The organism is Frateuria defendens (assembly GCF_001182895.1).
GTDB lineage: Bacteria > Pseudomonadota > Gammaproteobacteria > Xanthomonadales > Rhodanobacteraceae > Frateuria_B > Frateuria_B defendens.
The window spans coordinates 1-56,544 of sequence record NZ_LFQR01000051.1 but is presented as its reverse complement, the minus strand read 5'-3'; the positions used below and the strand labels follow the sequence as shown (position 1 = coordinate 56,544).

The 56,544-nt window shown below is 70.7% G+C and carries 49 protein-coding genes and 1 pseudogene (1 of these 50 only partly in view); 18 read left to right on the top strand and 32 right to left on the bottom strand.

All coding sequences use genetic code 11. The annotated features are described in order from the left end of the window. The 9 genes from ACH65_RS08865 to ACH65_RS08825 all read right to left on the bottom strand — a co-directional run. Positions 1 to 36: the start of a DUF2845 domain-containing protein gene (locus ACH65_RS08865; protein ID WP_049622228.1), read on the bottom strand. It extends 255 nt beyond the left edge of the window; the window shows 36 of its 291 coding nt (coding positions 1–36); it begins with the start codon at positions 34 to 36; its stop codon lies off the left edge, out of view. A 30-nt stretch (positions 37 to 66) separates the two neighbouring features. Beyond that, positions 67 to 651 carry a DUF924 family protein gene (locus ACH65_RS08860; protein ID WP_202594172.1) on the bottom strand — a complete coding sequence of 195 codons (585 nt, stop codon included), beginning with the start codon at positions 649 to 651 and terminating at the stop codon, positions 67 to 69. 1 nt (position 652) lies between these two features. Next, complete coding sequence (locus tag ACH65_RS08855) at positions 653 to 1,093, bottom strand: DUF2383 domain-containing protein (RefSeq protein ID WP_237561479.1); 441 nt, start codon at positions 1,091 to 1,093, stop codon at positions 653 to 655. Between the two features lie 109 nt (positions 1,094 to 1,202). Further along, a complete protein-coding gene (locus ACH65_RS08850; protein WP_049622226.1) occupies positions 1,203 to 1,949 on the bottom strand; it encodes a DUF2884 family protein in 747 nt (248 codons plus the stop codon). 157 nt (positions 1,950 to 2,106) lie between these two features. Then, positions 2,107 to 2,961 carry an energy transducer TonB gene (locus tag ACH65_RS08845; protein ID WP_049622225.1) on the bottom strand — a complete coding sequence of 285 codons (855 nt, stop codon included), beginning with the start codon at positions 2,959 to 2,961 and terminating at the stop codon, positions 2,107 to 2,109. 73 nt (positions 2,962 to 3,034) lie between these two features. Then, a complete protein-coding gene (locus tag ACH65_RS08840) occupies positions 3,035 to 3,505 on the bottom strand; it encodes a hypothetical protein (RefSeq protein WP_049622224.1) in 471 nt (156 codons plus the stop codon). Further along, positions 3,505 to 4,032, bottom strand: a complete 528-nt coding sequence (locus tag ACH65_RS08835) for a peroxiredoxin (RefSeq protein ID WP_049622223.1) — start codon at positions 4,030 to 4,032, stop codon at positions 3,505 to 3,507. Before ACH65_RS08835 ends, ACH65_RS08840 begins: the two co-directional genes overlap by 1 nt. Before the next feature lie 156 nt (positions 4,033 to 4,188). Beyond that, positions 4,189 to 5,052 (bottom strand): aldo/keto reductase, encoded by an 864-nt coding sequence (locus ACH65_RS08830; protein WP_049622222.1) that lies wholly within the window; start codon positions 5,050 to 5,052, stop codon positions 4,189 to 4,191. 224 nt (positions 5,053 to 5,276) lie between these two features. After that, positions 5,277 to 5,735, bottom strand: a complete 459-nt coding sequence (locus tag ACH65_RS08825; RefSeq protein ID WP_049622221.1) for a hypothetical protein — start codon at positions 5,733 to 5,735, stop codon at positions 5,277 to 5,279. A 197-nt stretch (positions 5,736 to 5,932) separates the two neighbouring features. Between ACH65_RS08825 and ACH65_RS21005 the strand changes: the two genes are divergently transcribed. The 3 genes from ACH65_RS21005 (at position 5,933) to ACH65_RS08810 (ending at position 7,876) form a co-directional block, all read left to right on the top strand. After that, positions 5,933 to 6,277, top strand: coding sequence for a glycine zipper 2TM domain-containing protein (locus ACH65_RS21005; protein ID WP_336884804.1), 345 nt, complete (start codon positions 5,933 to 5,935; stop codon positions 6,275 to 6,277). A 112-nt stretch (positions 6,278 to 6,389) separates the two neighbouring features. Continuing rightward, positions 6,390 to 6,806 (top strand): universal stress protein, encoded by a 417-nt coding sequence (locus ACH65_RS08815; RefSeq protein WP_049622220.1) that lies wholly within the window; start codon positions 6,390 to 6,392, stop codon positions 6,804 to 6,806. A 248-nt stretch (positions 6,807 to 7,054) separates the two neighbouring features. After that, a complete protein-coding gene (locus ACH65_RS08810; protein WP_049622219.1) occupies positions 7,055 to 7,876 on the top strand; it encodes a ferritin-like domain-containing protein in 822 nt (273 codons plus the stop codon). Positions 7,877 to 8,040: 164 nt separating this feature from the next. On the opposite strand, the gene ACH65_RS08805 is transcribed toward ACH65_RS08810, so the two are convergent. From ACH65_RS08805 to ACH65_RS08790, 4 genes are all read right to left on the bottom strand, one after another. After that, positions 8,041 to 8,301 (bottom strand): hypothetical protein, encoded by a 261-nt coding sequence (locus ACH65_RS08805; RefSeq protein ID WP_049622218.1) that lies wholly within the window; start codon positions 8,299 to 8,301, stop codon positions 8,041 to 8,043. A 28-nt stretch (positions 8,302 to 8,329) separates the two neighbouring features. Next, positions 8,330 to 8,794: a DUF6491 family protein gene (locus tag ACH65_RS08800; protein WP_049622217.1), complete on the bottom strand. Its 465-nt coding sequence runs from the start codon at positions 8,792 to 8,794 to the stop codon at positions 8,330 to 8,332. A gap of 51 nt (positions 8,795 to 8,845) precedes the next feature. Next, entirely contained in the window at positions 8,846 to 9,574 is a 729-nt protein-coding gene (locus ACH65_RS08795) for a hypothetical protein (RefSeq protein ID WP_425478277.1), read from the bottom strand. Between the two features lie 163 nt (positions 9,575 to 9,737). Then, positions 9,738 to 10,613 (bottom strand): LytTR family DNA-binding domain-containing protein, encoded by an 876-nt coding sequence (locus ACH65_RS08790; protein ID WP_049622216.1) that lies wholly within the window; start codon positions 10,611 to 10,613, stop codon positions 9,738 to 9,740. A 163-nt stretch (positions 10,614 to 10,776) separates the two neighbouring features. On the opposite strand from ACH65_RS08790, the gene ACH65_RS08785 reads away from it, so the two are divergent. Next, a complete protein-coding gene (locus ACH65_RS08785; RefSeq protein WP_049622215.1) occupies positions 10,777 to 11,970 on the top strand; it encodes an acyltransferase family protein in 1,194 nt (397 codons plus the stop codon). Positions 11,971 to 12,027: 57 nt separating this feature from the next. Here the strand turns inward: ACH65_RS08785 and ACH65_RS08780 are convergent, their stop codons facing one another. After that, a complete protein-coding gene (locus ACH65_RS08780; protein ID WP_049622214.1) occupies positions 12,028 to 12,330 on the bottom strand; it encodes a DUF3247 family protein in 303 nt (100 codons plus the stop codon). Positions 12,331 to 12,477: 147 nt separating this feature from the next. Here ACH65_RS08780 and ACH65_RS08775 point away from each other — a divergent pair, with 147 nt between their 5' ends. Next, the gene (locus tag ACH65_RS08775) at positions 12,478 to 13,746 is read left to right on the top strand and encodes an MFS transporter (protein WP_049622213.1); all 1,269 of its coding nucleotides are present in this window, start codon (positions 12,478 to 12,480) and stop codon (positions 13,744 to 13,746) included. Between the two features lie 65 nt (positions 13,747 to 13,811). Beyond that, complete coding sequence (locus tag ACH65_RS08770; RefSeq protein ID WP_049622212.1) at positions 13,812 to 14,129, top strand: hypothetical protein; 318 nt, start codon at positions 13,812 to 13,814, stop codon at positions 14,127 to 14,129. A gap of 82 nt (positions 14,130 to 14,211) precedes the next feature. Here ACH65_RS08770 and aceE read toward each other — a convergent pair whose 3' ends face one another. The 4 genes from aceE to rsgA all read right to left on the bottom strand — a co-directional run bounded on the left by aceE (position 14,212) and on the right by rsgA (position 22,095). Further along, positions 14,212 to 16,905: a pyruvate dehydrogenase (acetyl-transferring), homodimeric type gene (aceE, locus tag ACH65_RS08765; protein ID WP_049622211.1), complete on the bottom strand. Its 2,694-nt coding sequence runs from the start codon at positions 16,903 to 16,905 to the stop codon at positions 14,212 to 14,214. Between the two features lie 221 nt (positions 16,906 to 17,126). After that, positions 17,127 to 19,418 carry an NADP-dependent malic enzyme gene (locus ACH65_RS08760; RefSeq protein ID WP_049622234.1) on the bottom strand — a complete coding sequence of 764 codons (2,292 nt, stop codon included), beginning with the start codon at positions 19,416 to 19,418 and terminating at the stop codon, positions 17,127 to 17,129. Between the two features lie 214 nt (positions 19,419 to 19,632). Continuing rightward, on the bottom strand, positions 19,633 to 20,907 hold the full coding sequence (locus ACH65_RS08755) for a peptidase MATCAP family protein (RefSeq protein WP_049622210.1): 1,275 nt from the start codon (positions 20,905 to 20,907) through the stop codon (positions 19,633 to 19,635). A gap of 132 nt (positions 20,908 to 21,039) precedes the next feature. After that, complete coding sequence (gene rsgA / locus ACH65_RS08750) at positions 21,040 to 22,095, bottom strand: ribosome small subunit-dependent GTPase A (protein ID WP_049622209.1); 1,056 nt, start codon at positions 22,093 to 22,095, stop codon at positions 21,040 to 21,042. Positions 22,096 to 22,221: 126 nt separating this feature from the next. Here rsgA and ACH65_RS08745 point away from each other — a divergent pair, with 126 nt between their 5' ends. From ACH65_RS08745 to grxD, 4 genes are all read left to right on the top strand, one after another. Beyond that, a complete protein-coding gene (locus ACH65_RS08745; protein ID WP_049622233.1) occupies positions 22,222 to 23,469 on the top strand; it encodes an aminotransferase class I/II-fold pyridoxal phosphate-dependent enzyme in 1,248 nt (415 codons plus the stop codon). Positions 23,470 to 23,481: 12 nt separating this feature from the next. Continuing rightward, positions 23,482 to 24,078 carry an SGNH/GDSL hydrolase family protein gene (locus ACH65_RS08740; protein WP_049622208.1) on the top strand — a complete coding sequence of 199 codons (597 nt, stop codon included), beginning with the start codon at positions 23,482 to 23,484 and terminating at the stop codon, positions 24,076 to 24,078. A gap of 122 nt (positions 24,079 to 24,200) precedes the next feature. Beyond that, on the top strand, positions 24,201 to 25,058 hold the full coding sequence (locus tag ACH65_RS08735; protein ID WP_049622207.1) for a UDP-2,3-diacylglucosamine diphosphatase: 858 nt from the start codon (positions 24,201 to 24,203) through the stop codon (positions 25,056 to 25,058). A gap of 136 nt (positions 25,059 to 25,194) precedes the next feature. Continuing rightward, the gene (gene grxD / locus ACH65_RS08730) at positions 25,195 to 26,118 is read left to right on the top strand and encodes a Grx4 family monothiol glutaredoxin (protein WP_049622206.1); all 924 of its coding nucleotides are present in this window, start codon (positions 25,195 to 25,197) and stop codon (positions 26,116 to 26,118) included. Positions 26,119 to 26,241: 123 nt separating this feature from the next. Here the strand turns inward: grxD and ACH65_RS08725 are convergent, their stop codons facing one another. Next, positions 26,242 to 29,367 (bottom strand): TonB-dependent receptor, encoded by a 3,126-nt coding sequence (locus tag ACH65_RS08725; protein ID WP_082190219.1) that lies wholly within the window; start codon positions 29,365 to 29,367, stop codon positions 26,242 to 26,244. 488 nt (positions 29,368 to 29,855) lie between these two features. Between ACH65_RS08725 and ACH65_RS08720 the strand changes: the two genes are divergently transcribed. Further along, positions 29,856 to 30,800, top strand: a complete 945-nt coding sequence (locus ACH65_RS08720) for a DegV family protein (protein WP_202594171.1) — start codon at positions 29,856 to 29,858, stop codon at positions 30,798 to 30,800. A gap of 38 nt (positions 30,801 to 30,838) precedes the next feature. Continuing rightward, positions 30,839 to 31,483: a DUF4124 domain-containing protein gene (locus ACH65_RS08715; RefSeq protein WP_049622203.1), complete on the top strand. Its 645-nt coding sequence runs from the start codon at positions 30,839 to 30,841 to the stop codon at positions 31,481 to 31,483. 427 nt (positions 31,484 to 31,910) lie between these two features. Here ACH65_RS08715 and ACH65_RS08710 read toward each other — a convergent pair whose 3' ends face one another. Further along, on the bottom strand, positions 31,911 to 32,693 hold the full coding sequence (locus ACH65_RS08710) for an SDR family oxidoreductase (protein ID WP_049622202.1): 783 nt from the start codon (positions 32,691 to 32,693) through the stop codon (positions 31,911 to 31,913). A gap of 100 nt (positions 32,694 to 32,793) precedes the next feature. On the opposite strand from ACH65_RS08710, the gene ACH65_RS08705 reads away from it, so the two are divergent. Both ACH65_RS08705 and ACH65_RS08700 read left to right on the top strand, forming a co-directional pair. Then, positions 32,794 to 33,009 (top strand): hypothetical protein, encoded by a 216-nt coding sequence (locus ACH65_RS08705; RefSeq protein WP_049622201.1) that lies wholly within the window; start codon positions 32,794 to 32,796, stop codon positions 33,007 to 33,009. 245 nt (positions 33,010 to 33,254) lie between these two features. Then, positions 33,255 to 34,085, top strand: a complete 831-nt coding sequence (locus ACH65_RS08700) for an ABC transporter ATP-binding protein (protein ID WP_049622200.1) — start codon at positions 33,255 to 33,257, stop codon at positions 34,083 to 34,085. Positions 34,086 to 34,176: 91 nt separating this feature from the next. Here ACH65_RS08700 and sppA read toward each other — a convergent pair whose 3' ends face one another. Together sppA and ACH65_RS08690 are read right to left on the bottom strand one after the other, a co-directional pair. Next, positions 34,177 to 36,051: a signal peptide peptidase SppA gene (gene sppA, locus ACH65_RS08695; protein ID WP_049622199.1), complete on the bottom strand. Its 1,875-nt coding sequence runs from the start codon at positions 36,049 to 36,051 to the stop codon at positions 34,177 to 34,179. Between the two features lie 22 nt (positions 36,052 to 36,073). After that, positions 36,074 to 37,489 (bottom strand): MATE family efflux transporter, encoded by a 1,416-nt coding sequence (locus ACH65_RS08690; RefSeq protein ID WP_049622198.1) that lies wholly within the window; start codon positions 37,487 to 37,489, stop codon positions 36,074 to 36,076. 102 nt (positions 37,490 to 37,591) lie between these two features. Between ACH65_RS08690 and ACH65_RS08685 the strand changes: the two genes are divergently transcribed. The 4 genes from ACH65_RS08685 to tal all read left to right on the top strand — a co-directional run bounded on the left by ACH65_RS08685 (position 37,592) and on the right by tal (position 43,920). After that, positions 37,592 to 38,824, top strand: coding sequence for a DUF3667 domain-containing protein (locus ACH65_RS08685; protein ID WP_049622197.1), 1,233 nt, complete (start codon positions 37,592 to 37,594; stop codon positions 38,822 to 38,824). Between the two features lie 372 nt (positions 38,825 to 39,196). Then, on the top strand, positions 39,197 to 41,368 hold the full coding sequence (locus ACH65_RS08680) for a primosomal protein N' (protein ID WP_049622196.1): 2,172 nt from the start codon (positions 39,197 to 39,199) through the stop codon (positions 41,366 to 41,368). 261 nt (positions 41,369 to 41,629) lie between these two features. Continuing rightward, positions 41,630 to 42,934, top strand: coding sequence for an NAD(P)/FAD-dependent oxidoreductase (locus ACH65_RS08675; RefSeq protein ID WP_049622195.1), 1,305 nt, complete (start codon positions 41,630 to 41,632; stop codon positions 42,932 to 42,934). Positions 42,935 to 42,969: 35 nt separating this feature from the next. After that, complete coding sequence (tal, locus tag ACH65_RS08670; protein WP_049622194.1) at positions 42,970 to 43,920, top strand: transaldolase; 951 nt, start codon at positions 42,970 to 42,972, stop codon at positions 43,918 to 43,920. 435 nt (positions 43,921 to 44,355) lie between these two features. Here the strand turns inward: tal and ACH65_RS08665 are convergent, their stop codons facing one another. The 10 genes and pseudogenes from ACH65_RS08665 to ACH65_RS08620 form a co-directional block, all read right to left on the bottom strand. Further along, positions 44,356 to 45,801, bottom strand: a complete 1,446-nt coding sequence (locus ACH65_RS08665; RefSeq protein WP_049622193.1) for an efflux transporter outer membrane subunit — start codon at positions 45,799 to 45,801, stop codon at positions 44,356 to 44,358. Further along, entirely contained in the window at positions 45,788 to 46,975 is a 1,188-nt protein-coding gene (locus ACH65_RS08660) for an efflux RND transporter periplasmic adaptor subunit (protein WP_049622192.1), read from the bottom strand. Before ACH65_RS08660 ends, ACH65_RS08665 begins: the two co-directional genes overlap by 14 nt. After that, the gene (locus tag ACH65_RS08655; RefSeq protein WP_049622191.1) at positions 46,965 to 50,174 is read right to left on the bottom strand and encodes an efflux RND transporter permease subunit; all 3,210 of its coding nucleotides are present in this window, start codon (positions 50,172 to 50,174) and stop codon (positions 46,965 to 46,967) included. The genes ACH65_RS08660 and ACH65_RS08655 overlap by 11 nt, the downstream gene beginning before the upstream one ends. An 88-nt stretch (positions 50,175 to 50,262) precedes the next feature. Further along, positions 50,263 to 51,708 (bottom strand): sensor histidine kinase, encoded by a 1,446-nt coding sequence (locus tag ACH65_RS08650; RefSeq protein WP_064504839.1) that lies wholly within the window; start codon positions 51,706 to 51,708, stop codon positions 50,263 to 50,265. A 57-nt stretch (positions 51,709 to 51,765) separates the two neighbouring features. After that, on the bottom strand, positions 51,766 to 52,443 hold the full coding sequence (locus ACH65_RS08645; RefSeq protein ID WP_049622190.1) for a response regulator transcription factor: 678 nt from the start codon (positions 52,441 to 52,443) through the stop codon (positions 51,766 to 51,768). Positions 52,444 to 52,546: 103 nt separating this feature from the next. After that, positions 52,547 to 53,404, bottom strand: a complete 858-nt coding sequence (gene rpoH, locus ACH65_RS08640) for an RNA polymerase sigma factor RpoH (RefSeq protein WP_049622189.1) — start codon at positions 53,402 to 53,404, stop codon at positions 52,547 to 52,549. A 174-nt stretch (positions 53,405 to 53,578) separates the two neighbouring features. Beyond that, positions 53,579 to 54,289, bottom strand: coding sequence for a uracil-DNA glycosylase (ung, locus tag ACH65_RS08635; protein ID WP_049622188.1), 711 nt, complete (start codon positions 54,287 to 54,289; stop codon positions 53,579 to 53,581). A 70-nt stretch (positions 54,290 to 54,359) separates the two neighbouring features. Further along, positions 54,360 to 55,202 (bottom strand): response regulator, encoded by an 843-nt coding sequence (locus ACH65_RS08630; RefSeq protein ID WP_049622187.1) that lies wholly within the window; start codon positions 55,200 to 55,202, stop codon positions 54,360 to 54,362. A 123-nt stretch (positions 55,203 to 55,325) separates the two neighbouring features. Beyond that, positions 55,326 to 56,297, bottom strand: a complete 972-nt coding sequence (gene ftsX / locus ACH65_RS08625; RefSeq protein WP_049622186.1) for a permease-like cell division protein FtsX — start codon at positions 56,295 to 56,297, stop codon at positions 55,326 to 55,328. Beyond that, a pseudogene (locus ACH65_RS08620) lies at positions 56,294 to 56,544 on the bottom strand (cell division ATP-binding protein FtsE); the annotation flags it as partial. The gene ftsX and the pseudogene ACH65_RS08620, both read right to left, overlap by 4 nt.

Sequence of the window (56,544 nt, the reverse complement as noted above, 5' to 3'; positions counted from 1 at the left end):
CGCAACGACTCCGAGACGACGACGGAAAGCTCGCATGGCAGACCTCCTCCGTGACGGCAATGCTGTCTAGAAACCCGTATCCGGCTGCGCCAGGTAGGCGCGTTCCTCGTCCGTATCGATCCGGCCGAGCGCGGCGTTGCGGTGCGGGAAGCGGCCGTAGCGCGTCACCACTTCGCAATGGCGCAGAGCATAGTCCAGGAAGCGGCGGTAGAGCGCGGCCTCGTTCGCCGGCGCCTGTACGGCAAGGGCGCGGAAGCGCGTCACCGAATGCTGCTGCAGGCGCAGGTCCTCGGCGTGCTCGAGCGGCAGGTAGGCGAACATGCGCCACAGGCGCGGCAGGCGCAGGTCGTCGCCGCGGGCAAGGCCGGCCATCGCCAGCGCCTGTGCCCGCACGTCGCCGGCGAAGGCGCGCGCCGTGCCGCGATGGATGTTGCGGCCGAACTGGTCGAGCACCAGCAGCAGCGCCAGCCAGCCTTCGGGCGTCCCGGCCCAGCCGTCCAGCTCGCCGCGCAGGGCGGCTTCGAACGTGTCGGCGAAGCGCTCGCGCACCGTGTCGTCGAAGCCGGCCTCGGCGGCGAACCAGTGCGCCGAGGTGTCGTCGGCGTACCAGAAATCCAGAACCTCCCGCGGGCCGGCGAACACGGTTGCCATCTCAACAGCGGCCGTCGTGGACCAGGCTGTCCATGTCGAGGTGGATGCCCTGCAGGCGCGGCAGCAGGCGGCGCAGGTCCACCGCCGGTTCCGGCGACGCGCGGTCGATGGCGTGCTCGAAGGCGTGCAGCAGCGCCGCCTCGTTGCGCGCCAGGCGCAGGATCAGCACGTGGTCGTGATGCGCGCCGGGCGGCAGCAGCCAGCTGCCCAGCCGGCGGCGCAGCTCGGTGCCGAACGGGCCGCGCTGCACCGGCTGCCCGCCGAGGCGGCGCACCTGCCCCTGCAGGTCGATCACCAGTTGCTCCAGCGTCTGCGCGTTCTCGTCCAGCACCGCGCGCAGGCCGGGCTCGTGTGCGTGGGCCGCGGCATCGCGGTAGAGCGCGCGCAGCTCGATGCTGCGGCGGGTGAGGCTGTTGTAGACCGCGTACGGAAGGCGCGCCACGGCGAATTCCTGCATGGGCATGGGGAACACGCCACCATGCTCGGTCCATGGCACTTAGCCGGGGATTAACCCGCCTGGCCGCCGTGTCCGGCCGCTCAGCGGGCGTTGCTCAACGGCCGAGTTCGACCAGGTCCAGCGGCCGGCCGCTGCCGTCGCGCACGCCCTCCTGCAACTCGGCCAGGCGGCGGATCGACGGGCACAGCGCCTGGATCTGCGGCCGCAGGGCCTGCATGCGCTGCTCCAGGCGCGGCCGCAGCCGGGTGGCGAGGTCGGCCGCGCGGTCGCGCAGGCCGGCGGCCCCTTCCAGGTCGCCGCCGACGGCGGCCTGCAGCGCCTGCTGGCCGAGCGCGCCAGCAATCAGCGGCACCACGTCGCCGGCGATCTGGTTGGCGTAGGCGTCGGCATCCTGCCAGTCGTGCGTGCTCTGGCTGGCGGCGATACGCGCTTTCAGCTCCTGTGCGCGCTGGGCAAGCCGGTGGTCCAGTTCGGCCAGGGTGGCGGCGTCGAGGCGCAGCCCCGCCGCTTCCTCGTGCATGGCGCGCGCGGCGAGGTCGACGCCGTTCTGCCCCACCGTGCGCACACGCGGCGCCAGCGCGCGCAGTTCGCGCTCGAACACGGCCAGCCGGTCCTGGTCCTCCGCATGGAGGCGCACCGGCGTGCCGTCCGTGCGCAGCGCGCCGTCGTGCAGCAGCACCTGCCGCGGCGCGGGCTGGGCGCGGTCGAACAGCAGGCCGTCGGGCCGCAGGGTGAGGTCGTAGCTGCTGCTGGCGTGGCAGACCTCGGCCAGGTCTTCGGCGTGCAGGCCGAGGGCGGGCAGTACGCCCAACAGGGCGGCAAGCAGGTGGCGCGGGCGCATCGACGGGCGTTTCCGGATGGAAGGAGGCGCACAGCGATAGCCACTCGCGCAGCAACCCTCGCTGAACCCGGCGCGTCGCGGCGTTGCGGTGCCGACGCCGGCGCGAAAACGCCCCGCGGCCGGGCCGTTTCGTGCCATCACCGGGGAAACGCCGGGCTCAGCCTGGGTGGGGCGGCGCAGCCAGCTGCAGGTCGCCGCCGACCAGGTAGACGCCCCCGTCCGGCAGCGCGTCGCCGCCGGCCACCGGCTTCTGGTGCAGCCACGGCACCGGCTCGCGCGGGCCCGGCACGTAGGCCTCCCACTGGCCGTAGCCGGGCAGGCCGGCGCCGCGCTCGCGCAGGCGGAACGCCACCGGCACCCGCACCACCCACTCCTTCGCGCCGGCCCGGGGGCCGGCGGTCGGCGGCTCGAAGTGCCAACCCCTGGCCGCACCGAGCGCCGCCTGGGCGAGCACCTGCCGCCAATGCGCCAGCTCGTTGTCGCTGGCGACGGCGCCGAGGTTGACCTGTTCGGCGGCCTCATCCTCCACCCGGCCGTCCCGGCCCACGCGCAGCAGCAGGTAGACCGTGCCGGATACGCGCGCCATCACGGCCTCGCGCGGATAGGCCGGGGCCCTGCGGTCCTGCAAGGCGGGGCGCTCGCCCGGCGCATCCTGGCCGAAGCGGGTGTCGCGGATGCTCACGGTATAGCGGTCGCCGCCGAGCTGGTCGGCGACGACGCGCAGGCTCATCGCGGCCTTCGCCGTCGCCGGCCTGCCGTCCACCTGCACCGGCCGGAAGCGCCACTGCGGCGCGCTCTTGCCGACCAGCTCGACCACCGCCGGCGGCAGCTTCTCCGGCTGGTCGAGCGCATAGCTCTGCACGCTGCCGTCGGGCGCCACCACGATCGAGCCGGTCACCAGCATGCTCGCCTCCACCCGCTTGCGCACCGCGCCAGGGCCGGCGGCCTGGACCGCGGAAGAGAGCACCGACGCTGCGAGCAGCGCACCCAACCCTCCAAGCAAGCGCTTCATCCCTGATCACCCCGCGAGCATGTGGAACCCGAATCTAGCCGGGCCGCGGCGGCACGTGCAACACGCGATGCACTCAGCGCCGGCGGCGGAACTGCGCCGCCACCGCGGGCCGGCCCAGCCACCACGCCAGCCACAGCAGCAACGGCAGCAGCAGCGCCTTGAACACCAGCGAGAGCAGGTAGGCGCGCTTGGCCTGCTCGATCATCGCCAGCAGCACGCCACTCAACTCGGGCTGCGCCAGCGCATGCTGGCGGGCCTGCTCGAACTGGCCCCAGCTGGCGAGCACCAGGGCGGCGCTCACCATCACCCACACGGCCAGCGCCAAGGCGACCAGGCGCATCGGCTGGCGCGCCCAGGCCTGGCGCAGCACGCAGCCGGCGCTGACCACGATCACCGCGAAGCTCGCCCCGAGGTAGGGGTAATCGCCATGGCGCAGGTACTGCACGCCGCCGAACGCGGCCAGCAGCAGCACGATCCAGCAGCCGATGCGCCAGGCCACGAAACGGGGCACCGCGATGGTGCCCGCAGGTGTCGCGGACGCCATCAGCCCGCCGAAGCCTTGAGGCCCTTGAGGTCGGTCAGCACCTGGGCGGAATTCATCTCCGGGTCGACGTCCTCGTACACCTTGGCCACCTTGCCCTGCGGATCGATCAGGAAGGTGGTGCGCTTGGCGTAGTGGAAGCCCACCTTGGAGGTGAGCACGCCGTAGGCCTCGGACACCTTGTGGTCGGTGTCGGCCAGCAGCGGAAACGGCACGTGGTACTTGGCGGCGAACTCGGCGTGCGACTTCACGTCGTCCAGGCTCACGCCCACCACGTCGGCGCCGGCCTGGCGCAGCTTGGCCACGTCGTCGCGGAAGGTGCACACCTCGGTGGTGCAGCCGGGAGTGAAGTCCTTGGGATAGAAGTACAGCACCAGCCAGCGGCCGTGGTGATCGGCCGGCGTCTGCCAGTGGCCGTGCTGGTCCTGCAGGCGGAAGTCGGGTGCGGGCTGGCCCGCCTGCGGCACGGCGGCGAAGGCCGGGCCGAGCAGGCCGAGCGAGAGGACGAACAGCAGCGTTAGGCGGCGCATGGCACGACTCCGACAATGGACAAGACCCGAAGTGTACGCCGCCTGCCACGCCCCGGCCTGCTGGGCGCCGCGCCGCCTCGACGCGGCGCCCCTCGGCCTCGATCATCGGCCCGCGCAGGGGCCGATGAAGCCAGCCCGACAAGGCCCGCCAGCGGCTCAGCGGGCCAGGCCGTCCAGCACGGCGAAATCCTCGTCCGACAGGTCGATGCCCGCCGCCGCCACGTTCTGCACCAGATGCTCCGGGTTGCCGGTGCCGGGGATCGGCAGCATCACCGGCGAGCGCTTGAGCAGCCAGGCCAGCGCCAGCTGGCCGTTGCTCACGCCCAGGCGCCGGGCGATCTGGGCGAAGGCCGAGCCCGGCCCGGTCAGTTCGCCCGCCGCCAGCGGATACCAGGGAATGAAGCCGATGCCGTGCGCCTCGCTGTAGTCGAGCACGGCCTCGCTCTGGCGGTCGGTGAGGTTGTAGCGGTTCTGCACGGTGGCGACCGGAAAATACTTCTGCGCCGCCCCGATGTCCGCGACGCCGACCTCGGAGAGGCCCACGTGGCGGATCAGCCCTTCCTTGCGCATCCGCGCGATGGCGTCGAACTGCTCGTCGCGCGGCACCTTGGGGTCGATGCGGTGCAGCTGCCACAGGTCGATGCGCTCCACGCCCAGCCGGCGCAGGCTCATCAGCACGCACTGGCGCAGGTATTCGGGCCGGCCCACCGGCGCCCAGATGTCCGGCCCGTGGCGGGTCAGCCCGCCCTTGGTGGCGATCAGCAGGCCCTTGTAGGGGTGCAGCACGTCGCGGATCAGGTCCTCGCTGACGAACGGGCCGTAGCTGTCGGCGGTGTCGATCAGGTCGACGCCCAGTTCCGGCAGGCGGCGCAGCGTCTCGCGCGCGGCGGCGCCGTCGGCCGGCTCGCCCCAGATGCCCCTGCCGGTGACGCGCATGGCGCCGAAGCCGAGGCGGTTGACGGTGATGTCGCCGCCGACCTTGAACTGGCCGGAAGCGGCGGCGTTGATCGCATGACTCATGGGAAATCCTCGATGCCGTGGGGGGAAGACCGCAGCGGCGAACCGCATGCACCCTGCTGAAGTGCGGCATCCGGCGCACAGTTCAACCGCGGCGCCGCAAACGGTGCGGTCGATGGTGCCGGGAGGGCGGCCTCCACGCCGCGCGCCGCCCATAAAAATGCCCGCAGCGGGCTGCGGGCATCGGGTCGCGCGGGCACCGGAAGCGGCGTCCGCGGCAAGCGTTCTCAACGGCGGCTGATGGTGAACTTGCCCGCCGAGACGCCGAGGTTGATGCCTTCGCCGGTGCCGGTGAGCGCCAGCGAGGTGGTGCCCTTGGTCAGCACCTGGGCCTGCGAGCTCTTGACCACGCCGGCTTCCGCGCCGGCCTGCGCATAGTCGCCGAACACGTCGGCGATGCTGTGCACGTGGGTGATCTCGCCCTTGCCGTTGTCGATGTGGTACTTGCCGGCGGTGAGGCCGCCGCCGACCACGCGGATCTTCACCCGCGCCGACTGGCCGTTGTCGCAGCTCACCGTGCCGCTGCCTTCGGCGTGCTTGTAGATCACCGACCAACCCGACAGGTTGAAGCGGAGGTGGCACTTCACCTCGGCGTCGGCAGCGCGGGCCGGGCTGGACGGCACGGCCGTCAGGGCGCCTGCGCAGGCCAGCAGCAGGCCAGCCAAAGCGAAACTGCGCTTGCTCATCGTCAATCTCCTCTATCAACGGTACGGATATGGTGCGGCCGCAGTCTGCGAGAGCCAGACTGAACGCATGGACGCATGACCGGCGCGCCGTTCAGCATGGGCAGCGGCGCGTGAGAAATCCGTGAGCCGGGTTTGACGGATGGCTTACGCCGCGCGGCGTAGCGTGAAACTGTCACCGCTGCCAAAGGACGGATGCCATGAACCCGCCGATGATCCGCAACACCGCATTCGCCGCCGCGCTGCTGGCCGGCCTCTTCACCGGCCCCGCCCTGGCCCAGAGCACCCGCCACACGCGCACCGTCTGCGAGGACGTGGTGGTGCGCGACCAGCCCAAGGACAAGCACCAGATCGCCGGCACCGCGATCGGCGCGGTGGCCGGCGGCCTGCTGGGGCACCAGGTGGGCGGCGGCAAGGGCAAGACGCTGGCCACGGTCGGCGGCGCGGTGGCCGGCGGCTACGCCGGCAAGAAGGTGCAGGAGCACCAGCAGGACAAGCGCGCCAACACCCACGTCGAGCGGCGCTGCCGCGAAGTGCGCGATTGACGCGGCGCGCCGGCGGCGCATCATCGGACCCGACGGAGCACGGGTCCTGCGCGCAAACAGCTTCCGGCGCGGGCCATGCTGAGAGTTGGAACAGATTCCAAGGGGCATCGCCATGGTCAAGTACGCGCTGGTCGGCTACGACGGCTCGGATTCCTCGCGCCGCGCCTTCCGCTTCGCCGTCGAACAGGCGCGCGCCGGCCACGGCCGGCTCCGCGTGGTGATGGTGCTGAAGATCGCCGAAGGCATGGCCGACGGCTGCGCGCTGCTGATGGCCGACAACGGCGAGCAGCGCGCGCGCGACCTCGAGGAAGAACTGAAGGCGCTGGCGCCCGAAGCCGGGCCGCTGATGGACGTGGAGCTGGTGCTCGGCAACCCCGGCGATGCGCTGCTGGAGCAGGTGCGCCGGCACGGCATCGACCACATCGTGATCGGCCATACGGCGCACGGCGCGCTCGCGCGCTGGTTGCTGGGCTCGGTCTCCGGCGACGTGCTGGCGCGGGCGCGGGTGCCGGTCACGGTGGTGCCGTAGCGCCGCCTTGCCGCCTGCCGGCACGCGCCGCGCCCCCGCAAGATTTCCCGAACGCATCCCGAACATGCCGGGGCGCCCGGCGCTCACGGAACGCCATCTGGCGAGGCCGCCGCGCGGCGTCTCCGCCGATGGCTGAACGGTCACGGCAACGCGGGCCAGCCACGGCGCCGCGCCTGACCCGTCGCCCCGGACGCTGATGTCATAATCCGGTCACACTGCCCACCGCCCCACGCCGACAGGAGTCGAGAGTGAGTTACGCCGCATCGCTGCCCTGGACCCTCGAGAGCTTCGATTTCGACCGCATCGAGATCCAACGCATCCGGCACAACGAGGACCTTTTCTTCCTGCTTTGCAGCGCCTCCTTCGTGGAGAGCGGCTCGGACCTGTACACGCACAACCTGGTCGACCACTTCGCCGGCGACGAGGCCTTGCAGGGCTGGCTCAGCCAGCACTGGGAGCACGAGGAACTGCAGCACGGCCGCGCGCTGGCCACCTACGTCAAGCATGTGTGGCCGGAGTTCGACTGGGAGGCGGCGTTCAAGTCGTTCTGGGACGAGTACGGCGCGGTGTGCACCAGCGAGCAGCTCGAACCCAGCCGCGGGCTGGAGCTGGCCGCGCGCTGCGTGGTGGAGACCGGCACCGCCAGCCTCTACCGCGCGCTCAACGACATCACCGACGAGCCGGTACTCAAGCAGCTCACCAACCACATCAAGAGCGACGAGGTGCGCCACTACAAGCACTTCTACCAGTTCTTCCGCCAATACCGGGAGAAGGAAGGCTTCGGGCGCTACAAGGTGTTCCGCGCGCTGCTGCGGCGGGTCAACGAGATCAAGAGCGAGGACGGCGACATCGCCCTGCGCCACGTGTTCGACCGCTGCTACCCGCACCTCAAGGGCAACCGCGCCGAGTTCAAGCGCATCACCGGCAAGGCCGAGGGCCTGCTGCGCCGGCACATCCCCGCCGAGATGACGGTGAAGATGCTGCTCAAACCGCTGGACCTGCCGGCCCGGCTGCAGAACGCGCTGGAGAAGCCGCTGGCCAAGCTGGCCGAGAAGCTGTTCCTGCACTGAGAGCCCGCTCACGATCCTGTCGACGCAACCCGTCGGCGACGCGCCTCGCGCGACCTCGTTGCCACAGTGTTTGCCGCGCGCAAGCGCGCTCCCGCACCTCGGCGGCGGCGGCGCGCGGCGAGGCGCGCGCAGCGGCCAAGGCTGCGTGAAGGCGCAGGTGCGCCCTAGGCCGTGCCTTCCCGTTCCGCCTCGCGCGCCTCCGACGCCGGCTCCGGCCAGTGGTACCAGTCGCGGTGCGGCGCGAAGCGCTTGCAGGCGAGGCAGGCGGTGATCTCCCAGCGGTAGGCGCAGCCCGGACAGACGCCGCCGGTCCAGAAGGTGTTCCACAGGGTGCTGCAGCCGCCCGTACGCGGCGCGCACCACCAGCGACTTCTGCCCGGCGGGCGCCAGGCGCAGTGCGGGCAGTGGATGTCCGGTTCCTGCATGCGCGGGTCCCTCCGCCGATGGGGTCCGTCAGTAGCCGTTCGATGCGGCCGGGGCCGGCGCCTCGCCGCGCTCGCGCGCCTCGACCGGGCGCTTTTCGGCCTGGGCGGCCTTGAAGCGGGCCAGGTCCACCGGGCGGATCTGCATGATGGTGCAGGGGAAGTTGCGCCGGCCGGTGAGCACCTTGTCGAAGCGCACCATCACCTGGTGCAGGTTGGAGGTGAGGCCGATGGTGTTGGCGAACACCAGGTCGCGGCAGCCGCCGTCCACGTCGAGCAGCCACGCCTCGCTCGCCCGCGGGTAGACCACCAGCTGGGTGTCGTTGAGCGGCTCCCAGGTGTACAGGTCGAAGAAGCGGAAGCTCTTCACCGGCTCGCCGGCCGCGGCCCGGTAGGCCGCCTCGCGCTGGGCGATGCGCGCATCGCGGGCGGGGTTGGCGCAGGCGGCGAGCAGGGCCGCGAGGCCGCATCCGAGAACGACTCGCAGGACAGTCATGGCATCGATCCTCCTACGCAAGTTGCCGCCCGGGTCGCCGCCCGGCGCGCGCTACTTCTTGCCCTTGGGCAGCGGCTTCCACTTTTCGGGGTCGAAGCCGCCCACCTCGTACACCAGCGTCTCCTTCTTCTCGCCGTCGACCCGGGTCACGTCCAGGCTGATCTTCTTCGCCTTGGCGAGCAGGGCGACGAAGGCCTTGTCGTCGCGGATCATCAGCGCCGGCTCGCCGCTGGGCGGCGCGAACACCTTGATGCCGGTCTTCCTGCCGTCGACGACGGCCGGCAGGGTGCAGTTGCCGCGGCAGACGAAGCCGTGCCCGCTGCCGTAGAGGAAGGCGTTCTGCCCCCAGGCCGTGTGCCGGCGCAGCACCAGCTGCACGCGATTCTCGCCGGAGGGCGGGTTGGAGTAGATGGTGGCGGTGGACTGGGTGCCGCCGGCCATCGGCGTCACCTGGTAATACCACAGCGCGGCGAGGCGGTTCTTCTCGCGCTCGCTCTTCCAGCGCTGCTCGATCGCCGGCAGGGTCTGCTGCACTTCCTTCGCGGCATCGGTATTCGGGAAGTGATCGAGGATGTCGTGCCCCTGCTGCACCGCCAGCTCGTCGTTGTGGATGCGCAGCAGCTGGCGGTAGGTGTCGAGCTTGCGCGAGACGTCCGCCGCCGAAGGCTGGGCCGGCGCCGGCGCGGCGGCCTGATCGCCCTGCTGCGAGCACCCGGCCAGCGCCAGCACGGCGGCCAGCGGCACGGCGACGGAATGGCGAAGCGGACGGAACATCTTCATCGGCGGCTACCGTGGCAGGGACAGGCCGTTAGAGTGGAGCGGGCCGCACGACCGCGCAACCGCCGCCGCCTTCGGCAACCGCTGCGCCGGCACGGGGCCGGAGGCGCCTCGCGCGCCGGCGTCCTCCCGCGCGGCCGGGCAGCCCGTCCTCCGATGTACCCGCTCAGGCCGCCGGCGCGCCGGCCTCGCCGAAGCGCTCGCGCAGCGGCGTGCGATAGCGCCGGCTGCACGGCACCTGGGCGCCGTCGCGCAGGGTGAGGCGGGCATCGCCGGTGTCCAGCGGCTCGATCTCGGCCAGGTAGTCGAGGTTGACCAGGTAGCTGCGGTGCACGCGCACGAAGCGCGCCGGGTCCAGCCGCTGCTCGATGCCGGCCATGGTGGCGCGCAGCGGGTAGTCGCGGCCGCGCACGTGCAGGTTCACGTAGTTGCCCGCCGCCTGCACCCATTCCACCTCGCGCGCGTTGACCAGGAACTCCTTGCCCAGCTTGCGCACCAGGAAGCGTTCGGGCCGGTCGATGGGCTCCACCGGCGGGCCTTCGTCGGGCTCGGCGAGCAGCCGGGCCTCGCCTTGCAGGCGCAGCAGCCAGAACCGGTAGAGGTCGATCACGCCAAGGATGAAGAAATAGGTGCGCACGTCCTTGAGGTATTCGTAGCCGAACTGGCGCCACCCGTTGCCGAAGTCGTAATGCCCACCCGCCAGCGCGTAGGCGGCCTTGCGCAGCAGCACCATGCCGGTGACGTGCAGCACGCTGAACACGAGGCTGGCCGCCACGTGCACCGGCAGGTGGCGGCGCCAGCTGTCCCAGCGCAGCGGCCAGAGCTGCTCCGCTTTTTGGATCGCGGGCAGCAGGGCCAGCACCACCGCCGTGCTCGTCCATTCCCAGACCCATGGCTCCCAGGTCTGGGCGCGCGGGTGATCGGCCAGCGAGACGACGATGTTGAAGGTCGTGTTGAGCCCGATCGCGATCAGCCAGAACCCCACCTCGAAGGGTTTCCGCCAGGGCTTGAAGCTTTCGTAGAAGTCGCGGGGCTTGTCCATCGCGGCGATTCTAGCCGCCCTGCCGTCCCCGGCCTCCATGCCGGCCCCACCGTTCGTCCCACCCAGCCGCCGCTTGTCCCAAATCCCCTGCGGACAATCACTTGGCGCGGGACAAACACCGCCCCCGCGCCGAGGCTGGGACCTCCCCGCCAGGAGTTCCGCCATGCCCCGCCGCCACGACATCGACGCCCTGCGCGTCTTCGCCTTCGGCCTGCTGATCCTCTACCACGCCGGCATGCTCTACGTGGCGCCGGTGAGCGACTGGGGCTTCAACCTCAAGAGCGGCCACCTGGCCGAATGGCTGCAGTACCCCATGCTGTTCCTCAACCGCTGGCGGATGGAGCTGCTGTTCGTGATCTCCGGCCTGGCGGTGCATTTCCTCCGCGGCAGGACGAGCCTGCCGGAACTGGCCTGGAAGCGCAGCGTGCGCCTGCAGCTGCCGCTGGCCTTCGGCATGCTGGTGGTGGTGCCCATCCAGCCCTACGTGCAGGGGCTGGCGGAGCGGGCGGTCGCGCCCGGCTTCGGCGCCTTCCTGCTGCACTACTGGACTCACGGCTACCGGGACTACGGGCTGACCTGGAACCACCTGTGGTATCTGTCCTACCTGTGGCTGTACACGATGCTGCTGCTGGCCCTGCTGCCGTTGCTGGCGTCGCCGGCTGGCCGGCGCGCGTGCGCGGGCCTGCGCCGCCTGCGCGGCACCGCGCTGCTGCTGGCGCCGGCGCTGCCGCTGTGCCTGGCGGGCGTGCTCTGGCGCCACCGCTTTCCGGAGACCCACGCCTTGGTCGGCGACTGGTATGCGCATGCCATCTACGCCACCTGCTTCCTCTACGGCTACCTGCTTGGGACCGACGCCGGGCTGTGGGAGGCGCTGTCCGGCCTGCGCCGGCGCGCCCTGGCGCTGGCCCTGGCGAGCTTCGGGCTGTACCTGTTCCTGGACAAGTTCGCCGGCGGCCTCCTGGCCGGGCGGCCGTTGTCGCCCGCCACCCTGGTCACGGCCAGGCTGATGATCGACGCGCTGCGCTACCTGTACTGCTGGACCGCCATCGCCGCCGTGCTCGGCTGGGGCCACGCCTACCTCAACCGCCCGTTCCGCTGGCTGCCCTACGCGCGCGAGGCAGTGTACCCGTGGTACGTGCTGCACCAGAGCGTGCTGCTCTTCGTGGCGTGGCGGCTGTTCCCGCTGCACCTGGGCCCGGTGGCCGAGCCGGTGCTGGTGCTGCTCGGCACGGTGGCCGGCTGCGCGCTGCTGCATGAGTTCGCGATACGCCGCGTGCGCTGGCTGCGGCCGCTGTTCGGCTTGGAGACGGCGCCGCGTCCGACGCCGCCCACGCGCATGGCCGACGAGGCGGCGTGAACGGCGGTGCGCGCGGGCAGCCGCGTCCTCGCGAAGCAGGCGGACACCCGTGCGCGCTCAGCTCTCGCCGCCCAGCGTGGAGTCCAGGTGCTCGACCGCGGCGATCTGATCGAGCCAGACGTAGCGGCTCCAGCCGGGCACCGCCGGCCGTTCCAGGTGCACCACGCCGTTGATGCCCTCGTTCTCGTCCGGGTCGCGGAACATCTGCACGTTGGGGCGCTCGCTGATCACCCCGTCGCACAGGTCGCCGTCGCGCAGCCGCAGCCGCACGTGGCCGTTGGTCGGCAGCTCGGCGACCAGGGATTCCAGGCGGCGAATGTCCGCCTGGGCGGTGTAGACGTGTTCGGCCGTGCGGCCCATCGCTGTCTCTTTCGATCGCATGCGGCGACGTTAGCCGCCACGGCGGCAAGCGCAGGTCAAGGCGAAGGAAGGCGGGCGTCAAGACGGGCACGCTTTGTTCTGCGGCGCGGCGGCGTCGATAATGGCGGCTTCCCGCAAGGATTCCCCATGCCGCCCTCCCCCACGCCGCCGGCGTCGGATTCGCTGCTGCGCCATCCCGCCTTCGTGCAGTTCTGGCTGGTCCGCGTGGCCTCCAGCTTCGGTTTCCAGATGCTCTCCGTCGCGGTGGGCTGGCAGATCTACGCGCTCACCGGACGCGCGCTCGACCTCGGCCTGATCGGCCTGGTGCAGTTCGTTCCCTCCGTGCTGCTGGCGCTGCCCGCGGGCCACGTGGCCGACCAGTTCGAGCGGCGGCGCATCGTGCTGGCCGGGCAGGTGGTGGAATGGCTGGCCATCGCGCTACTGGCCGCGCTCACGCTCTGGCACGGCATCCACGAGGCCGGCATCCTGGCGCTGGTGTTCGCCATCGGCGTGGCCAAGGCGTTCGAGTTCCCGGCCATGCAGTCGATGCTGCCCGCGCTGGTGCCGCCGGCGATCCTGCCGCGCGCGATGGCGGCCACCGCGGCGGCCGGCCAGGCGGCGATGATCATGGGCCCCGCGCTGGGCGGCTTCCTCTACGTGGCGGGGCCGGGCGTGGTCTACCTGGTCGCGGCGGCGCTCTACCTGCTCTCGGTGGTCCTGGTCGGCCGGCTGCGCTACGAGCAGGCGCCGCCGCGGCGCGAGCCGGCCACGCTGAAGACGCTGTTCGCCGGCGTGCATTTCATCCGCGCGCGGCCGGACGTGCTGGGCGTGATCTCGCTGGACCTGTTCGCCGTGCTGCTGGGCGGTGCCACCGCGCTGCTGCCGATCTTCGCCCGCGACATCCTGCACACCGGCCCGTGGGGCCTGGGCCTGCTGCGCGCGGCGCCGGCGGTGGGCGCGCTCTTGATGTCGGTGTGGCTGGCGCGGCACAGCCTGCAGCGGCGGGTGGGGCTGATCATGTTCGCCTCGGTGGCCGGCTTCGGTGCGGCCACCGTGGTGTTCGCCTTCTCCACCGTGCTGTGGCTGTCGCTGCTGGCGCTGGCGGCCGCCGGCGCGTTCGACATGGTGAGCATGGTGATCCGCGGCGCGCTGGTGCAGTTGGACACGCCCGACGACATGCGCGGCCGGGTGAGCGCGGTCAACGCCATCTTCATCAACACCTCCAACCAGCTCGGCGAGTTCGAGTCGGGCCTGCTCGCCGCCTGGCTGGGCGCGGTGGGCGCGAGCGCGCTGGGCGGCCTCGGCACGCTGGTGGTGGTGGGCCTGTGGATGTGGCTGTTCCCCACCCTGCGCCGGCGCCAGCGCCTGCAGAGCACCGCGCCGCCGGTGGACGAGCCGGCCGCGCAGACCGCCTAGCGGAGCCTCTACACTGCACTCACGCCATCGCCGGCAAGCTGGCCGGGCACGATAAGGAGCCGTCCATGAGCAGAACCGATGAACTCGAACGCCACTACAACGGCGTCCGCGAGCGCGTTCGCGACTATGCGGGCAATGCGGCGGAGACCGCCGGCGACCTGGTCGCCCGTGGCCGACGCGCCACGCTGCGCTTCGGCAAGCACGGCAGCTACCGCCGCCAGCTGACCCGCCTGGCCGAGGACATGGCCGACGAGGCCAACTACCAGTACCGCCGCGCGCGCCGGCAGGTGCAGCGCCACCCGGTGGCCACCGCGGCGATCGTTGCCGGCACCGTCGGCGCGTTCTTCCTGCTGCGTCACCTGTTCCGCTCCGACGAGGACTGAGCGGGCCACCGCGCCCTCCGCTGCGCCCTCCAAAAAAAAGAACCCGCCTCGCGGCGGGTTCTTTCGTTGCAGCGGTGGCCTCTCACGCGGTGAGCGGGTTCGGCTTCTCCGGATCGAGCTTGTACTCCTTGATCGCGCGCGCCACGTCCTTGGCGTTCACCTTGCCCTCCTTCGCCAGCGCCGACAGCGCGGCCAGGGCGATCCAGTAGCGGTCCACCTCGAAGAAGCTGCGCAGGTGCGCGCGGGTGTCCGAGCGGCCGTAGCCGTCGGTGCCGAGCACGGTGTAGCGCATGCCGTCGGGCAGGAAGGCGCGGATCTGGTCGGCGTACTCGCGCACGTAGTCGGTGGCGGCGATGGCCGGGCCCTGGCGGCCGGACAGCTGCGCGGTGACGTACGGCACGCGCTGCTCGGCTTCCGGGTGCAGGCGGTTCCAGCGCTCGGCGTCGAAGCCGTCGCGGCGCAGCTCGACAAAGCTCGGCACCGACCAGATGTCGGCGCTGACGCCGAAATCCTTCTCCAGCAGCTCGGCCGCCTCGATCACCTCGCGCAGGATGGTGCCCGAGCCGAGCAGTTGCACGCGCGGCTCGCTCTTCTTGGCCTTGCCCGCGTCCTTGAACAGGTACAGGCCCTTGATGATGCCTTCCTCCACGCCCTTGGGCATGTCCGGATGGCTGTAGTTCTCGTTCATGACCGTGAGGTAGTAGTACACGTCCTCCTGGTCTTCGATCATCCGGCGGGTGCCGTCCTGCAGGATCACCGCCACCTCGTAGGAGAAGGTGGGGTCGTAGGCGCGCACGTTGGGGATGGCGCCCGCGAGCAGGTGCGAGTGGCCGTCCTCGTGCTGCAAGCCCTCGCCGTTGAGCGTGGTGCGGCCGGCGGTGCCGCCGATCAGGAAGCCGCGCGAGCGCATGTCGCCGGCGGCCCAGGCCATGTCGCCGATGCGCTGGAAGCCGAACATCGAGTAGTAGATGAAGAACGGCAGCATCGCCACGTTGCTGACCGAGTAGCTGGTGGCCGCGGCCATCCAGGCGCCCATGCCGCCGGCCTCGGAGATGCCTTCCTGCAGCACCTGGCCCTTCTGGTCCTCGCGGTAGTACAGCAGCTGGTCGGCGTCCTGCGGGCGGTACTTCTGGCCGAACGGCGCGTAGATGCCGATCTGGCGGAACATGCCCTCCATGCCGAAGGTGCGCGCCTCGTCGGCCACGATGGGCACCACGCGCTGGCCGATCTGCTTGTCGCGCAGCAGGAGGTTCATGCCGCGCACCAGCGCCATGGTGGTGGAGATCTCGCGCTCGCCGGTGCCCTTGGTGATCTGCTCGAAGACGGCCAGCTCCGGCGCCTTGAGCTTGGCGTCGGCGTGGCGACGGCGCTGCGGCAGGAAGCCGCCCAGCGCACGGCGGCGCTCCTGCATGTACTGCACTTCCGGCGAGTCCTTGCCGGGGTGGTAGTAGGGCACCTCGTGCAGCTTGTCGTCCGGCACCGGGATGTTGAAGCGGTCGCGGAAGTGGCGCACCGCCTCGTCGTCCAGCTTCTTCTGCTGGTGGGTGGGGTTCTGCGACTCGCCGGCCGCGCCCATGCCGTAGCCCTTCACCGTCTTGGCGAGGATCACCGTGGGCATGCCCTGGGTGTTCACCGCCGCATGGTAGGCGGCGTAGACCTTGTGCGGGTCGTGGCCGCCGCGGTTCAGGCGCCACACGTCGTCGTCGGAGAGGTTGGCGACCATCGCCGCCGTCTCCGGGTACTTGCCGAAGAAATGCTCGCGCGTGTACGCGCCGCCGAAGGCCTTGCACGCCTGGTACTCGCCGTCGACGGTTTCCATCATCAGCTTGCGCAGCACGCCCTTGCTGTCGCGGGCCAGGAGCGGATCCCAGTAGCTGCCCCAGACCAGCTTGATGGCGTTCCAGCCGGCGCCGCGGAACACGCCCTCCAGCTCCTGGATGATCTTGCCGTTGCCGCGCACCGGGCCGTCCAGGCGCTGCAGGTTGCAGTTGATCACGAAGATGAGGTTGTCGAGCTTCTCGCGGCCGGCCAGGGAGATGGCGCCGAGCGTCTCCGGCTCGTCGCTCTCGCCGTCGCCGATGAAGCACCACACCTTGCGGTCGCTCTTGGGGATCAGGCCGCGGTGCTCGAGGTACTTCCAGAAGTGCGCCTGGTAGATCGCCTGGATCGGCCCCAGGCCCATCGACACCGTGGGCACCTGCCAGTAGTCGGGCATCAGCCACGGGTGCGGGTAGGAGGACAGGCCGCGGCCATGGCCGGCCACTTCCATGCGGAACAGGTCGAGCTGGTCCTCGCCGATGCGCCCTTCGAGGAAGGAGCGGGCGTAGATGCCGGGGCTGGAATGGCCCTGGTGGAACACCAGGTCGCCCGGATGCTCGGCGCTGGGCGCGCGCCAGAAGTGGTTGAAGCCCACGTCGTACAACGTGGCCGAGGAGGCGAAGCTGGCGATGTGGCCGCCCAGCTCGCCCGGCTTGCGGTTGGCGCGCACCACCATCGCCATCGCGTTCCAGCGCACCAGCGAGCGGATGCGCCATTCCATCGCCGCGTCGCCCGGGCTCTTGGCCTCCAGGTGCGGCGGGATGGTGTTGACGTACTCGGTGGTGGGGTCGAACGGCAGGTAGCCGCCGGAGCGGCGGGTGGAATCGACCATGCGCTCCAGCAGGTAATGCGCGCGCTCGGTGCCTTCGCGGTTGATCACCGCGGTGAGCGATTCCACCCACTCCTGGGTCTCGGTGGGGTCGTTGTCCTGATGGAGGATGTCGTCGAACTGGTCCATCGAAGAATCTCCGCGGCCTGGGGCCGCCTACTAGAAGTGGATGCGCGTCGCTGGGGAGGGCGACGGTATGGGGCATCGTTCCGGCGGGCGGACCGGGCCGGGAGCCGGCTGGTACGTTCGCCCCAGGACGAGCGATCCACCGATTCTAGCCGGCGCGCGGCGGCGCACCAAACACGTTTCCATGCTGCAACGCAGCATGGAAACGTCCCGGCGGGCGGCGATCAGGCGCGCCGCTGGCCCTGCGCGGCGCGCAGCTGGGCATCCACCGCGGCCACCGCGGTCATGTTCACCACGCGGCGCACGGTGGAGGCCGGGGTGAGGATGTGCGCGGGCTTGTCCACGCCCATCAGGATCGGGCCGATCGCCACGCCGCCGGTCATCACCCGCACCATGTTGTAGGCGATGTTGGCGGCGTCGAGGTTGGGCATCACGAACAGGTTGGCGCGGCCGCTCAGCGTGGTGTGCGGGAACATGCGCTTGCGCAGCGCCTCGTCCAGCGCGGTGTCGGCCTGCATCTCGCCGTCCAGCTCTAGCTTGGGCGCGCGCTTCTTGAGGATCTTCCACACCTCTCGCATCTTCGCGGCGCTGGGGTTGTTGTGGCTGCCGTAGTTGGAGTGCGAGAGCAGCGCGATCTTCGGCTCCACGCCGAAGAGCTTGAGGCGGTAGCTCGCCTGCAGGGTGGCCTCGGCGATCTGCTCGGCGGTGGGGTCCACCTGCACGTGGGTGTCGAGGAAGAACCAGCTGCCGTGCTCGTTGATCACGCCGGTCATGGCCGAGGTGGACTGCACGCCCGGGTCCAGGTCGAACACGCTGCGCACGTAGCCGAGCTTCTTGTGGTAGCGCCCGACCAGGCCGCAGATCATCGCGTCCGCCTCGCCGCGCGCCACCATCAGCGCCGCGATCAGGGTGGTGCGCGAGCGCACCAGCTCCTTGGCCGCCGACGGCGTCACGCCGCGCCGCTCGGTGAGCGCGTGGTACTGCTGCCAGTAGTCGTTGAAGCGCGGGTCGTCGTGGATGTTGGTGAGCTCGAAGTCCACGCCCTGGCGCATGCGCAGGCCCAGGCGCTGGATGCGCATGTCGATCACCTCGGGGCGGCCGATCAGGATCGGGAAGGCCAGGCCCTCGTCGATCACCGTCTGCACCGCGCGCAGCACCGTTTCCTCCTCCGCCTCGGCGTAGGCCACGCGCTTCTTCTCGGCGCGGGCGCGCTCGTACACCGGCTTCATCAGCAACCCGGTGCGGTAGATGAACTGGGCCAGCTGCTCCTGGTAGGCCTCCATGTCGGCCAGCGGGCGCGTGGCCACGCCCGAATCCATCGCTGCCTGCGCCACCGCCGGCGCCAGCTTGGTCAAGAGGCGCGGGTCGAACGGGCGCGGGATGAGGTACTCCGGGCCGAAGGTCGGCGCGTCGCCGGCGTAGGCGCCGCCCAAGTCGGAGGCCTCGATCCGCGCCAGCTCGGCGATGGCGTGCACGCAGGCCACCTTCATCGCCTCGTTGATCACCGTGGCGCCCACGTCCAGCGCGCCGCGGAACAGGTACGGGAAGCACAGCGCGTTGTTGACCTGGTTGGGGAAGTCCGAGCGCCCGGTGGCCACGATGCAGTCCGGCCGCGCGCGCCTGGCGTCCTCTGGCATGATCTCGGGGCTGGGGTTGGCGAGCGCCAGGATGATCGGCCGCTCCGCCATCGTCGCCACCATCTCGGGCTTGAGGATGCCGCCGGCGGAGAGGCCCAGGAAGATGTCCGCGCCCTCGACGATCTCGGCCAGCGTGCGCTTGGCCGTGTCGCGCGCGTAGCGCTGCTTGTCGGGGTCGAGGTCGGTGCGGCCGGCGTGCAGCACGCCGTCGCGGTCCATGGCGAGGATGTTCTCGGGGCGCAGGCCCAGCGCCACCAGCATGTTCACGCACGACACGCCCGCCGCGCCCATGCCGGTGGTGGCGAGCTTCACCTCCTCGATGCGCTTGCCCACCACCATGAGCGCGTTGACCACCGCCGCGCCCACGATGATCGCGGTGCCGTGTTGGTCGTCGTGGAACACCGGGATCTTCATCCGCTCGCGCAGCTTGCGCTCGACGATGAAGCACTCCGGCGCCTTGATGTCCTCCAGGTTGATGCCGCCGAAGGTGGGCTCCATCGCCGCGATGATGTCCACCAGCTTGCCCGGGTCGCGCTCGGCCAGCTCGATGTCGAACACGTCGATGCCGGCGAACTTCTGGAACAGCACGCCCTTGCCCTCCATCACCGGCTTGCCGGCCAGCGGGCCGATGTCGCCCAGGCCCAGCACCGCGGTGCCGTTGGTGATCACCGCCACCAGGTTGGCGCGGGCGGTGAGCGTGGCGGCCTGGTTCGGGTCGGCCACGATCGCCTCGCAGGCGGCGGCGACGCCGGGCGAATAGGCCAGCGCGAGGTCGCGCTGGGTCACCATGGCCTTGGTGGGTACGACCTGGATCTTGCCGGGGCGGGGCTGGCGGTGGTACTCGAGCGCGGCTTGGCGCAGTTCTTCGGGGAGGCTCATGGGCGGCGACGGCGTGTGGGGAAAGGCGGGGCCGGAGCGGGCCGGCATGGCGCGGAATGGTAGCACCGCGTCCTGTGGCACCCGACCGCAGCGGCGCGGCATTCACGGTCCCGCACTCGAAATGTGCCGTAGGCCTGTAAGGAGCGCGCCCTGCGCGCGAAAAGCCTGCCCAGCGGTGACGCTGCAACGCCGCGGTCGCGCGCAAGGCGCGCTCCTACAGGCTCAAGGTCAGCTCGTCGGCCTGCACCTTGTCCATGTGGATGCGGTTGATGAAGAGCGAGAACGCCAGCTTGCCGGCCAGCCCGTGCATCTGCTGCATCCACGGCGGCAGCCAGCGCGGCGGCGCGATGGCGCCGGAGGCGAAGTGCGGTTCCAGGCTCAGCACGTCGTGCAGCGCCAGCTTGCCGGCGAACAGGTTGCGCAAGAGGTCCATGCGTTGCTGCCGGAAGGCCCAGCGGAAGAAAGTGTGCACGGCGAGCAGGCCGGAGAGGTACACGTTGTCCTTGGCGAAGGCCGCGCCGCCGATCGTCGGCACGCCACGGAACACGCGCTGGGTGGAGTGGAAGCTGTCCGCCACGCTCTGCCCGTGCTCGCGGAAGTAGTGGTAGACCTCGACGAAATCCGCCCCGGCCAGCGCCATGTCGATGGCCAGGATGCGCAGGCTGATGCGCTTTAAGCGCGCGATGTCGATGGCGCCGGAGATCAGCTCGGCGAACACCGCCAGCCCCTCCTGCGTGGCGGTGACCCGCGGCGAGGTGCGCCCCAGCGAGGCCAGCACCGGCTGCGCGCGGCCGTTGAGCGCGGTGAGCGAATGCACGAAGGCCTCGTGCGCCAGCAACTGGTGGCGGTCGTAGTCGGAGAAGCTGGCGCCGCCGCGCAGGCGCACGCGGGTGGCGCCGGCCGCGGCCTTGGCGGTGAGCTCGTCGTCCACCTCCACGCGGATGATGCCGGCGCCGAAGAAATCGTCCAGCGTGCCGGCCAGCTCGCTGCGCAGCGACTCGGCCGGCAGGTGCGGGGACACGTCCACGGTCTTGAGGTCCGCACCCAGTTCGTCGGCCAGCTCCACGAAGTAGCGCGCGGCGTCGAGGTTGCTGGTGTCGCTGCCGGGGATGGCGTCGCCCGGCCGGCCGTACAGCACGATCGAGGGCGCGGTGACGCCGCGCGTGCCCACCGCCTCCAGCATCTCCGCCGCGATGCGCCAGGATTCGGCGGTGCGGCACAGGTATTCGCCCAGCGGATCGTGGTGGCCCGCCTCGCGGCCGATCGCCGCCAGTTCCTTGCGCACCGCGGCCAGGTCCGGCCGCACATAGCTCACCTCCGGCAAGGCGTAGCGGCCCGCGGCGTAGTCCACGATCAGCCGGTTCTCCAGCGAGGCCGGCCACGACACCGTGGGCAGGATGCGGATCGGCCGCACCGCCTCCAGCAGCCGGCGGTCCAGCGCGGCATAGCGCTCGAGGGCGGGATCGAGGCGGTCGGCGGCCGCGCTCACGGGCGTGTCCGGCGGGGCGCCGCGCAGGGCCGGAGCGACGCCGCCACCCCGGACAACCCGCGCGGGACGGCGGGGCGGATCAGGGGAGAAGAACGTCGTCGCATGCCATGGCTCCTCGGTGTTGGGATCGACCTATTCCCGCTCGCGCTGGCCGCGGTGCCCGTGCGGCCGCTCCACCGGCCGGCCGCCGCGCTGGCGGCGCAGGCGCGCCTCCAGCATCGAGGCCTGCTCCTCGCGCTCGTCGCGCAGCTTGAGGTAGTTGCGCCAGCGCTCCGGCGCCAGCGCGCCGCTGGCCAGCGCCGCCTGCACCGCGCAGCCTGGCTCGCCGCCGTGGCCGCAGTCGGCGAAGCGGCATTGCGCGGCCAGCTCCTCGATGTCGGCGAAGAGGTCGAGGTTCTCCTCGCCGGTGAGTTTCAGCTCGCGCATGCCGGGCGTGTCGATCAGGCAGCCGCCGCTGGGCAGGGCGAGCAGCGCGCGGTGGGTGGTGGTGTGGCGGCCGCGGCTGTCGTGCTCGCGCACCGCACTGGTGGCCATCTTGTCCACGCCCAGCAAGGTGTTGGTGAGGGTGGACTTGCCGGCGCCGGAGGAGCCCACCAGCACCGCGCTGTCGCCGGGCTTGAGGTACGGCGCCAGCACCGCCACGCTGGCCGGGTCCTTGCCGTTGATGGCGTGGATCGGCGTGCCGGCGGGCAGGCGCCCGCGCAGCTCGGCGATGCGCGAGACGGCATCTTCGTGCAGATCCGGCTTGCTGAGCAGCACCACCGGCCGCGCGGCCGAATCCTCCACCAGGGAAAGGTAACGCTCGATGCGCGCCGGGTTGAAGTCGCCATCCAGGCCGGTCAGCACCAGCACGTAGTCGATGTTGGCGGCGATCAGCTGGCGCTGATAGCGCTCGCCCGCCGCCGCCCGCGACAGCACGGTGCGCCGCGGCAGGATCTGCAGGATATGCGGCGGGCGGCCCGGCTCCACCTCGACGAAGTCGCCCACCGCCGGCCGCTCGGCCGGGTCCAGCCCGCGCTTGAGGAAGTGCCCGGCCGGCTGCGCGTTGAACAGCTTCTCGCCGTCGTGCAGCTCATAGCCGGCCCGGTGCTGGGCCACCACGCGCGCCAGTTGGCGCCCCGCGGCCGGCAGCGCGTCGCCCCGCCAACCGATGCGGCGCAGGCGCTGGATCGTCTCGGCATCGCTCATGGGGACCGATTATGCCCCAGGATTGCCTCATCCAACGCCTGCCGCCGCCTCGCCGCGGGACCGCCGCAGCTGCTAGCATTTGGCCATCCATTCAGCCGCACGGCGGCCTTCTTCGGGATGCAGGCGTTGTCTTCGATCAAACCCAGTGCGCACCTGGCGGACGTGCGCTACGAAATCCGCGGCGCCCTCACCCGCCGCTCGCGCGAGCTGGAAGCCGCCGGGCTGGACATCATCAAGCTCAACATCGGCAACCCCGGCCGCTACGGCTTCGAGACGCCGGCGCACCTGCGCCAGGCCATCGCCGCCCACCTCGCCGACAGCGAAGCCTACGGCCACGAGCAGGGCCTGGAGGCCGCACGCGAGACCATCGCCGCGCAGCAGCGCGCCCGCGGCGCCACGGGCGTGGCGGTGGAGCGCATCTTCGTCGGCAACGGCGTCAGCGAATTGATCGACCTGGCCCTGCGCGCCCTGCTGCAGCCGGGCGACGAGGTGCTGCTGCCCAGCCCGGACTATCCGCTGTGGAGCGCCGCCACCATCTTGAACGGCGGCCGGCCGCGCTACTACCGCTGCCTGGCCGCCAACGGCCACCTGCCCGATCCGGACGAGATCGAGGCGCTGATCACCCCGCGCACCCGCGCCCTGGTGCTGATCAACCCCAACAACCCCACCGGCGCGGTGTACCCGCGCGCACTGCTGGAGCGGCTGGTGGCGATCGCCGCGCGCCATCGCCTGCTGCTGCTCAGCGACGAGATCTACGACGAGATCCTCTACGACGGCGCGATGTTCCAGCCGCTGGCCGAGGTGGCCGGCGAGGTGCCGTGCCTGTCCTTCGGCGGCCTGTCCAAGGTGTACCGCGCCTGCGGCTACCGCGTGGGCTGGATGAGCCTCTCCGGCGCCCCTGCCTGCACCGCCGAATACCGCGACGCACTGCAGCTGCTGGCCGCGCTGCGCCTGTGCGCCAACGTCACCGCGCAGTGGGCGGTGGAGCCGGCGCTCGCCGGCGCCCCGACCATCCAGGCGCTGACCGCCCCGGGCGGGCGCCTGCACGAGGCGCGGCGCGCCATCGTGGAGGGCGTGGCCGCCAGCGACTACCTCGACCTGGTGGCGCCGGGCGGCGCGCTGTACGCCTTCCCGTCCGTGCGCGCGGACCGCATCGCCGCCTTCGACGACAACGATTTCGCCCTGCGCCTGCTCGAAGAGGAGCACGTGCTGGCGGTGCCCGGCAGCAGCTTCAACGTGCCGCAGAGCCGTCACCTGCGCCTCACCCTGCTGCCGCCGCCGACGCAACTGCGCGAGGTGTTCGTGCGCATGGAGCGCGTGCTGGCGCGCATGGCCGCCGAGCAGGCCGCGCAGCCCGTCGCCGCGATGGCTTAAGCGGAGCGGCCGGTGCGCTACCTCGCCCTCGGCGACTCCTACACCATCGGCGAGGGCGTGCCCGCGGACGGGCGCTGGCCGGCGCAGCTGGCCGCGCGGCTGCGCGCGCAGGGCCGCGCCCTCGACGAGCCGCAGATCGTGGCCGTGACCGGCTGGACCACCGACGAGTTGTCCGCCGGCATGGATGGCAGCACCTTTGCCCCGCCCTACGACCTGGTCAGCCTGCTGATCGGCGTGAACAACCAGTACCGCGGCCGCGGCGCCGAGGACTACCGCGGCGAGTTCCGCCGCCTGCTGGCGCGCGCCGTCGCCCTGGCCGGCGACCGGCCCGGCCGGGTGGTGGTGGTGTCGATCCCCGACTGGGGCGTCACCCGCTTCGCCCGCGAGGGCGGCCGCGACATCGCGCGCATCGCCGCCGAATTGGACGTCTATAACGCTATCGCCCGCGCGGAGGCCGCGCAGGCCGGCAGCCGCTTCGTCGACATCACCGGCCTCTCCCGCGCGCATCCCGACGCGGTGACGGACGACGGCCTGCACCCGTCCGCCGCGCAATACGCGCTGTGGGCGGCGGCCATCGAACCGGTGGCGCGCGAGGCCCTGACCTCCTGAAGTCGGCGCCGCGGCGAAGGCGATGCCCCGTCGCCCGCAACCTCGCTGCAACAGCACTGCCACGCCCCGGTGACCTGACACACCCACACTGGCAGCACGGACAGCCACCGGAGCGCCGTGCCATGGCGACCTATCACTGCCGCAGCGCCTTCATCTCCGACGTGCACCTGGGCACACCCGACTGCAAGGCGGCCTACCTGCTCGACTTTCTGCGCCGCCTGCGCTGCGAGCGGCTCTACCTGGTCGGCGACATCGTCGACCTGGAGGCGCTGGCGCAGCGCCAGTGGTGGCACCCCGACCACAGCGCCGTGCTGGCCGAAGTGCTCGACCTGGCGCGCCGCGGCGTCGAGGTCACCTACATCCCCGGCAACCACGACGCCGCGCTGCGCGGCCTCGCCGGCCAGGCGTTCGGCGGCGTGCGGATCGCGCTGGACGCCGTGCACGAAGGCGCGGACGGGCGCCGCTACCGCGTCAGCCACGGCGACGAGTTCGACCCCGAGCACACCGGCCGCCGCTGGATGCTGTGGCTGGGCGAGGCCATGCATCGCTTCGCCTGCTGGGGCAACCGCCGCGTGCACGCCGTGCGCCAGCGGATGGAGCTGCCCTACCTGCCGCTGTCGATCATCATGAAGTCGCGCATCGGCAAGGCCATGGCCTACATCCACGCCTACGCCCAGCGCGTCGCCGACGCGGCCCGCGAGGGCGGCTACGACGGCCATATCTGCGGCCACATCCATTACGGTCAGGTGCGCAGCCTCGACGGCGTGCTCTACCTCAACGACGGCGACTGGGTGGAGCACTGCACCGCCCTGGTCGAAGACCATACCGGCGCGATGGAACTCATCCACTGGAGCGAGCAGCCGACCCCGCTCGGCCGCGCCAGCCGCGAACTGGTGCTGCCCTCCCCTGCCGCGGCCCTGGCGCTGGCGCCGCTGGCCCGGCGCCGGCGCGACCTCTCCGAGCTGCGCCCGGCGGCCTGAGGCCCGTTCACTGTGTTCATGGATGCTGGGCGCCAGGGACGGCACCACCGATGCGCCCCGGCGCGGCCTTGAACTGGCGCCTCACGCCGGCATATGGGGACATATATCATTGGCCCTCTTTAGCCGGAGTTTCTCCATGTCCCTCGACAGCGCCACCCGCGACCGCATCGCAACCCTGCTCAAGGACCACCGCGTGGTGCTGTTCATGAAGGGCACCCGCCACCAGCCCATGTGCGGCTTCTCCGCCGCCGCCACCAACACCCTCAACGAACTGCTGCCCGACTACCACACGGTGAACGTGCTGGAGGATCCGGCGATCCGCGAGGGCATCAAGGCCTACGGCGACTGGCCGACCATTCCGCAGCTGTACGTGGACGGCGAGCTGGTCGGCGGCGCCGACATCATCCGCCAGATGTACACCAGCGGCGAGCTGCACCAGCTGTTCGGCGCCACCCCGCCCGACCGCACGCCGCCGGAGATCACCATCACCGACAAGGCCGCCGAGGCGATCCGCCAGGGCACCGCCAATGCACAGGGCGTGGCCCTGCACCTGGAGATCGGCCCCGACCACAGCGCCGGCTTCCAGCTCGCCCCGGCCGGCGAGCACGACATCGTGGTGGTCGCCAACGGCATCGAGGTCCACTTCGACCCGGGCAGCGCCCAGCGCGCCAAGGGCATCGTGATCGACTGGGTCTCCACCATGCAGGGCGAGGGCCTGAGCCTCAAGTTCCCCGGCGCCAACGAGGTCAAGTCGATGAGCGTGCACGAACTGAAGGCGCGCCTCGCCGAGGGCGGCCTCGTCCTGGTCGACGTGCGCCCCGCCGCCAGCCGCGCCCAGGCCGCCCCGCTGCCGCAGGCGCGCATTCTGGAAGAGGAAGGCTACGAAGCCCTCGCCACCCTCCCCAAGGACACGCCCATCGCCTTCATCTGCCACCACGGCATCTCCAGCCAGGGCGCCGCCGGCCGCTTCGCGGCACACGGCTTCAGCCAGGTCTACAACGTGGAGGGCGGCATGGATGCGTGGGCGGCGGAGGTCGATCCGAGCGTGCCGAGGTACTGAGCCATTCCCGCCGCCAGCCGACTGAAAGGAGCGGATTCCGAGGGGCACCCATAGTCGAGCGCAAGACCAAAAAAACCGCCACCCGTAACAGTGGCGGTTTTTTTGTTCCATCAAGCGAAGCGGTTACAGGCTGAAGTCGTACTCAGCCTCCAACTGAAACACGCGCGGGGTTTCATAAGTACGCCCCACTTTGTAGAGGCGATAAGGCGTCACACCCGTCACACCGGCTCCGCCGCCGCCGGTTTCAGAGGTCTCGTAGACGGTGAGCGGCTTGACATTGTTGAGCAGGTTCGTCGCGCCCGCTCGGAACGTCAGGCCCTTGGCCCAATGCGGCATGTAGCTGACATTGGGGCTGAGCACATAGGTCCAGGGAGTACGGCCGGACGTGCCACGCTGCGAAATCTCACCATTGCAGACATGGAAGCCATTGGCATAACCGATATAAGCGGAAACGTCCGCCTCGCCCGGTAGCGAGCCCAAATAGCCTTGGCAGCTGATCGGCGCACCCGAGGCGATGTTGACCGTCAGCCCCAGCTGCCACTCGGGCAGAAACTTCCAGGCGCCGAAGACATTGATCACATGGCGGTGATCGTTGGGCAGGTAGCCATTCGCACCGCGCATCAACTCGGGGTAATCGAAGGCCTCGGTGGTGCCCGCATCGGCCTGGCCCGGACCCACGTCGGTGGCCACCATGCCCTCGGTATTACCGCGCGACTGCGACCACACGTAGGAACCCTTGAGGTACCACACGTTGTCCCACTGGCGCTCGAAGGTGAAGGTTGCCGCGTTGTAGGTGCGCTTGGCCTTCGGCGAACCGATCTCGGCCGCGCTCAGGTGAACCGGCGTGGCCACGCCGTTGCCAGTCAGGTCCACGTTCCAGGTACCGCCCGAACCGGGATTGAACAGAAAGCAGCCGCCCTGGTCGAGCGGAGGATAGCCCCCATTCACACCCGTGCCCGCCGCGTCCATCGCAGCACCGTAACCGTGCGCGGCCCCCCAGGCGGCGAACGGGCGCCAGTCGCAGAAGTCGTCGATGGCGGTCTTGAGGCGGCGATGAGTCAATTCGAGGCCGAGGATCCAGCCGTCATCCAGTGCCTGCTGCGCCCCCAGGCGGTACTCGTCCTGCGTGTAGGGCTTGAGCGACTTGTTCGAATAGCTACCCGGCAGAGGCGCCACACCGCTCTCGCCATTGATCGGGTAGGCGGTCGCATAGGCGGCGCCGGGCGGCGGCGAGCCAAGGTTGAGCGGGCGCCCGGTGGTCGGGTCCACACCCGAATAGCTGAAGTCCTGATAGGTATAGATGGACGGGCTGCCCGAACGCAGGGCCACGCCACTATCCACCGGCAAGGCGTAGCGACCGGCGCTGGCATAGAGCTTCAGCGAAGAGTCGCCATGCACATCCCAGCTCAAGCCGAGCCTGGGCTGCCAGATGTGCGCCATCTTGATGTAAGTGTCGCCGGTGCCGTTGTAGTTCGAGAACTTGTCGTAGCGCAGGCCATAGTTGAAGAGCCAGTTGTCGGCGATCGTCCAGGAGTCCTTCAGATAGGCCGAGGTGGTGTGAATGCCCACGCTGGCACTGGTCTGCTCGATCACCTGCTCGGCGTAGTCCTGGCCGGCATCCGTGGAGTAGTAGTCGTACTCGGCACCGCCCTCGGTGGTGGAACCGCCCTTGGAGGTGAAGCTCTCCTTGCTGCCGCCCAACACGATGTCGTGATTGCCGATCACATATTCCAAGTTGAGCGTGCCGCTCTTGCGGCGGTCGATGGCATTGCCCGTGGAGAGGTTGCCCGCCACGTTGCAGCCCTGAATGGGCGCGACCGTGCCGGCCAAGACACTGCCGCGCTGATCGGTAATGACCGGACAACCGGGCTGGTTGGCATCGCCCAGCACGCCATTGTAGGTCTCGTTCACGCCATTGGCAGTGAAGGCCGACTGCGGGTTCCCCTCGTTCGGGTTGTAGTACTTGGACTGGCCATAGATCGCGGTAAGGGTGAGGCCGTCGGTGATCTGCCACACGTCCTTGAGGATATTGACCTTGCCGCCCTGCTTGTAGTTGAGCGTGCCGTCCCAGGCGCCTGCGTGGGGGTCGCCGTTGCGGTAGGTGAGGTCATACACCCGCGTCGCTTCGTGCGAGACGTCGCTGACGAAGGTATAGGTCGCCGTGTTGTTGTCAGTAATGTTCCAGTCCAGGCGGCCCAGGTAATACGGTGCCGATGTGCGCGACTTACCTGCGCCGGCGTTGATCGGTGTGGTATAGCCGGCGGCGGGCAACAGCGAGCTGGGCGAATAGGACGAGTAGTTGTTGTCCTTGGTGCGCGTGAACTGCGCAGCGCCGAAGAAGAACAACTTGTCCTTGATCAGAGGACCACCGATCCATGCGCTATAGGCGTCCTTGGAGGTGGAGTTGGTACGCGAAGAGCTGACTAGGCGCCCCGCATTGTCGTACCGCGCCGGCGTATGACCCTGCCAAGCGTCAGGCGTGACCTGGTAGTCGACGCCACCTTGCCAGGTATTGGTACCCTGCTTGGTATTGACGCTGACTACGCCACCGGTGGAGAAGCCATACTCCGGCCCGTAGCCACCCGTCTGCACGTCCTCCTGCGCGATCGCAAACCAGGGAACGGTGTTGAAGGCCAGGCTGTTGTACATATCGGTGACATTGAAGCCATCGATGTAGTAGCTGTTCTCGGCCGAAGAGCTGCCGCCGAAGGACGGCGCACCAAAGGTCGAATTCTGCACCGTACCGGGCGTCAGCTGGGCCACGGCCAGCACATCGCGCGGTATCGGCAGAGACTTGAGCTGATCCGCGGTGAACACGGTGCGTACCGCGGTAGCCTTGGTATCGATGGCATTGGCCGAGGGGGCCGTCACCGTGACCGCCGCCAAATTCTGCGTGGCCGCAAAATTCACCTGAATGGAAGAACCGGCCACGACCACGGCGTCCTTGGTGCCGACGGTATTGCCGGCTTCGATCAGCGTCACCTGATAGCTGCCCAAAGAAAGACCGTTGGCGACGTACTGCCCATTTGCGTTAACCGCCACATCCTGACTGCGCCCAGTCGATTGGGCCGTGATGCGCACGACATCCCCGGGTTTGGCAGAACCGTACAAAGTGCCATAGGAGGATTGGGCGTGCACCGGACTGACGATCATCATGCCGGACAAGCCCAGCGCTCCCGCTATGGCCATACCAAGCGCGGAGCGTGCGATGCGGTGCCTTTTTCGAGTAGAACCTTTGGACCAACTCATTTATTTCTCCCCAAAAGGAATTGCCATCAACAAAATCAATCAGGCTTCCAATGCCATGACACGAAGGATCGACATTCGATATCGATCACAAAAATAAAGCCAGCTTTATTCCATAAGTAAAAACACCACCAGACCCGACCCTTGCGATTACGTGCACGCCAGAGCACCCACAAGCCCGACATCGACAGCGGACCGACTTACGCTAAGTCGGTCCATAACGAAAAGTCAACGGCAATTAATTGCGCAATTAACGCACGATCGCGGCGAATATTAATTCGCGACAACATATTTAATTTCGAAATTTTTATGGGTATTTTCAAATACATAAGGCCCACACGCAGTTTATTTCGAGCCATCGGCCGCAAGCCGCAAAAAACTAAGCGGCTAAATTCCTGACACAGAGACCAGCCAGCACCTGTGCCAGCGGCAGCGAAGACAAGTCATCACCGCCCTGCTATGTTCGCCCCGCAACGACAAGGGGGCGAACCATGCGGATGGGAGTGGCGATCGATGCGGCCTGCGACCTGCCGCAGGCGTTCCTCGAGGAGCACCGGGTCGCGGTGATGCCGATCACCGTGCATGTGGACGGGGCCGAGTTCAAGGACAACCGCGACCCGGCCGAGATCCGTCGCTTCCTCGACCTCAAGCTGGGCAGCCGCAGCCATGCGGCGGAGACGGAGCCCTGCTCGGTGGAGGAAGTGCAGCGGCTGTTCCTGGAAAAGCTGGTGCTGGAGCAGGACTGCGTGTTCTGCCTCACCATCACCGCCACCCGCAGCCCCATCAACGAGCACGTGATCAAGGCCAGCTTCGCGGTGCTCAAGCAGTACCGCGAGGCGCGCGAGCGCCACGGGGTGGTGGGGCCGTTCCTGATGCGGGTGATCGACACCCGCAACCTGTTCGCCGGCAGCGCGCCGGCGGTGGTGGAGGCGGCCCGGCTGATCAAGGCCGACGAGACGCCCTCGGCGATCCGCGAGCGGCTCACCTACGTCGCCAACAACAGCTACGGCTACATGCTGCCGCGCGACCTCTACTACCTGCGCGCGCGCGCCAAGAAGAAAGGCGACCGCAGCGTGGGCCTGTTCAGCGCCATGCTCGGCTCGGCGCTGGACATCAAGCCGCTGCTGCGCGCCTACCGCGGCGAAACCAGCCCGGTGGGCAAGGTGCGCGGCTTCGAGCAGGGCGCGGAAACGCTGTTCGACTACGTCGCCCAGCGCGTCCACGCCGGCCTGCTGGTGCCGGCCGTCTGCGTGAGCTACGGCGGCGACCTGGAGGAACTGCCGCGCCTGCCCGGCTACGAACGGCTGCGCTCGGCCTGCACCGAATGCGGCGTGAGCCTGCTGGAGGCGCCGATGAGCATTACCGGCATGGTCAACGTGGGCGAGGGCGCGGTGGTGGTCGGCTTCGCCGCCGAAGAGCACCTCGCCGAGTTCTGAGCACCCGGCCTCGACGGCGCCAGGCCTAGAATCCGCGCATGCGCTGCTTCCTCCTGCCGATGCTGCTGTGGCTGACCTGCGCGATGCCGGCCGTCGCCACGACGGTATACAAGTGCACTGCGGCGGACGGGCGCGTGGTCTACCAGGACGCGCCCTGCGCCCGGGGCCAGCGGCAGCAGCGGATCGACCTGCCGGCCGAGACGACGGCCGCGCCGCCGCCCGCCGCTCCCGCGACACCCGAAGCGCCGCCCGCACCCTCGGTGCCGCCTCCATCCGCCGCGCCGCCGGAACCGGCCGCGCCCTTGCCCGTCCTCTACACCTGCGTGCGGGCCACCGACGGCAAGAGCTATCTCAGCGAGAACGGCAACCCCGCGCCCTATCTCGTCCCGCTGGGCATGCTCGACTGGCAGCACTCGCTATCGCAGGCCTATGGGCCGGACCGCGGCGGCGGCGGCATCTCCGCGCCGGAGGCCAACCGCGGCCGGGTGACGCCGGGGATGGTGAGCGGCGCCTACACCTGGGCGCAGGACAGCTGCCGCCTGCTCGGCCCGCAGGAAACCTGCCAGGCGCTGCGCGATGCCTACGACGAGAATGCCCGCAAGCTGGGCCGCGCCTTCAAGAGCGACCGCCCGCCGCTGGAACGCCGCGACGCGGAACTACGCGCCCAGTTGCGGGGCTGCTGAACGCACGCTGCGCAAAAGCTGAGCAAGCCGTCGCAAGTACGTGCTCGCCAAGGCGATCGACGACTTGCCCACAGGCTTGCCCCCAGGGTTTCCCCAGCGCTTGTGGACAAATCGAAGCGATCGCCGGGCTCAGGCATCCTCGCCCGACGGCGAAACCGGGCGCCCTCGACGGCGTGGACTTGAGGCTTCCGCAGCATGAGGATTTCGAGTGGCCGGAAACCTCAGGACCAAGGCCTGTCCTGCGGGTAGGCGCCGCAATCTCACCGGCCTCGGAATCCGCCCACGACCTTGTTCCCGAAAACAGCCGGCGCCGTGGAGCGCGCTTCGCGCGCGACTGGCCCACGACGGCAACGCGACCGCGCCACGGTCGCGCGCAAGCGCACTCCTGCAATGGCGGCAACGCCTCGCAGGGAGCGCGGCCAGGCGCTCAAAACCCGTAAGGCAGGAAGCCCCCGTCCACCGCCAGCACCTGGCCGGTGATGTAGCTCGACGCCGGCAGGCACAGGAAGGCGATCGCCGCGGCGACCTCCTCCGGCTCGCCGATGCGCCGCAGCGGCGTGCGGTCCAGCACCTCGTCGAGGTAGTCCGGGTCGGCCAGCGCCGGCTCCGAACGCTGGGTGCGGATGTACCACGGCGCCACCGCGTTGACGCGGATGCCGTCCACCGCCCATTCCACCGCGAGGTTGCGGGTGAGCTGGTGCAGCGCGGCCTTGCTCATGCCGTAGGGCGCGCCGGTGCGCACGTGGGTGGCGCCGGAGACCGAACCCACGTTGACGATCGCCGCGTTGGCGTGCTGCACCAGTTGCGGATGCGCCAGCCGGCACATCTCGAAGGCGGCGAACAGGTTGAGCTCGAAGATCGCGCGGTATTCCTCCGGCGCGTAGTCGAGCGCGGCCTTGGGCACGTTGCCACCGGCGTTATTGACCAGCAGCGACAGCGGCGCGCCGAGATCGGCGATCCAGTCGAACACCGCCAGCCGTTCCTCCGCCTCACTGAGGTCCGCGCCGAAGGCGCGCACCGCGATGCCGGGGAAATCGTCGGCCAGTTCCAGCCGCACCTGTTCCAGATAATCCTCGTCGCGGGCCACCAGCAGCAGGTCGGCGCCGAGCCCGGCCAGCTCGCGCGCGGCGGCATAGCCGATGCCCTTGCTGGCGCCGGTGACGAGTGCGGTATGCCCTTGCAACTGCCAGGCGTCGATGCGCGTGTTCATGAGGTCGAGCTTAGCCGATCGGTCCGCTTTGCGGCCGGCTCGCTTGCCCGTGCCGGCGCGTCGCAGGACACTCGGAACCCTCCCAACGGGGAACGCCTCGATGAAACGGCTCGCCCTCCCGCTCTGCCTGCTCGCCCTCGCCGCCTGTTCCGGCAAGCCGCCCGCGCCGCAGGCCGCCCCCAAGCCCGAGGCCGCGCGCGTGGCGACGCCCTGGGACGACATGAAGAAAACCGAGCAGCGCGCCAAGGACGTGCAGCAGGCCGTGGACAAGCAGGCGGCCGAGCAGCGCAGGCAGATCGAGCAGGCCGAGCAATAGGCACGGCATCACGCGAAGCCCGCGCTTTTCTTCCTCTCCTCGCCAGAGCACGCGGGGAGGCGCCATGGATGGCGACGGCGCCGGGGAGCGAGGAGAGGATCGCGGTGAGGGGCGGGGGCTCGCGACAGCGCTCGTTATTGAAAAGAGCGCTTCCTTGAAGCACGTCGCCGCCTCGCACCGCAGGCGTTCCACCCGATGCGGAAAAGCCGCTTGCCGCGCCCGCTCCCGATAGGCAAGGTAAGGGCATGAACCGCCCCGATGCCTCTCCCCTCGCCGACGGCACCGACGCCCCGCTGCTGGAACTGGACCAGGCCAGCGTGATGCAGGGCACCCGCCTGGTGCTCGATCGCCTGAGCCTCGCCATCGCCCCCGGCGAGCACACCGCCCTGCTCGGCCCCAACGGCTCGGGCAAATCCACCCTGGTGAAACTGGTCACGCGCCAGCTCTATCCGCTGGCGCGCAAGGACGGCGCCGCCAGCGTGCGCCTCTTCGGCCGCGCGCGCTGGCACGTGGAGGAGCTGCGCAGCCTGCTCGGCATCGTCTCGCCCGCATTGCAGCTGGACTTCACCAGCGACGCGCCGCTGGAGGTGTTCGACGCGGTGGCGTCCGGCTTCTTCGCCGCGCGCGGGCTCGGCCTCGATCACCGGGTCAGCCCCGGCATGCGCCAGCGCGCCGAAGAGGCGCTGGCGCAGATGGGTGCGACGCACCTGGTCGGTCGCCCGATGGCAAGCCTCTCCACCGGCGAGGCGCGGCGCGTGCTGATCGCCCGCGCGCTGGTGCACCGGCCGCGCGCGCTGCTGCTGGACGAGCCGTGCACGGGCCTGGACCCGGCCACCCGCCGGCATTTCCTCGACAGCCTGCGCGCGCTGGCGCGGGGCGGCACCACCCTGCTGCTGGTCACCCACCATATCGAGGAGATCCTGCCGGAGATCGACCGCGTGGTGATGCTGCGCGAGGGCCGCGTGCTGCGCGACGGCCGCAAGGCCGACACACTGACCGGCGAGGCGCTGAGCGAGCTGTTCGGCCTGCCGGTGCAGGTGCACCGGCGCGGCGACTACTACGCGGCGAGCCTGTAGCCCGCGCCGACTCGCGTTCTTCCGCGCGGGCGCCCCACCGCGCCGCGCGGACTCATTTGGACGTCTCTACGTCCATCCATCAAAACGCCCGTCACTGCGGGCTGCAGAAGCAGTACGCATAGACGTTCGGCCGGCCGGCCTGGGCGGTGCGCAGCAGCTTCAGCTCGGACGGCAGCGGCGGCAGCTCGCCGAGCCAGGACGGCAGCAGCTGCAGGCCGTGCGCCTGCGCCACGCGCACCAGCGCGCTCTGGCTCATCGAGACGAAGAACTGCTGCAGGCCGCCCATCGGCTCCTCGGCGTAGCGCACGTGGTAGTCCTTGCCCAGCTTGGCGCGGGCGGCGGCGTCGGCGACGGCGGCGTCCAGCCCGCCGAGCTGGTCGACCAGGCCGCGCTCCAGCGCCTGCCGCCCGGTCCACACGCGGCCCTGCGCGATGGCGTCGATGGCCGCGAAATCCTTGCCGCGCGCCTTCGCCACGTTGCCCACGAAGTCGCGGTAGCCCTTGTCGATGATCGCCTGGATCAGCGTGCCGGTCTGCGGCGCCAGCGGCCGGGTGATGTCGAACGCGCCGGCCAGCGGGCCGGTGCCCACGCCGTCGCTGCGCACGCCGAGCTTGTCCAGCGTGCCGGGCACCGTATAGAACATGCCGAAGATACCGATCGAACCGGTGATGGTGTTGGGCTCGGCGAAGATGCGGTCGGCGTTCATCGAGATCCAGTAGCCGCCGCTGGCCGCCACGTTGCCCATCGACACCACCACCGGGATGCCGGCGGCGCGGGTCAGCGCCACCTCGCGGCGGATCTGCTCGGCCGCGTACACCTCGCCGCCGGGGGAATCCACCCGCAGCACCACCGCCTTGGTGCGCCGGTCCTCGCGCACGCTGCGCAGCAGCGCCGCGGTGGATTCGCCGCCGATGCTGCCGTGCGGCTGCTTGCCGCCGCTGATCTCGCCCTCGGCCACCACCACCGCCACCCCGGACTGGAACGGGCTGTCCTGCTCGAGGTTGGCGACGTAGCGCGAGAGGCCCACCTGGCGGATGCCGCGGCCGTTCTTGCCGGCCGGTACGCCGTCCTTGCGCAGCATCGCCTCGACCTCGGCCGGGGTGGCGACGCCGTCGATCAGGTGCTGGCCGAGCGCGAGCTGGGCGAGGTCGCCGTGGGCGCCGGCGATCTCCTGCGGCAGGCCGTCGAGCGCGCTGCGCAGCGCGGCCGGGTCGAGCTTGCGCTGCTTGGCCACCTCGTCGAGGTAGCTGTCCCACAGGCCGCCCATCCAATAGCCGTCGGCCTCCTTCGACTCGGGCGAGGCGTGGTCGAGGATGAAGGGCTCGGCGGCGCTCTTGAACTGGCCCACGCGGAACAGGTGCACGTCCACGCCGAGCTTGTCCAGCAGGTTCTTGTAGAACAGCCGGTAGTTGGCCAGGCCGGTGATCAGCACGCCGCCCTGCGGGTCGAGCAGGATGCGGTCGGCGTGCGCGGCGAGGTAGTACTGCCCCTGGTCGAGGTTGGGCGCCCACGCCAGCACCGGCTTGCCGGCGGCGCGGAAGCGGTCGAGCGCCGCGCCCACCTCGTGCAGCGCGGCGAAGCCGCCGTGCAGGTCTTCCGGGTCGAGCAGGATGCGGCTGATGCGCGGATCCTTGGCCGCGGTATCGACGGCGCTCACCAGGTCGCGCAGCTGGATCTGCCGCGGCGGGTTGCCGGAGAGCGAGTTCAGCACGCGCTGCAGCGGCTCGATGCTGTACTGCTCCACCAGCTCGCCCTGCGGCTTGAGCACCAGCACGCTGCCGTCGAGGATGCCGTGCTCCTGCCGGCTGGCCGCGATGCCGAGCGCGAACAGCAGCACCAGCAGCAGCAGGAAGGCGAAGAACACCAGGTTGATGATCACCAGCCGCACCGCGTTGAGGCCGCGTCCGATCACACGGAGGAAGGCCCAGAATCCATTGGGGCGGCGGCGCAGCGGCGGGGGTGTCATGGCCGGAAAGTCCTTGGGGGGTTCAGTCGGTCAGGGTAACCGCTCCGCGCGTCTCGGTCATGTCGGCCGCGGCCGGCGCACGCCAGCGCGCACGGCGCGCGCTGTGCGCGAAGCGCGCGAACAGGAGCAGCGCGGCCATGCTGAGGCCGGCGATCAGGCCCATCCACATGCCGCGCGCGCCGAGCCCCTGCGGGAAGGCCAGCCACCAGCCCACCGGCATGCCCACGCCCCAGTAGGCGAGCAGGGTGATCGCCATCGGCACGCGGGTGTCCTTGAGGCCGCGCAGCGCGCCGTTGGAGGCCACCTGGATGCCGTCGGAGAACTGGAACAGCCCGGCCAGCCGCATCAGCTGCACGGCCAGCGCGATCACCGCCGCATCGTGCGTGTACAGCCGCGCGAGCAGGTCCGGCACGCCGAGCATCAGCCCGGAGGAAAACAGCTGCACGCCGAGCGCCAGCGCGATGCCGCAGAAGCCCGCGTAGCGCACCCCGACCGTGTCGCCGCGCCCCACCGCATGCCCCACCCGCACGGTGATCGCCATCGACAGGCCGAGCGGCACCATGAAGCTCACCGTGGCCACGTTGAGCGCCACCTGGTGGCTGGCCACCACCGTCTCGCCCAGGGTGGCGATCACCAGCGCCACCGCCACGAACAGCCCGCCCTCGGCCAGCAGCGAGACCGCCATCGGACCGCCCACCTTGACCAGGTCCAGGATCATCCGCGGCCGCGGCCAGGCCAGGCCCGCGCGCAGGCCGAGGTCGCGGTAGCGCGGGTGGCGCGCCACGTACACCGCGAAGCCCAGCACCTCCAGCCACAGCACGGCCGCGGTGGCGATGCCGCTGCCCAGCGAGCCCAGCGCCGGCAGGCCGAGGCGGCCGTACATCAGCACGTAGCCGAGCGGCGCCAGCACCAGCAGGCCGCCGAAGCTGAACAGCATCGAGGGCCGCGTCATCGACAGGCCTTCGGACAGCCCGCGCAGCGCGAAGTAGCAGGTGAGCGCCGGCGCCGCCCAGCTGATCGCGTGGAGGAAGCGCACCACGTCATCGCGCAGCGTCGGCACCACGCCGATCAGGTCGAGCAGCGGCGCCGCATGGCGCACGCCGAACCACAGCACGGCGCCCAGCGCCAGCGCCAGCCACAGCGCCTGCACGAACACCGCGCCGATCTCGCGCCGGCGGCCGGCGCCGTCCAGCTGCGCCACCGAAGGCGGCACCGCCATCATCATCCCCAGGCCGCTGACCAGCGCCAGCGCCCAGATGCTCACGCCGGTGGTCACCGCCGCCTGCACGTGGGCGTTGAGGTGCCCGGCCAGCACCGCATCGACCACGTTGGCGCCGACCGCCGCCAATTGGGCGGCGATCAGCGGCAGCGCCAGGCGCACGGTGGCGCCGAGCTCGCGCGCCGCGCGGGCGCGGTCGAGGGAAGGGAACAGGCTCATGGGAAAGACGGGCCTCGCAGGGCCGTCCATTCTAGCCGAGCCGGCACTGTGGCGGCCCGGCGGCCTATGCCAACATCGGCCGCCAACTTGGGGAGCCTGCGCATGAAAGACATCGGGGAAGCGGGGACGCTGCATTGCGCCAACTGCGGCACGCCGCTGGAGGGCGAGTTCTGCCACCACTGCGGCCAGTCCATCCACAGCGTGCTCAAGCCCGTGCACGGCCTGCTGGAGGATGGCGCCGACATGTACCTGCACGTGGACGGCCGCATCCTGCGCACGCTGCCGCCGCTGCTCTTCAAGCCCGGCTTCCTCACCCTGGAGTACTTCGCCGGGCGTCGCGTCCGCTACGTGGCGCCGTTCCGGCTGATGTTCGTGCTGTGCCTGCTGGCGTTCTTCGCCTTCCACCTGGCGACGGACCTGATGACGGAGAGGATCGAGGCCCGCACGCATGCCGGCGTGGTTGTCGACGAGCACGAGTTCGACGACGCCGACAGCGCCGTGGAGGTACGCAGCCAGCTCAAGGAACAGCTGGATGACTTAGCGGAAAGCCGTCGCGTGCCCGCCCTGCCGGAGGCGGCGCGGCAGCAGATCGACCAGGCCGGCTACCGGTTGCGCGAGCAGGCCAACCAGCGCCTGCTCGCGCTCGGCGCCGCGCCCATGCCGACCGCCTCGCTGGCCCCGCCCGCTGCCGTGGCCCCGGTGGCGGCAAACACCACGCCTGCACCAGCCGCCAGCGCCGGTGCCGATGCCGGCGCATCCGCCGAAGCGGATTACGGCTCGTATGGCACGTATGCGCCAATACACATCGCCTGGCTGCCCGATTTCGCCAACCAGCGGCTGGCCCGGCTCACCGAACACCTGCGCGCCAACTGGCACAACGTCCTGCATGGCGACAAGGCCGCCCGCAACGACGCCCTGGAGCGCATGAGTAGCGGCGTCTTCGGCGTGCTGCCGCAGGCGATGGTGGTGATGATCCCGCTGTTCGCCCTGCTGCTGAAGCTGTTCTACGTGTTCCGCCGGCGCCTTTACATGGAGCACCTGATCGCCGCCCTGCACAGCCACGCCTTCCTGTTCCTGGCCCTGCTGCTGGTGACCCTGTGCGGCATGCTCTCCACCTGGCTCAGACCGCACGCCGCCTGGGTCGGCTATGCCATGGGCCCGGTGCAGGGGGCCGTGATGCTGTGGATACCGATCTACCTGCTGATCATGCAGAAACGGGTCTACCACCAGGGCTGGCCGATGACCGTGCTCAAGTACTGGCTGGTGGGCTGGTGCTACCTGTGGCTGCTGGGCATCGTGCTGACCGGCGCCCTGATGCTGGGCATGGCGCATTGACCGGCCGCACGGGCGTCGGCTCGCGTTTTGCACAGCGTCACAGGGCTGTCAAGAAGGACGGACACTTGGTGACGACATCCATGAACGCACGCTAACGACAATCCGTAATCAACTGAAAAACAAGGCTTATTTTTCAGTGCCTAAAACTTGCGCAGAGCGTGCGGAGGCGCCTGATGCCGGGCCTCGGCCCCTGCCGTCCCCGGTACATCCACAGACTTATCCACAGCTCTTGTGGATAAATGAAAATTCCCCGGCAGACAGGCCACTTACCGGAAACACCTCAACTCCCGGCCAAGCAATCGTCACCGGGCGCGCCCGCGCCGGCCGGCTTCAGGCGTGCGGTTGCTACACTGGCCCGCCCTCGAGGTGTCCATGCCCGCCGTACTCCGCGTCGCCCTGCCGGTACCCCTGCCCAGCCTGTTCGACTACCTCCCGCCCGCCGCGGGCGAGGCGGTGGCGGGCAGCCGCGTGCTGGTGCCCTTCGGCCGCGGCCGCGCGGTGGGCGTGGTGGTGGCGGCCGGCGTGGCATCCGCGCTGCCGCCGGCGCGGCTCAAGCCCGCGCTGCGCCTGCTCGACGACGCGCCGCTGCTCGACGCCGAGCTGATGGCCACCCTGGCCTGGGCCGCCGACTACTGGCTCGGCGCCCCCGGCGAGGCCTACGCCAACGCCCTGCCGCTGGCCCTGCGCGAGCCGCGCCCGCTGCCCGAGACGCGCGAGGAAGCCTGGACCCTGACCGTGGCCGGCCGCAGCGCGCTCGACGCCGGCAGCCGCCGCGGCGGCAGCCGCGCCCTGCTCCAGGCGCTGGCACCGGCGCCACGGCGAGCCGCTGAACTCGAACTTCGCCTGCCGGACTGGCGCGCCGCCGCCCGCCGCCTGGCCGCGGCCGGGCTGATCGAGCGCACCGCGCCGCCCGCGGAGGCCGCCCCCGCCCCGAACGCGCCCGCCCCCGCGCTCACCGACGAGCAGCAGGCCGCGGTGGCGACGGTGGGCGGACACCTCGGCCGCTTCCAGCCCTTCCTGCTCGACGGCGTCACCGGCAGCGGCAAGACCGAGGTCTACCTCGCCCTGATCGCGCAGGCGCTGGCACAGGGCCGGCAGGCGCTGCTGCTGGTGCCGGAGATCGGCCTGGCCCCGCAGACCGTGCAGCGCCTGCGCGCGCGCCTGGGGGTGCCGGTGGAGGTGCTGCACTCCAACCTCGCCGAGGGCGAGCGCGCCCGCGCCTGGCTGCGGGCGAGGAGCGGCGAGGCCAAGGTGATCCTCGGCACTCGCTCGGCGGTATTCACGCCGCTGCCGCAGGCCGGGCTGATCATCGTGGACGAGGAGCACGACGGTGCCTACAAGCAGCAGGAAGGCTTCCGCTACCACGCCCGCGACCTCGCCCTGGTGCGTGGCCGCGCGCTGGGCGTGCCGGTGCTGCTGGGCTCGGCCACGCCCTCGCTGGAGACGCTCGCCAACGTCGAGGCCGGCCGCTACCGCACCCTGCACCTGCGCGCGCGGCCGCGGGCGAGCCGGCCGCCGCAGGTGCAGATCATCGACATGCGCGCGCAGCGACTGGAGCACGGCCTCTCCCCCGCCCTGCTCGCCGCGGTGGCCGACACGGTGGCGCGCGGCGAGCAGGCGCTGGTGTTCAAGAACCGCCGCGGCTACGCGCCAGTGCTGTTCTGCCACGCCTGCGGCTGGCATGCCGAGTGCCCGCGCTGCGAACACCCGCTGACCCTGCACGCCGGCCGCCGCCGGCTGGTCTGCCACCACTGCGACCTGCAGGCGCCGGTGCCCGCCGCCTGCCCCGCCTGCGGCGCGCCGGACTTGAAACCCCAGGGCCAGGGCACCGAGCGGCTGGAGGAAGCGCTGGCCGCGCAGTTCGCCGGCACGCCGGTGCTGCGCATCGACCGCGAGACCACCCGCCGCCGCGACGCCTTCGAAGACCTGCTCGGCGGCCTGCGCGCCGGCGGCCCCGCGATCCTGGTCGGCACGCAGATGCTGGCCAAGGGCCACGACCTGCCCAACCTCACCCTGGTGGCCATCGTCGGCGTGGACGCGGGCCTGCTGAGCGTGGACTTCCGCGCCGGCGAGCGGCTGGCGCAGCTGGTGGTGCAGGTGGCCGGCCGCGCCGGCCGCGCGGCCAAGCCGGGGCGCGTGCTGCTGCAGACCCACCACCCCGATCACCCGCTGCTGCGCGGCCTGCTCGCCCAGGGCTACGCGGCGGCGGCGAAGGAGCTGCTGGCCGAGCGCCGGCAGGCCGCCCTGCCGCCCTACGGCCACCAGGTGCTGCTGCGCGCCGACGCGCACCGGCGCGAGCACGTCGATGCCTTCCTCGCCGACGCACTCGCCGCCCTCCGCGGCGAGGCGCTGCAGGTGGCCGGCCCGATGCCGGCGCCGATGCCGCTGCGCGCCGGACGCCACCGCGGCCAGCTGCTGGTCGAGGCCACCAGCCGCGGCGCGCTGCATGCGGCGATGCGGCCGTGGCAGCAGGCGCTGGCGGCGCTGCCCTCGGCGCGGCGCGTGCGCTGGTCGCTGGACGTGGACCCGGTCGATCTCTACTGAAAAAGCGGAATACCCACGACATCGGGCACCGGCGGCGTGCGAGGCCGATGGCATCGGCCCCAACGCCTTTCCACGCATGCCGGGGCGCTTCGGCCGGCTGGACGTCCAAACGCCAGGCATGCCGATCGCGCGCCGGCGCAGGCCGCCCGTTGCCACCCGCTCACGCCGCATGCGTCAACATGTCCCGCACCGCATGCCTGCACAGCACGGAAACAGCCGCCTATGCTTGAGGACTTTGCTCCGCACGGTGAACGCGACACGATGGCTGGCCCCGACACACGCCCCCACTTGGTGATCCTTGGAGGCGGCTTCGGCGGCCTCTCCGCCGCCCTCGCGCTGGCCGACGCGCCGGTGCGCGTCACGCTGGTGGACCAGCGCAACCATCACCTGTTCCAGCCGCTGCTCTACCAGGTCGCCACCGCGAGCCTGGCCGCGCCGTCGATCGCCGCACCGCTGCGCCACGTGCTGCGCAAGCAGCGCAACGTCACCGTGCTGCTCGACGAGGCGCAGGACGTGGACCTGGACGCGCGCCAGGTGCACTGCGCGGACGGCACCCTCGACTACGACTACCTGATCGTCGCCACCGGCGCCACGCACGCCTACTTCGGCCGCGACGACTGGGCGCCGCTGGCGCCGGGCCTGAAGACCCTGGAAGACGCCTTCGCCATCCGCCGCCGCGTGCTGCTCGCCTTCGAGCACGCCGAGCGCGAGGACGACCCGGTGCGGCGCCAGGCCTGGCTCAACTTCGTGGTGGTCGGCGGCGGCGCCACCGGCGTGGAACTGGCCGGCGCGCTGGCCGAGATCGCCCGCCACACGCTGCCGCGCGAGTTCCGCCGCAGCGACCCGCGCCGCGCCAACGTGCTGCTGGTGGAGGCCGGCCCGCGCATCCTGCCGGCCTTCGAGCCGGCGATGTCGGCCAAAGCGCAGAAGCAGCTGGAGCGCCTGGGCGTGCAGGTGCGCACCGGCATGCCGGTGACCGCCATCGACGCGGCGGGCGTGAAGCTCGGCGAGCAGCCGATCGCGGCCCGCACCGTGCTGTGGGCCGCGGGCGTGGCCGCCTCGCCGCTGGGCCGCCGGCTCGGCGCGCCGGTGGACCGCGCCGGCCGCGTGCAGGTGGAGCCGGACCTCAGCCTCCCCGGCCACCCGGAGGTGTTCGTGGTCGGCGACCTCGCCAGCGCCATGCAGGCGAACGGCAAGCCGGTGCCCGGCGTGGCGCCGGCGGCCAAGCAGATGGGCAAGCACGTGGCCGGGCGCATCGACGCCCGTCTGCGCGGCGAGGCCGGCACGGAGCCCTTCCGCTACCGCGACGACGGCGCGCTGGCCACCATCGGCCACATGGCGGCCATCGCCCAGTTCAAGCGCGTGCGGCTTTCCGGCGCGCTGGCCTGGTGGACCTGGCTCGCCGCCCATATCTACTTCTTGATCGGCTTCCGCAACCGCATGGTGGTGCTGCTCGATTGGGTGCTGGCCTTCTTCACCTACCAGCGCTACGCGCGCATCGCCACCGGCGAGGACGAACGCCAGGCAGGCCGCCGCTTGCCCGACGACGCTCAACGCGGAGAATAAGCCGGACCCCGAACGACCAGACCGGAAGCGAAGACGTGTCCCAACTCGAACAGCTGCGCCAGTACACCACCGTGGTCGCCGACACCGGCGACATCGAAGCCATCGCCCGCTACAAGCCGGTCGATGCCACCACCAACCCCTCGCTGCTGCTGAAGGCCGCCGGCATCCCGGCCTACGCGCCGCTGATCGACGAGGCCGCCGCCTGGGCCAAGGGCCAGAGCAACCGCCGCGAGCAGCAGGTCGTCGACGCCAGCGACCACCTGGCGGTGGCGGTGGGCCGCAAGATCCTCGAGCTGGTGCCCGGCCGCGTCTCCACCGAAGTGGACGCGCGCCTGTCCTTCGACACCGCGGCCAGCATTGCCAAGGCCGAGAAGCTGGTGGGCCTGTACGAGGCGGCCGGCGTGGGCCGCGAGCGCATCCTGATCAAGCTCGCCTCCACCTGGGAGGGCATCCGCGCGGCGGAGAAGCTGGAGCAGGCCGGCATCCACTGCAACCTCACCCTGCTGTTTTCCTTCGAACAGGCCGTGGCCTGCGCCGAGGCGGGCGTGTTCCTGATCTCGCCCTTCGTCGGCCGCATCTTCGACTGGTACGTGCAGAACACCGAGCAGAAGAGCTATACGCCGGAGGAAGACCCGGGCGTGAAGTCGGTGCGCCGCATCTACGACTACTACAAGCAGCACGGCTACCAGACCGTGGTGATGGGCGCGAGCTTCCGCAACATCGGCCAGATCCAGGCCCTGGCCGGCTGCGACCGCCTCACCATCAGCCCCGACCTGCTGGCCAAGCTCGAAGCCGAGCAGGGCGACCTGCCGCGCGCCCTCGCCAACGCCGGCCAGCGCGAGCCGGCGCCGACCAAGCTCGACGAGGCCGCCTTCCGCTGGGGCCACAACGAGGACGCCATGGCCACCGACAAGCTCGCCGACGGCATCCGCAAGTTCGCCGCGGACCAGCGCAAGCTCGAAGCGCTGCTGGCGGAGAAGCTCTAAAAAAACCGCCGCCGAACCGAGGCACCGCCTCCCTGCATGCGACGGCATCCGGGAGGCGAACCCGCCCGGCATCTTCGCCTCCTCGCCCCGCGACGAGAAGGTGTCGTTGCGGTCACGCTTGTACAGTGCGTTATGGAGCGCGGCTTTTTTTCGGCCAGAAACGCTAACGGGCCGGCGGTCCAAAGGGCGGTTGTCCACAGCAGTGCCCCCGGATCGTCCGGGATGCAAACGATGCGCGACGCAGCCTCCGCGGCAGACCAGGCATCGCCACCTGGCCAGCGGCAGCGTTGGCGATGCGCTGCGCTTCGCGCGCCGATAAAGTCCGGCTCCGCCTAGCCACGCCGTCTGGACGCTTGCACCGGCATGCCCGGCAGCCCCGCCGCGCATGTCGATGGCGGAGGCCGGCCGGAGACAGCCCTCGACGCCCTCTCTGCCTTAGCCGGCCCGGCCGCCTGCCGCGGCCATGCGCCCGTCGCCCGCCTCCCACCCGCCACCCAGCGCCCGGATCAACTGCACGCTCGCGCGCAGCTGCCGCGTGGTGAGGTCGAGCAGGCTGCGCTGCGCGTCCAGCGCCATGGTCTGCGCCTCCACCACGTCGAGGTAGCTCGCCGCGCCCTGCTTGTAGCGGTCCAGCGCCAGGTCCAGCGCGTGCTGCGAGGCGTCGGCCGCATCCTTCTGGTCGCCGCGCGCGGTGCCCAGGTGATCGAGCAGGGCAAGGTTGTCCTCCACCTGCTGGAAGGCGCCCAGCACCACGCCGCGGTAGCTCGCGCCGGCGGCGTCGGTGGCCGCCTTCGCCGCGGCCACGGTGGCCTTGCGGTAGCCACCGTCGAACACGTCGAGCAGCAGCGTGGGGCCGATCGCCCAGAAACGGTTCGGCGCCGCCACCAGGCCGCCCCAGCCGGTGCTCTGGTAGCCACCGGCGGCACCCAGGGTGAGCGAGGGGAACCAGGCCGCGCGCGCCACGCCCACGCGCGCGTTGGCCGCGGCGGTACGGCGCTCGGCGGCAGCGATGTCGGGCCGGCGCTGCAGCAGGGTGGAGGGCACGCCTAGCGGCACCGCCGGCAGCTCGATCGCCGCCGTTTCCGCCGCCAGATGGAAGTCCGAGGCCGAGGCGCCGACCAGCGCCGCGATCGCATGCTCGATGAGCGCGCGCTGCGCCTGCGTCTGCGACCACAGCGACTTGGCCGAGGCCAGCTGCGCCTGCGCCCGCGTCACGTCGAGCCCGGAAACGATGCCACCCTCGTGCCGGCTCTGGGTGAGCTGCAGGGCCCGGCGGTAGGCCTCCATGCTCTGGTCGAGCAGCTGCACCTGCTGGTCGAGGCCGCGCAGTTGCAGGTAGTTGTCGGCCAGCATCGCCTGCAGGCTGAGCTGCACCGCGGCGAGGTCCGCGGCCGCCGCCTGCGCGTCGTCGCGGCCGGCCGCCGCGCCGTTGCGCACGCGGCCCCACAGGTCGACCTCGTAGTCGAGCTGGGCGCCCAGCGTGTAGTTGTCGTAGTAGCTGGGTGAGCCGGCGCCGCGCAGCGGCCGGGTGTCGGACTGGCGGTTGCGCTGCGCGGCGGCGCCGACGCCCAGCTGCGGGAACAGCCCGGCGCGCGCCTGCGCGCTGAAGGCCTCGGCCTGCCGGTAGTGCGCCAGCGCGGCGGCGAGATCGGGATTGTTCGCCAGCAGCTGCTGTTGCAGCCGGTCGAGCTGCGGGTCGCGGTAGAGCCGCCACCAGCCCTCGCGCGGCAGCGGCGCGGCGGGCGCGGCCTGCACCCACGGGCCGGTGTCGGCGTAGTGCTCCGCCACCGGCACCGCCGGCGCCTTGTAGGCCGGCGCCAGCGAACAGCCGCCGAGCGCGAGGGCGGCGGCGATCAGCAGTCCCGACTCAAGCTTTCTCATGGGACTTCGCCGCCGCCGGGTTGGCGATGTTCACCGCGTCGCCGTCGCTGAGGCCGTCGGGCGGGCTCTCGATCACGCGGTCGCCGGGCGCCAGCCCCGAGCCGATCTCCACCGTCTTGCCATAGTCGTGCAGGATGCTCACCTTCTTGAAGGCCACGCGCCCGCGCCCGTCCACGGTGGCCACGCGCAGGCCCTGGTTGTCGAAGATCAGCGCGCTGGCCGGCACGCGCAGCGCGGCGGCGCTGGCTGCCAGCGCGAAGCGCACGTTGGCGAAACCGCCGGGCATCAGCTGGTTGTCGACGTTGTCCACCTGGAGCTGCGCCAGCGTGGTGCCGGAGGCGGCGTTGACCGCATCGGCGGAGGCCATCACCTTGGCCTCGAAGCTGCGCCCGGGGTATTCGGGCACGCTCAGCGTGGCGGCGGCACCGGGGCGGATCGAAGGGCCGTAGTTCTGCGGCACCTGCACGTAGACGCGCAGCCGGCGCGTGTTCGACACCACGAACAGCTGCGGGCCGCTGCCGCCGCCGGCGTTGATCAGCGCGCCCACGTCGGTGTCGCGCGCGGTGACCACGCCGTCGAACGGCGCCACGATGCGGGCGAAGGCCTTGGTCGCGGCGAGCCGGTCCACGTTGGCCTGGGCCGCCTGCGCCTGGGCCTGGCGGGCGGCGTAGTCGCCGGTCTTCTCGTCCACTTCCTGGCGCGACACAGAGTCGCTGCCCAGCATCGACTGCCAGCGCTTGGCGGTGACCGCGGCCAGCTGTTCGTTGGCCTTGGCGCTGGCGAGGTCGGCGCGCGCCTGCAGCAGCTGCTGGTCGAGCTCGGGCGTCTCCACCTCGGCCAGCAGCTGGCCCGCCTTCACCGGCGTGCCGATGTCGGCCTTCCAGTTCTTGAGATAGCCGCTGACGCGCGCGTAGATCGGCGCCCGCGTGTAGGCCTCCAGCCGGCCCGGCAGCTCCAGCGCCGCGCCGTCGCCGGCGCGCTCGGGCGCGGTGGCGTTGACGGTGGGCACGGCCTGGGTCTCGGTCCAGGTCTTCAGGCTGCGCGCATCGGTGGCGCGGGTGACGAGGCCCGTCGCCACAATGACGACGGCGATCACCGCGGCGACCAGCGCCGCCAGGCGCAGGCCGCGCCGGGACGGCCGGACCGGAGTGACGGTGGTGGCTTCAGAGGACATGGGCGGGATCTCCGGAAACGGTGGCCGGGCTGGAAGCGCGGCCGGAACGCGCGTGCACGATGCTGAACACCACCGGCACGAACAGCAGGGTGGCGGTGGTGGCGAACAGCAGGCCGCCGATCACCGCGCGGCCGAGCGGAGCGTTCTGCTCGCCGCCCTCGCCGAGGCCCAACGCCATCGGCGCCATGCCGATGATCATCGCCAGCGCCGTCATGCACACCGGGCGAAAGCGCACGAAGCCCGCCTCCAGTGCCGCCGCCGCGGCGTCGCCGTGCTCGGCCAGCCGTTCGCGGCAGAAGCTCACCACCAGGATCGAGTTGGCCGTGGCCACGCCCATGCACATGATCGCGCCGGTGAGCGCCGGCACCGACAGCGGCGTGTGGGTGGCGAACAGCATCCACACGATGCCGGCGAGCGCGGCGGGCAGCGCGGTGATGATCACGAACGGATCGCTCCACGACTGGAAGTTCACCACGATCAAGAGGTAGATCAGCGCCACCGCGCCGAGCAGGCCGAACAGCAGGCCGGCGAAGGCGCTGTTCATCGTCTGCACCTGGCCGAGCAGCGCCACCGAGGAGCCGCGCGGCAGTGCCTTGGCGTGGGCGGCGATGATCTTCTGGATGTCCGCCGACACCGCGCCGAGGTCGCGGCCCTGGGTGGCGGCGTAGACCTCCACCATCGGCTGGATGTTGTACTGGCTCACCACCGCGTTGCTGGCGCGCCGCTGGAAGCTCGCCAGGCCACCCAGCACCTGCGCGCCACTCTGGCCGCCGCTGCCGGTGATCGGCAGGTTGGACAGCTGCGAGAGCGTGTCCAGGCTGTACTGCGGTGTCTGCATCACGATCGGGTAGGACACGCCGTTGACCGGGTTGAGCCAGAACGTGGGCGCCACCTGGCTGGAGCCGGCCAGGTTCACCACCAGGCTGTTGGTGACGTCGCGCTCGGTCACGCCCACCAGCTGCGCGCGGGTGCGGTCCACGTTGATGTCGAACACCGGGTTGGCCTGCGACTGCTGGATGCGCGCGTCCACCACGCCGGGCACGCGGCGCAGGTCGCGCAGCAGCGCGTTGGCGTAGGCGAAATTGCCGGCCAGGTTGTTGCCGCGCACCTGCAGGTCGATCGGCGCCGGCGAGCCGAAATTGAGGATCTGGCTCACGATGTCGGCCGGCGGGAACGAGAACACGATGCCCGGGAACTCGCGCGGCAGCTGCTCGCGCAGCGTGCGCACGTAGTCGGCGGTGGGCCGGTGGCCCTCTTCCAGCGCGACCTGGATGTCGCCGTCCCACGAGCCGATGGTGCCAGTGTTGTTGTAGGCGGTGTTGATGCCGCTGTTGGAGAGGCCGATGTTGTCCACCACCGTGCCCAGCTCCTGCGGCGGGATGATGCGCTTGATCGCCGCCTGCACCTCGGCGAACAGCTGCGCCGTCTGCTCCACGCGCGTGCCCACCGGCGCGCGCACGTGCATCAGGATCTGCCCGCCGTCCACCGCCGGGAAGAAGTTGCGGCCCAGGAACGGCACCAGCACGAAGGAGGCCAGCACGAAGGCGAGGAAGCCCACGATGAAGCCGCGCCGGTGCGCCAGGGCCAGCGCGAGCAGGCCGTGGTAGACCCCGCGCACGCGCTCGAAGCGTGCCTCGAAGCCGCGCTGGAAGCGCACCAGCGGGTTGCGCGAGGGCGGCAGCGCGTCGTTGCTGCCGTGCAGGTCGGTGTGCGGCGCGTGGGGCTTGAGCAGGTACTTCGCCATCGTCGGCACCAGGGTGCGCGAGAGGATGAACGAGCAGATCATGGCGAAGATCACCGCCTCGGCCATCGGCACGAACAGGAAGCGCGGCACGCCTTCCAGGAAGAACATCGGCACGAACACGATGCAGATGCACAGCAGCGAAACGAAGGCCGGCGTCACGATCTGCCGCGCGCCGTCCATGATCGAGGTTTCCACGCCCTTGCCGTGTTCCAGGTGCCAGTTGATGTTCTCGATGGTCACCGTGGCGTCGTCCACCAGGATGCCCACCGCGAGCGCCAGGCCGCCCAGGGTCATGATGTTGAGCGTCTCGCCGAAAGCCGACAGCAGCGCGATGGCGCCCAGGATCGCCAGCGGGATCGAGGTGGCGATGATCACGGTGGAGCGCCAGCTGCCGAGGAACAGCAGGATCATCAGGCTGGTCAGCGCGGCGGCGATGATGCCCTCGCGCGCCACGCCGCTGATCGCCGCGCGCACGAACAGCGACTGGTCGCCGATCGGCGCCACCTTGAGGTTCTCCGGCAGCGAGGCCAGGCCGGCGGCCACGCGCTGCTTCACGCCCTCGATGATCGCCAGCGTGGAGGCCGAGCCGTTCTTGAGGATGGTGAGCAGCGCCGAGCGGTTGCCGTCCACGTGCACGATGTTGGTCTGCGGCGGGCTGCCGTCGCGCACCTGGGCCACGTCGCGGATGTACACGGTGGTGCCGTTGACGCTCTTCACCGGCAGGTTGCCCAGCTCGCGGATGTCCGAGGGCGCGTTGTTGAGCTGCAGGGTGTATTCGAGGTCGCCGATCTTCTGCGTGCCCACCGGCACGATCAGGTTCTGCGCGGCCAGCGCCAGCGCCACGTCCTGCGCGGAAAGGCCGCGCGCCTGCAGCGCGGCGGGGTCCACGTCGATCTGCACCTGGCGGGTCTTGCCGCCGAACGGAAACGGCACCGCCGCGCCGGCCACCGAGGTCAGCATCGGGCGCATCTGGTTCATGCCGATGTCGCTCAGGTTCTGCTCGCTCAGGCCACGCCCCGACAGCGCCAGCTGGATGATCGGCACGGTGGAGGCGCTGTAGTTGAGGATCAGCGGCGGCGTGATGCCCGGCGGCAGCTGGCGCAGCAGCGTCTGCGACACCGCCGTCACCTGCGCGTTGGCGGTGCGGATGTCCACCGTGGGCTGGAAGAAGATCTTGACGATGCCGTAGCCGGCGATGGAGTTGGCCTCGATGTGCTCGACGTCGTTGACCGTGGTGGTCAACGCGCGCTCGAACGGCGAGGAGATGCGCCCGGCCATCTGGTCCGGCGAGAGGCCGGTGTACTGCCACACCACCGCGATCACCGGGATGCGGATGTCCGGGAAGATGTCGGTCGGCGTGCGCAGCGCGGACAGCGGGCCGACGATCAGGATCAGCAGCGCGAGGACGACGAATGTATAGGGTCGCGTCAGCGCGATCCGGACGATACCAAGCATACGGGGAGTTCCGAGCGCGGGTGATGCGTTACGGAAATCTTCGCATGCTCCTGCGACGGCCGAGCCGTCCGTGCGGATGAAGATTATTTCATCCGGCCGCCAGGCCCGCGTCGGCGGCGTGGCGGACCGAGGCCCGCGCGGGCCTCGATGCCTCGCCGCGGGCATCGCCGCCCAGACGTCCATAGAGGCCGATGCGCGTGCCCGCGCCGCCGTTGTCGCCGATATCCAGGGTCAGGTCGTGCAGCCGCGCGATCGCGCTGACGATGCTGAGCCCCAGGCCCGAGCCCGGCGTGCAGCGGCTGTTGTCGCCGCGGTAGAAGCGGCGCGTCACCGCCTCGCGCTCGTGCTCGGGGATGCCCGGCCCGCTGTCGACCACCTCGATGCGCACGGCCCCCGCCTCGGCCGCAGCGCGCAGCGCCACCCGCCCGCCCGCGGGGGTGAACTTGACCGCGTTGGCGACCAGGTTGGTGAGCGCCTCGAACAGCAGCGGCGGATCGCCGCGGAACGGCGGCAGCGCGGACAGCTCCAGCGTGAAGCGCAGCCCCTGCTCCTCCGCCAGCGGCGCGTAGAAGTCATGCACCTGCCGCAACACCTCGCCCAGGTCCACTGCACCGAAGCAGGTGCGGCGATGGCCGTCTTCCAGTTCCGACACGCGCAGCAGGGCGCGAAAGCGCGTGAGCACGGCGTCGATGTCCGCCATGCAGGCGTCCACCATCGCCGCCTCGGGCCGCGCCTCCAGCTGCTGCCGCGCGCGGTAGAGGCGCGCGCGCAGCCCGGTCAGCGGCGTGCGCAGGTCGTGCGCGATGTTGTCGCACACGCTCTTCATCTCGCCCATCAACCGCTCGATCTCACCCAGCATGGCGTTGACGATGGTGGCGAGCTGGTCCAGCTCGTCGCCGCGATGGCTCACCGGCAGGCGCTTGGCGAGGTCACCGCGGCGGATCGGCTCGGTCGCCTGCTGCAGCGCGCGGATGCGCCGCGCCGGCCCGCGGCGCAGCAGGAAGCCGCCCAGCACGCCGGGAATCACGGTGAGCGAGATCGCCCACAGCAGCGCGTTGCGGATCACCGCGCCGAGGCCGTCCACCGTGCGCGTGTCCTTGGCCAGCACCAGCAGCCGGCCGTCGGGCAGGCGGGTCGCCACGGCGCGGGCGCGCGTGGTCTCGGCCGGGCGGTCGGGCCGCGGCATGCCCTGCTCCAGGAGATGCACGCCATCGCCCACCGTCAGCGCCGCCGGCAGCCGCGCGATGTTGCCGGCGAGCGCGTGGCCGGAGGCGTCGAACAGGCCCACCGACATGATGCCGTGCGGGTCGATCCGGCTGGCCGCGTCCACCGTGGCCGGCAGCCGCTGCGCGTCGGTGGCGGCGAGGTACTGCATGCGCTGCAGCAGCATCTGGTCGACCACGCCGTTGAGGTAGCGGCTGCTCTCCCAATGGATGATGCCGACCAGGATCAGGCCCCAGCCGGCGAACAGCGCGCCGTAGATCAGGATCAGGCGCGAGGTGGCGGAACGCCAGGCGTTGTAGGGAGCCGACATGGCAGGCCTCGATCACCGTGGGGGGCAGCGTGGCGCGGAGACGGAACGGGCGGCCCGTCAGCTCTCCGGCAGCGCCAGCATATAGCCAGTGCCCCGCACCGTGTGGATCAGCGGCGGGCCGGCGCCCTCCAGCTTGCGCCGCAAGCGCGCGATGTGCACGTCGATCACGTTGGTGCCGGGGTCGAAGTGGTAGCCCCACACGGTCTCGAAGATCATGCTGCGGGTGAGCGCCTGGCCGGCGTTGCGCATCAGGAATTCCAGCAGCCGGTACTCGGTGGGCAACAAATTGAGCTGCTGGCCGTTGCGATGGGCGACGTGGCGCACGAGGTCCAGCTCGAGGTCGGCCACTTGCAGGCGGTTGCTCTCCGGCTGCCGGCGCCGGCGCAGCAGCACCTCGACGCGGGCGGCCATCTCGTCGGGCGCGAAGGGCTTGGTCAGGTAGTCGTCGCCGCCGGCGCGCAGGCCGCGCACGCGCTCGTCCACGTCGCTCAGCGCGCTGATCATCAGCACCGGCGTGTCCACCTGCATGCGCCGCAACGCGGCCACCACGCCGATGCCGTCCAGGCCGGGCAGCATGCGGTCCAGCGTGATCAGGTCGTAGCCGCCACCGGCCGCCCGCTCCAGGCCCGCGCGGCCGTCCGCCACCCAGTCGGCGCGGATCGCGTGCGCGCCGAGCTCGGTGACGATCTCGCGCGCCGTGACTTCGTCGTCCTCGATCACCAGAACGGTGGGCATAGGGCATCTTAAGGAGTGCACGAACCGGGCCGGCAGCTTAACCGATGCCCGGAAAGCCAAACGGCCCCAGCGGGGCCGTCGGCATACGACAGAGACGGGCAGATCAGGCCGCGAACAGGCCGCGCATCTTCTTCATCGCGTTGGCCTCGACCTGGCGGATGCGCTCGGCGGAGACGCCGTACTCGTCGGCCAGATCCTGCAGCGTGGCCTTCTCTTCGTTGAGCCAGCGGCGCTGGATGATGTCGCGCGAGCGGTCGTCCAGGTTCTGCAGCGCACTGGAGAGCGTCTCCAGCTGGTTGTCGGCCTGATCGGCGTCGGCCACGTTCTGGTACGGGTCGGCGTTGTCGTCGACCAGGTAGGCCTCCGGCGCGGGGCGGGCGTCCTCGTCGGCATCCGTCGGCGCCTCGAAGCCGATGTCCTGGCCGGACAGGCGCGACTCCATCTCGCGCACGGTCGCCTCCGGCACGCCCAGGTCCTTGGCCACCACGCGCACTTCCTCGGCATTCATCCAGCCCAGGCGCTTCTTGCTCTTGCGCAGGTTGAAGAACAGCTTGCGCTGCGCCTTGGTGGTGGCGACCTTGACGATGCGCCAGTTGCGCAGGATGAACTCGTGCATCTCGGCGCGGATCCAGTGCACCGCGAAGCTGACCAGGCGCACGCCCTGGTCCGGGTCGAAACGCTTGACCGCCTTCATCAGGCCGATGTTGCCTTCCTGGATCAGGTCGCCCAGCTGCAGGCCGTAGCCGGAGTAGCCGCGCGCCACGTGCACCACGAAGCGCAGGTGCGACATCACCAGCTTGCGGGCGGCGGTCAGATCCTCTTCCTCGTTGTAGCGACGCGACAGCGCCTGCTCCTCGTCCTGGCTGAGCACCGGGATGCGATGCACGGCCGAGATGTAGGCGTCCAGGCTGCCGATGACGCTCGGCACAGGCAGGTTGGCGGTCATCAAAGCTTGGGACATGGAACGAACCCTCCTGAGTGGGTTTCAGCTTAGCACTCGATAGTTGAGAGTGCTAAAAGCCGGCCGAGTTCGGCGCGGCCCGATTTAGTGAACTGAATCGTACACCAAATCCTTTTGCGATGCAAAAGAACGGACCGTTCAATCCCTGGATGGTTCAGCCATGTTGATTCGGGTTCAGACGGGGGCCAGCTCGGCCCGCGGCGGCAGCGACCAGTCGATCGGCGCCTGCCCGTGGTCCTCGAGGTAGCGGTTGGCGGCCGAGAAGTGGCCGCAGCCCAGGAAGCCGCGGTGGGCGGACAGCGGCGAGGGGTGCACGGACTGGAGCACGCAGTGGCGGTGGCGGTCGATCAGCTGGCCCTTGCGCTGGGCGTAGGAGCCCCAGAGCATGAACACCAAGCCCTCGCGCTCGCGGTTGAGCGCGTCGATGGCCGCGTCGGTGAAGCCTTCCCAGCCCTTGCCCTGGTGCGACGCGGCACGGCCGCGCTCCACCGTCAGCACGGCGTTGAGCAGCAGCACGCCGCGGTCGGCCCAGGGAGTGAGGCAGCCGTGGTCGGGCGGGCGGATGCCGAGGTCGCGCTCGATCTCCTTGAAGATGTTCTGCAGCGAGGGCGGCGGCGGCACGCCCGGGCGCACCGAGAAGCACAGCCCGTGCGCCTGGCCCGGGCCGTGGTACGGGTCCTGGCCCAGGATCACCACCCGCACCGCCTCGAACGGCGTGTGGTCGAAGGCGGCGAAGATCTCCGGCCCGGGCGGGTAGATCACCTTGCCGGCGCGCTTCTCGGCGCGCAGGAACTCGGACAGCGCACGCATCTCCGGGCGCTGCAGGTAGTCGCCGAGGCGGGCCTTCCAGGAAGGTTCCAGCCGGATCCGTTCCGTCTCGCTCATGGATGTCTCGCTGCCTCCGGGTCAGGTGCCGCCCGACCGGGGACGACAGGGGTGGAACGGGCGCGGCGCCTCACGCCGCCGTTTCGCGCTCGCGCAGGTGTCGCGCCACGCGCAGCTGGAACAGCAGCTTGGTGACCAGCAGGCGCTCCTCCACCGGCTTCTCCACCAGATCGTTGGCGCCGGCCTTGAGCAGCGCCGCCTGGTTGGCCGGGTTCTCGTCGCCCGTCATCACCAGCACCGGCAGGCGGCCCTTGCCGTAGCCGAAGCCGCCGCGGATGCGCTCGAGCAGATCGCCGCCGGTGAGCTCGCCCTTGAGGCTCACGTCGGTGAGCACCAGGTCGGCACCCACCCGGCCCTGCGCGCGCTCGGTCTCCAGCAGGGCCAGCGCGTCCTCCACGCTGATCACGTGGCGCACGGTGAGGCCGATCTTCTCCAGCATGCGGCGGGTGGCCAGGGCCACCACGCGGCTGTCTTCCACGTACAGCACGGTGCCTTCCGCGTCGCTTTCCGGGCGCACGTAGCCGCGGATGAATTCGGCCAGCGCCTGGAAGCCCAGCGACTTGTCGAAGTAGTCGGTGACGTGCTCGCCCAGCGTGCGGCGGTGCAGGCGGTCGTCGACGTCGCCGGACACCACCACCACCGGCACGTAGACCTGCGGCGCCGACTCGCGCACATGGCGCGCCAACTCCAGCCCGTCCATGTCGGGCAGGCGCAGCGCCACGGTGATGAAGTCGAACACGCCCTCGTCCAGCAGCTGCCGCGCCTCGGCGCCGTTGCCGCAGCCGATCACTTCCGCCTGCGGCAGTTCCGCCTTGAGCACGCGCAGGATCAGCTGGCGCACGACCCTGGAGCCGTCCACCACCAGCACGCGCGGCGCGGCGCTGAGGTCACGGCTGCCGATGCTTGCCATCATGTTCCGTCCGAAATGCCTTGCATGCGCGTCCCTGCCTGTTCCGGCGGACGCTTCCCGCGCCCGCATTCCCATCATGCCCTCGCCGCCCTGGCACGGTTGTGACGGCGCCCCGCGGCGGCGCGATCAGGCCGCGCGGCGCAGCTGCCAGGCACTCACCAGCCGCGCGCCCAGCCAGCCGAGCAGCGCGGTGGCCGGCGGCACCGCCAGCAACAGCCACAGCGGCAGGCCGCCGACGTGCAGCCGGCCTTCGTAGGCCTGGGTGAGCTGCGCCACCGGCTGCGCCAGCGCCAGCTCGATGCCCAGCGCCAGCAGCGCGGCGAGCGCGCCGCCGAACAGACCGTACCAGATGCCGGCGTAGAGATAGGGCCGCCGCACGAAGGCGCGGCTGGCGCCGAGCAGCAGCAGCACGCCGATCTCCTCGCTGCGGCTGGCGATGTCCACGCGCACCGTGTTGCCCACCACCAGCAGCGCCGCCAGCACCAGCAGGCCGGCCAGCACCAGCACGATGCGGTGGCCGAGCGCGAGCAGCGCGTCCAGCCGCTGCCGCCAGCGCGCGCTGTCCTGCACCATGTCCACCGCGCGCTCCTCGCGCAGCTCGCCGACCAGGCGGCCCACCGCCGCGGCGTCGAGCCCGGGCCTGGGCTCCACCTGCAGGGCGTAGGGCAGCGGGTTGTGGTCGTCCAGCGCATGCAGCGCGCCGGAGAAGCCCTGCATGGCGGCCAGCTCGTCCAGCCCCTGCTGGGGCGATTTCAGCGTCACTGCGGCGACGTCGGCGCGGTCGCGCAGCTTGCTCGCCAGAAGCTCCGCCTGCGGGCCGGCCTGGTCCACCTTGAGGAACACGCCGATGGCCGGGTGCTGGCCCAGCGCGTCGCCCATCGACTGCACGTTGGCGAGGAAGAGGTAGAAGGCCAGCGGCAGCGACAGCGCCAGCCCCATCACCGCCACGGTGAGCAGGGTGCCGAGCGGGCGGCCGGCCAGCCGGCGCAGGCTGGCCGCCAGGCTCCAGCCGTGGTGCTCGCTCCAGCCGGCGAAGCGGCGCGGCTGGCGGCGCCCGCTGCGCGGCGCGGCGGCAGCGGTTTCGGGCTGGGCGCTCATCGGATCTCCTCCGCGCCGAGGTCGGCCACCAGGCGGCCGTGGTCGAGCACGACCACGCGCTTGCGCAGGCGCTTGATCAGCGGCAGATCGTGGCTGGCGATCAGCACCGTGGTGCCCACCTGCTGGAATTCGGCGAACAGGCCCATGATCTCCACCGCCAGCTGCGGATCGAGGTTGCCGGTGGGTTCGTCGGCGATCAGCAGGTCCGGCTTGGCGACCAGGGCGCGGGCGATGCCCACGCGCTGCT

Coding starts and splice junctions, on each gene's coding strand:
- ACH65_RS08700 (WP_049622200.1), top strand. CDS start 33,255: ATGAACCGCCCCGATGCCTCTCCCCTCGCCGACGGCACCGACGCCCCG.
- ACH65_RS08830 (WP_049622222.1), bottom strand. CDS start 5,052: ATGAGTCATGCGATCAACGCCGCCGCTTCCGGCCAGTTCAAGGTCGGC.
- ACH65_RS08850 (WP_049622226.1), bottom strand. CDS start 1,949: ATGCGCCCGCGCCACCTGCTTGCCGCCCTGTTGGGCGTACTGCCCGCC.
- ACH65_RS08720 (WP_202594171.1), top strand. CDS start 29,856: ATGCGGATGGGAGTGGCGATCGATGCGGCCTGCGACCTGCCGCAGGCG.
- ACH65_RS08785 (WP_049622215.1), top strand. CDS start 10,777: ATGCCCCGCCGCCACGACATCGACGCCCTGCGCGTCTTCGCCTTCGGC.
- ACH65_RS08665 (WP_049622193.1), bottom strand. CDS start 45,801: ATGAGAAAGCTTGAGTCGGGACTGCTGATCGCCGCCGCCCTCGCGCTC.
- ACH65_RS08835 (WP_049622223.1), bottom strand. CDS start 4,032: ATGCGCCGCCTAACGCTGCTGTTCGTCCTCTCGCTCGGCCTGCTCGGC.
- ACH65_RS08735 (WP_049622207.1), top strand. CDS start 24,201: ATGGCGACCTATCACTGCCGCAGCGCCTTCATCTCCGACGTGCACCTG.
- ACH65_RS08710 (WP_049622202.1), bottom strand. CDS start 32,693: ATGAACACGCGCATCGACGCCTGGCAGTTGCAAGGGCATACCGCACTC.
- ACH65_RS08860 (WP_202594172.1), bottom strand. CDS start 651: ATGGCAACCGTGTTCGCCGGCCCGCGGGAGGTTCTGGATTTCTGGTAC.
- ACH65_RS08630 (WP_049622187.1), bottom strand. CDS start 55,202: ATGATGGCAAGCATCGGCAGCCGTGACCTCAGCGCCGCGCCGCGCGTG.
- ACH65_RS08845 (WP_049622225.1), bottom strand. CDS start 2,961: ATGAAGCGCTTGCTTGGAGGGTTGGGTGCGCTGCTCGCAGCGTCGGTG.
- rsgA (WP_049622209.1), bottom strand. CDS start 22,095: ATGAGCGATGCCGAGACGATCCAGCGCCTGCGCCGCATCGGTTGGCGG.
- ACH65_RS21005 (WP_336884804.1), top strand. CDS start 5,933: ATGAACCCGCCGATGATCCGCAACACCGCATTCGCCGCCGCGCTGCTG.
- ACH65_RS08840 (WP_049622224.1), bottom strand. CDS start 3,505: ATGGCGTCCGCGACACCTGCGGGCACCATCGCGGTGCCCCGTTTCGTG.
- ACH65_RS08690 (WP_049622198.1), bottom strand. CDS start 37,489: ATGAGCCTGTTCCCTTCCCTCGACCGCGCCCGCGCGGCGCGCGAGCTC.
- ACH65_RS08775 (WP_049622213.1), top strand. CDS start 12,478: ATGCCGCCCTCCCCCACGCCGCCGGCGTCGGATTCGCTGCTGCGCCAT.
- ACH65_RS08660 (WP_049622192.1), bottom strand. CDS start 46,975: ATGTCCTCTGAAGCCACCACCGTCACTCCGGTCCGGCCGTCCCGGCGC.
- ACH65_RS08795 (WP_425478277.1), bottom strand. CDS start 9,574: ATGAAGATGTTCCGTCCGCTTCGCCATTCCGTCGCCGTGCCGCTGGCC.
- ACH65_RS08800 (WP_049622217.1), bottom strand. CDS start 8,794: ATGACTGTCCTGCGAGTCGTTCTCGGATGCGGCCTCGCGGCCCTGCTC.
- rpoH (WP_049622189.1), bottom strand. CDS start 53,404: ATGTCCCAAGCTTTGATGACCGCCAACCTGCCTGTGCCGAGCGTCATC.
- aceE (WP_049622211.1), bottom strand. CDS start 16,905: ATGGACCAGTTCGACGACATCCTCCATCAGGACAACGACCCCACCGAG.
- ACH65_RS08760 (WP_049622234.1), bottom strand. CDS start 19,418: ATGAGCCTCCCCGAAGAACTGCGCCAAGCCGCGCTCGAGTACCACCGC.
- ACH65_RS08770 (WP_049622212.1), top strand. CDS start 13,812: ATGAGCAGAACCGATGAACTCGAACGCCACTACAACGGCGTCCGCGAG.
- ACH65_RS08815 (WP_049622220.1), top strand. CDS start 6,390: ATGGTCAAGTACGCGCTGGTCGGCTACGACGGCTCGGATTCCTCGCGC.
- ACH65_RS08725 (WP_082190219.1), bottom strand. CDS start 29,367: ATGAGTTGGTCCAAAGGTTCTACTCGAAAAAGGCACCGCATCGCACGC.
- ACH65_RS08655 (WP_049622191.1), bottom strand. CDS start 50,174: ATGCTTGGTATCGTCCGGATCGCGCTGACGCGACCCTATACATTCGTC.
- ACH65_RS08805 (WP_049622218.1), bottom strand. CDS start 8,301: ATGCAGGAACCGGACATCCACTGCCCGCACTGCGCCTGGCGCCCGCCG.
- ACH65_RS08680 (WP_049622196.1), top strand. CDS start 39,197: ATGCCCGCCGTACTCCGCGTCGCCCTGCCGGTACCCCTGCCCAGCCTG.
- ACH65_RS08675 (WP_049622195.1), top strand. CDS start 41,630: ATGGCTGGCCCCGACACACGCCCCCACTTGGTGATCCTTGGAGGCGGC.
- ACH65_RS08650 (WP_064504839.1), bottom strand. CDS start 51,708: ATGTCGGCTCCCTACAACGCCTGGCGTTCCGCCACCTCGCGCCTGATC.
- ung (WP_049622188.1), bottom strand. CDS start 54,289: ATGAGCGAGACGGAACGGATCCGGCTGGAACCTTCCTGGAAGGCCCGC.
- ACH65_RS08715 (WP_049622203.1), top strand. CDS start 30,839: ATGCGCTGCTTCCTCCTGCCGATGCTGCTGTGGCTGACCTGCGCGATG.
- grxD (WP_049622206.1), top strand. CDS start 25,195: ATGTCCCTCGACAGCGCCACCCGCGACCGCATCGCAACCCTGCTCAAG.
- ACH65_RS08645 (WP_049622190.1), bottom strand. CDS start 52,443: ATGCCCACCGTTCTGGTGATCGAGGACGACGAAGTCACGGCGCGCGAG.
- ACH65_RS08705 (WP_049622201.1), top strand. CDS start 32,794: ATGAAACGGCTCGCCCTCCCGCTCTGCCTGCTCGCCCTCGCCGCCTGT.
- sppA (WP_049622199.1), bottom strand. CDS start 36,051: ATGACACCCCCGCCGCTGCGCCGCCGCCCCAATGGATTCTGGGCCTTC.
- ACH65_RS08790 (WP_049622216.1), bottom strand. CDS start 10,613: ATGGACAAGCCCCGCGACTTCTACGAAAGCTTCAAGCCCTGGCGGAAA.
- ftsX (WP_049622186.1), bottom strand. CDS start 56,297: ATGAGCGCCCAGCCCGAAACCGCTGCCGCCGCGCCGCGCAGCGGGCGC.
- ACH65_RS08825 (WP_049622221.1), bottom strand. CDS start 5,735: ATGAGCAAGCGCAGTTTCGCTTTGGCTGGCCTGCTGCTGGCCTGCGCA.
- ACH65_RS08780 (WP_049622214.1), bottom strand. CDS start 12,330: ATGGGCCGCACGGCCGAACACGTCTACACCGCCCAGGCGGACATTCGC.
- ACH65_RS08685 (WP_049622197.1), top strand. CDS start 37,592: ATGAAAGACATCGGGGAAGCGGGGACGCTGCATTGCGCCAACTGCGGC.